We start from the raw sequence: 57,671 nt of genomic DNA, 5'->3' as shown, positions 1-57,671 counted from the left end.
GCCGGACGGCCACGGTTTCCAGCCTCTTTAATTTCCAGCTCTTGCACCAGGTGCGCTTCAAGCATTTCGCGGACAATTTTGGTAATACTGGCTGGCGCGAGCTGCGCCATGCGAGAAAGGTCGATACGCGAAATGGGACCAAGCTGATCAATCAGGCGATATACAGCACCTGCGTTGGTCTGCTTTATTTGATCAATGTGCCCCGGCTGGTTTTCAGCAACCACCTCATACTCCCTATATTTTCGCGCTCCGAAATAATCTGTAGGCTATGGTGAAGCACTTCAATGCGTAACGTCAAATTTTTACTTAGCCATGTGATTGACAGCACATTTTTCGGGATTTTTTGCTGAATTTTTCCTCATCAGAGAGCATTCAGTAGCTGAATACGAAAGTTACGTGCTGCCGGGCTTTGTTCATGATGTTTTGGCCAAACCAGCCACATCTCAGAAACCGCATCCTCTTCCGCAATAGATACCCAACGCATTTCATTGAGTTGTACGCGTTTGAAAGAAGCGGGCAAAATCGAAACGCCAAGACCCGCGGAAACCAGGCCGATGATAGTCATCGCCTCGCCGACTTCCTGGGTGATGACTGGGGTGAGATTGTAACGTCGCATCAGGCCGAGAATGTCATCATACAGCCCCGTCCCTACGTGCGGATCAAAAAAAACAAAGGGTTCTTTTGCCAGTTCTGCCAGCGTTACATTCGATTTATTGGCCAAAGGATGATCATGCGGGATCATCGCCATAAGTGGTTCATGCACAATGACCGCGTGGTCCAGCGTCTCCGGCAACACAGTATTTCGTAGCAACCCCATATCCAGCGTCCCTTCGATAAGGGGTGCTATTTGCTCGCGGGTGTTCATCTCGCGTGTCTGCAAATGAACATCAGGAAATTCGCGACGAAACAGCGATAAGGTATCAGATACTGCGCGAATAAATGGCGCTGATGAGGTAAAGCCAATGCGTAACTCTCCCGCCTCTCCCTGATGCAGGCGTTCAGCGCGAGCGGCAGCGTCATCCACCATAGACAGGATTTGCCGACTATCAGCAAGGAACTGCTTCCCTGCTGCCGTCAGCATTACGCTGCGATTGGTTCGTGCCAGCAGTCGCGCGCCAATTTGTTGCTCCAGTATCTGAATCTGCTGGCTTAGCGGCGGTTGTGAAATATTCAGTCGGGCAGCAGCGCGACCAAAATGCAGCTCTTCCGCAACAGCAATGAAGTAACGAAGGTGGCGCAATTCAATATTCATACTTTAAACATCTTATTTGAGACTATTAATATATTAGACATAACAATTCGATTTTCCTAATCTATTCCTAATCCCACATCACGGGCATATTTAGCAAGGATTTCAAGTGAGTCGTACTACAACTGTTGATGGCACTCCGGCAAGTGACACTGACAAGAAAAACCTTTCCCGGACAAACGAATTCATTAAACGCGGTACGCCGCAATTTATGCGTGTCACTCTGGCTCTATTCTCGGCCGGGCTGGCAACCTTTGCGCTTCTTTATTGTGTGCAGCCTATTCTTCCGGTGCTTTCGCAAGAATTTGGCTTAACGCCTGCTAACAGTAGTATTTCACTGTCAATTTCAACGATCATGCTTGCCATTGGTTTACTATTTACTGGCCCACTTTCCGATGCCATAGGTCGCAAGCCGGTGATGGTGACGGCACTACTGTTGGCCTCCATCTGCACGTTACTTTCGACGATGATGACTAGCTGGCTCGGTATTTTGATTATGCGCGCCTTGATTGGTCTGTCGTTAAGCGGTGTAGCTGCCGTTGGCATGACCTACCTTAGCGAAGAGATCCACCCCAGTTTTGTGGCATTTTCAATGGGGCTGTACATCAGCGGCAACTCAATTGGCGGTATGAGTGGGCGCTTAATCAGCGGGGTATTTACTGACTTCTTTAACTGGCGAATTGCTCTGGCGGTTATTGGCTGTTTCGCTCTGACCTCAGCGTTAATGTTCTGGAAAATCCTCCCGGAGTCACGCCATTTCCGCCCATCCTCGTTGCGCCCAAAAACGCTGTTTATTAACTTCCGTCTGCACTGCCGTGATCAGGGATTACCCTTATTATTCGTCGAAGGTTTTTTGCTGATGGGGTCGTTCGTCACTCTGTTTAATTACATTGGTTATCGGTTGATGCTTCCCCCCTGGCATGTCAGTCAGGCCGTGGTTGGCTTATTATCGCTAGTCTATTTGACTGGCACCTGGAGTTCGCCAAAAGCAGGCACCATGACTACCCGCTTCGGTCGTGGTCCGGTGATGTTATTTTCGACAGGTGTCATGCTTTTTGGCCTTCTCCTGACATTGTTCAACCCACTGTGGTTGATTTTGCCGGTATGATGCTTTTCTCTACAGGATTCTTTGCCGCTCACTCTGTCGCCAGTAGCTGGATTGGCCCACGTGCTAAACGCGCCAGAGGCCAGGCTTCCTCGCTGTATCTATTTTGTTACTATCTGGGTTCAAGTATTGCAGGGACATTAGGTGGCGTCTTCTGGCATAACTATGGCTGGAACGGCGTCGGTGCATTTATTGCCGTGATGTTGGTGGTCTCTATTCTGGTCGGAACACGTTTACATCATCGCCTGCACGCCTGAAAAATAAGCCCGGACTGAGTTAAAACCTGTCCGGGCTTATTGTCTGCTCAACTCAACGTTAATAACCATCCCAAAATAGACGAAGTGCCGGCCATTTCCCGCAGTGCATCTAACGCCATCAGGATAATAAGCACCCCCAAATAAACGGATTCATTTTTCTGTGTGTCATTTATTGTTAATACACGGTGATTCTACCAATTTATAGGTAATGAAAAAGTTAAGTCAATCAATACTACCGATATTGGTGGGAAAATCTCCTTAAGTCACAATGCGTTATTATTTCTCACGTCATCGCTACTCGCTTTGTACATATCGTTACATGCCGAAACCAACCACTCACGGAAGCCTGCTATTTCCAGAGATATAGTCATTACATCGGCCCCGCAGTGGGGTTGCATAAAAAACCAAATTGAGGGTATGACAATGAAAAAAGTATTAGCTCTGGTTGTTGCCGCTGCTATGGGTCTCTCTTCTGCTGCCTTTGCCGCAGAGACTGCGACCACGCCTGCTCCGACTGCTGCTACCAAAGCAGCGCCTGCAAAAACCATTCATCATAAAAAACAGCATAAAGCAGCGCCCGCCCAGAAAGCGCAAGCGGCTAAAAAACATCATAAAAAAGCAAAAACTGAACAGAAAGCACCTGAGCAAAAAGCACAGGCCGCCAAAAAGCACAGCAAAAAACACAGCCAGCAACAACCGACAAAACCTGCAGCACAGCCAGCCGCATAAGTTTTCGACAGCAATAGTGGCGCGCCCCCTCGCGCCTGAAAATTACGGTGCTAAGCGGGTAACGTTTAGCACCGCCTTTAGCGGAGGGTACTATGGTGGGCCGTTATCGCTTTGAGTTCATTCTTATCATCCTTATTTTATGTGCGCTGATTGCCGCCCGTTTTTATCTTTCCTGAGCGTAGTTATCTGATTTTACTCCCACTTTCATCCCGTCCCGTCTATAGTATTTACGAGGGTTTGCTTTTAATAATCATAATTACTCGCCAGAGTGTGATATGCGTACAACCATTGCTGTAGTACTGGGTGCAATTAGTCTGACATCTGCATTTGTGTTTGCGGATAAACCGGACGATCCTAAATCGGCTCATGATGAGGTCAGCACCCTATTTTTTGGTCATGATGATCGTGTACCGGTAAATAACACGACCCAATCGCCGTGGGATGCGGTTGGGCAACTGGAAACGGCCAGCGGCAATTTATGTACGGCGACGCTGATTGCGCCTAATCTCGCATTAACTGCGGGCCACTGTTTATTAACGCCACCAAAAGGTAAACCAGACAAAGCAATTGCGCTGCGTTTTGTTTCGAATAAAGGGCTATGGCGCTATGAGATCCACGATATTGAAGGTCGTGTTGATCCGACGCTAGGGAAACGGTTAAAGGCTGATGGTGATGGCTGGATTGTCCCGCCCGCAGCCGCGCCGTGGGATTTCGGTTTGATTGTGCTGCGCAATCCCCCTTCTGGTATTACGCCGTTGCCATTATTTGAGGGAGATAAAGCCGCGCTTACCGCCGCATTAAAAGCGGCTGGTCGTAAAGTGACTCAAGCGGGGTATCCCGAAGATCATCTTGATACCTTATACAGCCATCAAAATTGCGAAGTGACTGGCTGGGCGCAAACCTCAGTGATGTCGCATCAGTGCGATACCCTACCGGGTGACAGCGGTTCGCCACTAATGCTGCATACTGATGACGGCTGGCAGTTAATTGGTGTGCAAAGTTCAGCTCCTGCAGCGAAAGATCGCTGGCGCGCCGATAACCGGGCCATTTCTGTCACCGGTTTTCGCGACAAGTTAGAAGAACTGACCCGGCAATAATGTTCAAACGCTGCCCGCATTGTCGGGCAGCGTGGTCATCAGGCGAGTTTCACCATGATCATTCCGGCCAATAGCAAGATCAGGCCAACCCAGCCTTTGCGATTTAAACGTTGACCAAACAAGATCCACCCCGCAGCTAAAGTGGCGGTAATACCAAACCCACCCCACAATGCATAGGCTACAGACAAGTCGATCCCTTTAACGGCCTGCGAAAGCGCGCTAAAGGCAGCAAGCACCGCCGCCAGCGAGAGCAAGCCATAAACTTTGCGGCGAAAGCCGTCAGAAAATTTCAAAAAGACGTTAGCCATGATTTCCAGCACAGTTGCCAGTGCCAACCAGGCGGCATGAACCCATTCAAACTGCGCCACGGTTCACCTCCAGCGAGGGTTTACGTACTTTGCGTGTACCAGATTTAATCAACACAATCCCGACAACCAGGGTTGTTAACCCGGCAATTTTTAGCAGCGATAAGCTTTCATCGAATAACAGAACGCTAAATAGCGTAATAAATAAAATACCGATGCCTTCCCACAGAGCATAAGCCACACCAAGCGCTATTTTTTTCACGGCGAATGAAAGAAAAATATATGACAGTGAAATCATCACCAGCATTAAAATAAATCCACCGTTACCGTTACTGACGCTCGCCCATTTCATTGACAGCGTTCCGGTAATTTCTGTGGCAATAGCCAGACCTAATAAAACCCAATAAATATACATCGTCCTTCCCCTGCAAGAGAATTATTTTAATGTTCGCTGAATTCAGCGAAACCAAAGAAAAGTATTCAGTCCAGCGCAGAGCGCCAGCTTTGACAGAAGAAAGGACTAAAGCGCGTTGCGCCAGTGTTGCTCGCCTGCGAGCAAGATGCTGGATGAGGTACGAAGATGGGTAAATGTAGAAAATAACGTCCTGAACAAATTGTCCATAATATTACAATTATCCGCAGTGTTGCTTCTCGTCATCGCGGATGATAATTGTCCTCGGTAGTTGTACACGCCTGATTTGTATCATAGCTTAAGAATTAACTCAAAACATTTTCATATCTTTACCTGAGTAGTTTGATTTTCGTTATAATGCCGCAGAAAAAATATTATTAGCGAAGAAAAAAACGGGGATAAACATGGCAAAGCCGATCATCACGCTCAATGGCCTAAAAATCGTCATTATGTTGGGAATGCTGGTCATTATTCTCTGCGGTATCCGGTTTGCCGCCGATATCATCGTCCCCTTTATCCTCGCCCTATTTATCGCAGTCATTCTTAACCCGCTGGTACAACGCATGGTTCGCTGGCGAGTACCGCGCGTACTGGCGGTGTCGATTTTAATGACCATCATCGTAATGGCGATGGTGCTTATGCTGGCCTATCTCGGCTCAACACTCAATGAACTGACCCGCACTTTGCCACAGTATCGCAGCTCAATCATAAAGCCTCTGCAAGCTCTGGAGCCTTTATTACAGCGCGTGGGTATTGATGTCTCAGTTGACCAACTGGCGCATTACATTGACCCGAACGCGGCGATGACGTTACTGACCAACTTACTGACGCAGTTATCTAACGCCATGTCATCAATATTTTTATTGCTGTTGACGGTGCTGTTTATGCTGCTCGAAGTTCCGCAACTGCCCGGCAAACTCCAGCAAATGATGGCACGTCCGGTCGAAGGAATGGCGGCGATTCAGCGCGCGATTGACAGTGTGTCGCATTACCTGGTGCTGAAAACGGCCATCAGCATCATCACCGGACTGGTCGCCTGGGCGATGCTCGCAGCACTGGACGTTCGCTTTGCTTTTGTCTGGGGATTGCTGGCCTTTGCGCTTAATTACATTCCTAATATTGGTTCGGTCCTTGCGGCTATTCCCCCTATCGCCCAGGTACTGGTGTTTAATGGTTTCTACGAAGCGTTGTTGGTGCTGGCGGGATATCTGCTGATTAATCTGGTCTTCGGTAATATTCTGGAACCACGCATTATGGGACGCGGATTGGGGCTTTCCACACTGGTGGTCTTTTTGTCGTTAATTTTTTGGGGATGGTTGTTAGGACCGGTGGGGATGCTGCTTTCGGTGCCGTTGACGATTATTGTCAAAATTGCGCTTGAACAAACAGCGGGAGGTCAAAGCATCGCCGTGCTGTTAAGCGATCTCAAGAAAGAGTAACGGCCTCCGCAGAGGCCGTTGAGGTTACAGTGCTTTCAGAATCGCATCCACGCTGGCTTTGGCGTCACCAAACAGCATGTGGGTGTTTTCCTTGAAAAACAGCGGGTTTTGCACACCAGCATAGCCGGTGTTCATCGAACGTTTAAAGACAATCACGTTCTGCGCTTTCCACACTTCCAGCACAGGCATACCGGCAATTGGGCTTTTCGGATCGTCCTGCGCCGCCGGGTTAACCGTATCGTTCGCACCAATTACCAGCACGGTATCGGTATCAGCAAAGTCATCGTTGATCTCGTCCATTTCCAGCACGATGTCATACGGCACTTTCGCTTCTGCCAGCAATACGTTCATATGCCCAGGCAAACGCCCCGCAACCGGGTGAATACCGAAACGCACGTTGATACCGCGGGCACGCAGTTTCTCGGTGATTTCTGCCACCGGATATTGCGCCTGCGCGACTGCCATGCCGTAACCAGGGGTGATGATCACTGAATGCGAATTTTTCAGCAGTTCCGCCGTCTCTTCCGCCGTAATTTCGCGATGTTCACCCACTTCCTGATCGTCGCCGGTAGAGGAACCATCGGTGCCGAAACCACCCGCAATGACGCTGATAAAGGAACGGTTCATCGCCTTACACATGATGTAAGAAAGGATTGCCCCCGAAGAACCGACCAGCGCACCGGTCACAATCAGCAAGTCGTTGCTGAGCATAAAGCCCGCGGCCGCTGCCGCCCAACCAGAGTAAGAGTTCAGCATCGACACCACCACTGGCATATCTGCGCCACCGATGGAAGCCACTAAATGCCAGCCGAAGACCAGTGCAATGGCGGTCATTATCAGCAATGCCAGAACTTGCAGGCCAACGCTTTCGGTGCGGACAAACACAATCAGCAGCAGGAAGGAAACGACCAGAGCAGCCAGATTCATTTTGTGACGGTTTGGCAGCATCAGCGGTTTAGACGAAATTTTGCCGCACAACTTACCGAATGCCACGACCGAGCCGGTGAAGGTCACCGCACCAATGAAGATACCGAGGAATACTTCCGTCAGGTGAATGTTGGCCAGAATCGGAGCCATATCCGCATCGTGATGCAGATAGCTATTAAAACCAACCAGCACCGCCGCCAGCCCCACAAAACTATGCAGGATCGCCACCAGTTCCGGCATTTCAGTCATTTCGACCTTCTTCGCCAAGCGGATACCAATTGCGCCACCGATGACCATCGCCAGCAAGATCCAACCAACATTGCCATTATCCGGCCCCAAAATAGTAGCGATTAACGCAATCGCCATCCCGGCGATACCGAAGTTGTTACCCTGGCGAGAGGTTTCATGTTTCGAAAGCCCGGCCAGGCTGAAGATAAACAGGATCGCGGCAACAATGTATGCAGCTGTAACTAATCCTCCAGACATATGTTACCCCTTAGTTTTTGCGGAACATTTTCAGCATACGCTGAGTCACGGTGAAGCCACCGAAAATATTAATGCTGGCTATAAGCACCGCGATAAAACTAAGGAAGCTAACCCAGCCGCCCTGGCCAATCTGCAACAGTGCTCCGACAACAATAATCCCTGAAATCGCGTTGGTGACCGACATCAGCGGCGTATGTAGCGCGTGCGATACATTCCACACCACGTAATAGCCCACAACGCACGCCAGCGCGAACACGGTGAAATGCCCGAGGAACTCTTTTGGTGCAACATTTGCCAGCCAACCGAAGAGGATGATTGCCAACGCCATCAGGGCGTATTTACGCCACGGTGAACAGGTGCATTTTTCCTCAGCTTTGACTTCCGGTGCGGCTTTCTGTGTCGCCTGTGGCTGGGCTGAAACCTGAATCGGCGGTGCCGGCCAGGTAATTTCGCCAGCACGAATCACGGTCACGCCGCGAATCACTACATCATCAAAATCAACAGTAATGTTGCCGTCTTTCTCCTTGCACAACAGCTTCAGCAGATTGACAAGGTTGGTGCCGTAAAGCTGTGAGGATTGTGTTGGCAGACGCCCCGGAAGATCGGTATAACCAATCACTTTGACGCCATTTTCCGTAGTGAAGATTTCACCCGGCACGGTGTATTCACAGTTACCGCCGTTTTGTGCGGCCAGATCGACAATCACACTGCCCGACTTCATGGAGTCAACCATTTCGCGGGTAATCAGTTTCGGTGCCGGTTTACCTGGAATAAGCGCGGTGGTCACAATGATATCGACCTCTTTTGCCTGCGCAGCAAAGAGTTCCATTTCTGCCTTGATGAACGCTTCCGACATCACTTTGGCATAGCCATCGCCGCTGCCTGCTTCTTCTTTGAAATCCAGTTCGAGGAATTCCGCGCCCATACTTTGAACTTGTTCTTTCACTTCCGGGCGGGTATCAAACGCACGCACAATCGCACCGAGACTGTTTGCCGCACCAATGGCCGCGAGACCCGCAACACCCGCACCAATCACCATCACTTTTGCCGGAGGCACTTTACCTGCCGCGGTGATTTGCCCGGTAAAGAAACGCCCAAACTCATGCGCCGCCTCAACAATGGCGCGATAGCCGGCGATGTTCGCCATCGAACTTAACGCGTCCAGTGATTGCGCGCGTGAGATACGCGGTACGGAGTCCATCGCCATCACGGTGACGTTACGTTCCGCAAGCTTTTGCATTAGCTCCGGATTCAGCGCAGGCCAGATAAAACTCACCAGCGTTGTTCCTGGATTCAGTAACGCAATTTCATCATCTAACGGCGCATTGACCTTCAGAATGATATCTGACTGCCAGACGTTATTCCCTTCTACTATTTCAGCGCCCGCTTGCACAAACGCTTTATCGTCAAAACTTGCCAGTTGACCCGCGCCGCTCTCTACCGCGACGGTAAAACCCAGTTTCAGCAACTGCTCCACTGTTTTGGGCGTTGCTGCAACACGGGTTTCATTGGTTAACCGTTCTCTTGGTATTCCAATTCGCATGATATTCCCTTCCATCGGTTTTATTGATGATGGTTTGCCTGTGTCAGGAACCACACAAGCCGCTCATATACGAGCTAAATGTTACTCCGTTAAAATAAATTAGTAACAAACGCCCTATAACGTACTGAAAATAATGCTTGCGATCTAGCGCCAAAAATCACTATTTCGGCGTTAACTCGAAAAATATTAACGATTCAGCCTTGATAGTGAGATAAACACCATAGAACAACGGATAAAGGGCGATAATTGTCTCCGATAGCCAGGTAAAACATGAGATCACCCCGGTGCAAACTGTCACTTAACATTAAATTAACTTATACAATTCAGCCGTTTCAGCCGTTGTATGTTGCTACGGTTACTTTTTAATCACAGATGGTTATTCGATCAGGTTTAAAATCAAATCAGGAAGTCTGATATGAAAAATCACGCAGACAGTTACACCGTTTAAATGCAATAATCAGCCACGTTTCTCGTTAATAACAATACCAGTACCTGGTTTGCGCAAGGCGAAGGATTATTTTTATGAAGCTTAAGAACACCCTCCTGGCGTCGGCACTGCTTTCTGCTACGGCATTCTCCGTTAACGCAGCAACAGAACTGACACCGGAGCAAGCGGCAGCGGTTAAACCTTTTGATCGTGTAGTGGTTACCGGACGTTTCAATGCCATTGGCGAGGCGGTGAAAGCCGTTTCCCGTCGTGCTGATAAAGAAGGTGCAGCCTCCTTTTATGTTGTCGACACGTCAGATTTCGGTAACAGCGGTAACTGGCGAGTGGTTGCCGATCTCTATAAGTCTGATGCTGAAAAAGCAGAAACCGAAAAAAATCGCGTGATTAACGGTGTGGTTGAACTGCCAAAAGACCAGGCCGTTCTGATTGAGCCGTTTGACACTGTCACCGTCCAGGGCTTCTACCGTAGCCAACCGGAAGTGAATGACGCCATCACCAAAGCGGCGAAAGCAAAAGGCGCATACTCTTTCTACATCGTTCGCCAAATCGATGCCAACCAGGGCGGTAACCAACGCATTACAGCGTTCATCTATAAAAAAGATGCTAAGAAACGTGTAGTCCAAAGCCCGGATGTGATCCCGGCAGACTCCGAAGCCGGACGTGCAGCCCTGGCTGCCGGTGGCGAAGCCGCGAAGAAAGTTGAAATCCCGGGTGTTGCCACTACCGCATCACCAAGTTCCGAAGTTGGTCGTTTCTTCGAAACTCAGTCCTCAAAAGGCGGACGTTACACTGTCACGCTTCCTGACGGCACTAAAGTCGAAGAACTGAACAAGGCAACCGCAGCGATGATGGTGCCGTTCGACAGCATTAAGTTCTCAGGTAACTACGGTAACATGACCGAAGTCTCCTACCAGGTTGCTAAACGTGCCGCGAAGAAAGGTGCGAAGTATTACCACATCACCCGCCAGTGGCAGGAACGTGGTAATAATCTGACCATCAGCGCAGACCTGTATAAATAACTATTCAGTATCCCAATGAGGCGGCTTTATGCCGCCTTTAGCATTTTTAGTCACAAATTTCCCCGTGACCATTGCATGCAGACACATCTCTTCGTAAAATCCCGCGCTTCAGTGGCAAACACCATTTTTATGCGTCCTGCCCTAATATTTATTCTTTTGAACACCTTTTAAACACTGGATATCGATGGAAAAGAAACTGGGACTGAGCGCACTCACCGCGCTGGTATTAAGCTCAATGCTGGGCGCAGGTGTTTTCAGTCTGCCACAAAATATGGCCGCGGTTGCCAGCCCGGCAGCACTGCTCATCGGTTGGGGCATTACTGGCGCTGGCATTTTATTACTCGCCTTTGCCATGCTGATCCTGACACGCATTCGTCCCGATCTTGACGGCGGCATCTTTACCTATGCTCGTGAAGGTTTTGGCGAACTCATTGGTTTCTGCTCCGCATGGGGATATTGGCTGTGCGCGGTTATCGCTAACGTCTCCTATCTGGTGATCGTCTTTTCTGCATTGAGTTTCTTCACCGATACGCCGGAACTGCGCCTGTTTGGCGATGGCAACACCTGGCAATCGATCGTCGGTGCATCCGCACTTTTGTGGATTGTTCACTTTTTGATCCTGCGCGGTGTACAGACCGCTGCCAGCATTAACCTGGTGGCAACGCTGGCAAAATTGTTGCCATTGGGACTGTTTATTGTACTGGCGCTGATGATGTTCAAACTGGACACCTTCAGACTCGACTTCTCTGGCCTTGCACTTGGTGTACCGGTGTGGGAACAGGTGAAAAACACCATGCTGATCACCCTGTGGGTATTCATTGGTGTGGAAGGTGCGGTGGTGGTTTCTGCGCGTGCGCGTAATAAACATGATGTCGGCAAAGCGACACTCCTGGCGGTACTTTCCGCGCTGGGCGTTTATTTACTGGTCACTCTGCTTTCGCTGGGCGTGGTTGCGCGTCCTGAACTGGCGGAAATTCGTAACCCGTCTATGGCGGGCCTGATGGTGAAAATGATGGGGCCGTGGGGCGAGATTATCATCGCTGCCGGATTGATCGTTTCCGTTTGTGGCGCATATTTAAGTTGGACCATTATGGCGGCAGAAGTCCCCTTCCTGGCAGCGACCCATAAAGCATTCCCGCGCATTTTTGCCCGCCAGAACGCACAGGCTGCGCCATCCGCCTCGCTGTGGCTGACCAACATCTGCGTGCAAATTTGTCTGGTGCTAATCTGGCTGACCGGTTCCGATTACAACACGTTGCTAACCATTGCCTCAGAAATGATTCTGGTGCCCTATTTCCTTGTTGGCGCGTTCTTGCTGAAAATCGCAACCCGCCCGCTGCATAAAGCGGTAGGTGTCGGTGCCTGCATTTATGGCTTATGGTTATTGTACGCCTCTGGTCCAATGCACCTGTTGTTGTCCGTCGTTCTGTATGCGCCGGGGTTGCTGGTATTCCTGTACGCGCGTAAAACGCATACACATGATAATGTTCTGAATCGTCAGGAAATGGTACTGATTGGCATGCTGTTAATTGCCGCAGTTCCGGCGACCTGGATGCTGGTGGGATAACGTTCGTCCCATCGTTGGATAGCAAAGGAGATAACGATGGGTAATACCCAGCCCTTGCCAATATTAATCACTGGCGGAGGCCGTCGCATCGGCCTCGCCCTCGCCTGGCATTTTATTAATCAAAAGCAACCGGTGATTGTCAGCTATCGGACGCACTATCCTGCCATTGATAGCCTGATTCAGGCGGGAGCACAGTGTATTCAGGCTGATTTTTCGACGAATGATGGCGTGATGGCGTTTGCCGATAAAGTATTAAAAAGCACCCACGGCCTGCGTGCCATTTTGCACAATGCCAGCGCGTGGATGGCAGAAAAACCAGGTACGCCACTGGCTGACGTGCTGGCCTGCATGATGCAAATCCACGTTAATACCCCATACCTTCTTAACCACGCTCTGGAAAGATTACTGCGTGGTCACGGGCACGCCGCCAGCGATATTATTCACTTCACCGATTATGTGGTGGAACGAGGCAGCGACAACCATATCGCCTATGCAGCAAGCAAAGCAGCCCTGGATAATATGACCCGCTCATTTGCCCGCAAGCTGGCACCGGAAGTGAAAGTGAATTCTATTGCACCGTCGCTGATCCTGTTTAATGAACATGATGATGCTGAATATCGCCAACAGGCGCTGAATAAATCGCTGATGAAAACCGCGCCTGGCGAGAAAGAGGTGATCGAACTGGTCGATTACTTGCTCACCAGTTGCTTTGTTACCGGGCGCAGTTTCCCGCTTGATGGAGGTCGACATCTGCGTTAATGCAGTTTCATCCAGCAAATAATCAGCACCCATGCGCTTAGTCCCCAGCACACCACAGAACCTACAAAAGCCGCGGGCAAGCGCATGATTCCAGTGAAATACCACAGCGACGCCAGATAAATAAAATAAGGAATGATCGACCACATACTGAAAATGATGGTTGCGCGTAAGGCTTCAATGCCGCGTTCGCTGGCAACAATATAATGCGCGATGAGCGCAAAGGTTGGGAAAAGCGGGATCAGCCCGGCTATGTAGTAATTTTTCGTTTTTGCTAATACACCAATCAACACCACCACCAGCGCACCAAGCGCGGCTTTGATTACCAGCCCCATCTTTTTACCTTAACACTTCCATAACAAGTCCTTAGTAGAATACCTGATGCAAACTTGTTTAGAAACGATTGATAGTAAGTAAAAACGGTGCAGTGTATTGTGACGTTTTTATATCTACCGTGAATAATATGAACACTATCGTATTTGTGGAAGATGACGCAGAAGTTGGTTCACTGATTGCCGCATACCTGGCGAAACATGATATGCAGGTAACCATAGAACCTCGCGGCGACCATGCAGAAGAAACGATCCTGCGGGAAAATCCGGATCTGGTGCTACTCGATATCATGCTACCTGGCAAAGACGGCATGACTATCTGTCGCGATTTAGGTTCTAAGTGGTCCGGACCAATCGTTCTGCTGACCTCCCTCGACAGTGATATGAACCACATTCTGGCGCTGGAAATGGGTGCCTGCGACTATATTCTCAAAACGACTCCTCCTGCAGTTCTGCTGGCTCGGCTACGTTTACATTTGCGTCAGAATGAGCAAGCGACGCTGACCAAAGGCATTCAGGAAACGCCTCTGACGCCCTACAAAGCATTGCATTTCGGCACGTTGACCATCGACCCTATTAACCGCGTAGTCACCCTTGCTAACACTGAGATTTCACTCTCTACCGCCGATTTCGAACTGCTCTGGGAATTAGCCACTCATGCGGGGCAAATTATGGATCGCGATGCGTTGTTGCGAAATTTACGCGGCGTCAGTTATGACGGTCTGGATCGTAGCGTGGACGTGGCTATTTCGCGGTTAAGAAAAAAACTGCTCGATAACGCTGCTGAACCGTATCGTATTAAAACTGTGCGTAACAAAGGCTATCTTTTTGCGCCCCATGCGGCCGTCGGTCCCGTTCCTTATCTCTATTACCTCCATCAAATGCGTTTGTTGGATATCGCGCTGATTGCCTTTATTGCCATCTCTCTCGCCTTTCCAGTGTTTATCTGGATGCGTCCGCACTGGCAGGACATGTTAAAACTGGAAGCAGCGGCGCAACGATTTGGCGATGGCCATCTCAATGAACGCATTCACTTTGATGATGGTTCGAGCTTTGAACGACTGGGCGTAGCATTTAACCAGATGGCGGACAATATCAATGCATTAATTGCCAGCAAAAAACAGCTTATCGACGGGATTGCTCACGAACTGCGAACGCCGTTAGTGCGCCTGCGTTATCGGCTGGAGATGAGCGATAACCTGAGTGAAACAGAGTCTCAGGCTCTGAATCGTGATATCAGCCAACTGGAAGCCTTGATCGAAGAACTGCTGACCTATGCCCGATTAGACCGCCCGCAAAATGAGTTGCATCTTAGCGAGCCAGACCTACCGTTATGGCTGTCAACACATCTGGCCGATATCCAGGCTGTTAACCCCGACAAAACGGTACGGATAAAAACGCTCATGCAAGGTCATTATGCGGCGCTGGATATGCGCTTAATGGCGCGCGTGTTGGATAACTTGATCAATAACGCCCTGCGCTACTGCCATTCAACCGTAGAAACCAGCCTGCTACTGGCAGGAAACAGAGCGACATTAATTGTCGAAGATGATGGGCCAGGAATAGCCCCACAGGATCGCGAGCATGTCTTTGAACCCTTTGTGCGTCTCGATCCTAGCCGTGACCGTTCAACCGGCGGTTGTGGGTTGGGACTGGCGATTGTCCACTCTATTGCACTGGCAATGGGCGGCACGGTTAACTGTGACTCCAGCGAACTGGGTGGTGCCCGCTTCTCGTTTAGCTGGCCGTTATGGCATAACATCCCGCAATTTACCTCTGCCTGACACTACGTGCACGGTGGTCAAGTTACCGCCGTTGTGTTATATAATAAGTATGTTGTAACTAAAGTGGTGATTTTATGGCTCGTTACGATCTCGTTGACCGACTCAATACTACCTTTCGTCAGATGGAGCAAGAACTGGCCGCGTTTGCCGCTGAGCTTGAGCAGCACAAGTTGCTGGTTGCCCGCGTGTTCTCTTTACCGGAAGTCAAAAAAGCGGATGAGCATAATCCGCTGAATTGCATTGAAGTTAAGCAACATCTCGGCAAAGAGGCGCAGGCGCTGGCACTACGTCATTTCCGCCATTTGTTTATTCAGCAACAGTCCGAAAACCGCAGCAGCAAGGCCGCTGTTCGTCTGCCTGGCGTGTTGTGTTATCAGGTCGATAATCTTTCACAAGCGGCGCTGGCAAGTCATATTCAGCGTATCAATCAACTCAAAACCACTTTTGAACATATCGTCACGGTTGAGTCAGAACTCCCCACGGCGGCGCGTTTTGAATGGGTACATCGTCATTTGCCGGGACTGATTACCCTTAACGCTTACCGCACGCTCACTGTTCTTCACGATCCTGCCACTTTACGTTTTGGCTGGGCGAATAAGCATATCATTAAGAATTTGCATCGTGATGAAGTACTGGCTCAACTGGAAAAAAGCCTGAAATCACCACGCAGCGTCGCGCCGTGGACGCGCGAGGAGTGGCAAGGAAAACTGGAGCGTGAGTATCAGGATATCGCCGCCCTGCCGCAGGATGCGAAATTAAAAATCAAACGTCCGGTGAAGGTGCAGCCAATTGCCCGTGTCTGGTATAAGGGAGATCAAAAACAGGTACAACATGCCTGCCCTACGCCGCTTATCGCGTTGGTTAATCGGGATAATGGTGCTGGTGTGCCGGACGTTGGCGAGCTGCTAAATTATGATGCCGACAATGTGCAGCACCGTTACAAACCCCAGGCGCAGCCGCTTCGCTTAATCATTCCACGGCTGCACCTGTATGTTGCAGATTAACGCCCGACTTTCATACTGCCGACCATCTGTTCTGGTCGTACCCAACTATCAAACTCGGCTTCGTTAAGATACCCCAACGCAAGGGCTGCGGCTTTTAAAGTCAGCCCTTCTTTGTGTGCTTTTTTAGCGATCTCAGCGGCTTTGTCATAGCCAATGTGGGTGTTGAGCGCAGTCACCAGCATTAGCGACTCATTGAGCAATTGATTGATTCGCTCACGATTCGGCTCAATTCCCACTGCACAATGTTTGTTAAAACTTTCCATGCCATCCGCCAGTAAGCGCACCGATTGCAGGAAATTGTGGATCACCATCGGGCGGAAGACGTTCAGTTCGAAATTACCGGAAGCGCCACCGATGTTGATCGCCACGTCGTTTCCCATCACCTGACAGCAAAGCATGGTTAACGCTTCACACTGCGTTGGGTTCACTTTCCCTGGCATGATTGAGCTGCCCGGCTCGTTTTCCGGAATTGAGATTTCGCCAATGCCACAGCGAGGGCCTGAAGCCAGCCAGCGGACATCGTTCGCAATTTTCATCAGTGACGCCGCCAGCCCTTTCAACGCGCCATGAGCCTGAACCAGTGCATCGCAGGTCGCCAGTGCTTCAAATTTGTTCGGAGCAGTAACAAACGGCGCACAGGTAATTACCGAAAGCTCATCCGCTACGCGACGGGCATATTCCGGATGGGTATTCAGCCCCGTCCCTACCGCTGTACCGCCCAGCGCCAGTTCCGCCACATGCGGCAGGCTGTATTCAATATGTTTGAGATTATGCTCCAGCATCGCTACCCAGCCGGAAATCTCCTGGCCCAGTGTCAGCGGCGTGGCGTCCTGCAAGTGGGTACGACCAATTTTGACGATATCGGCAAATGCGCGCGATTTCTTATTCAGCGTTTGTGTCAGTGTTTTAAGCTGCGGGATGAGTTGCTTGCGTAGCGCCAGCAGCGCCGCAACGTGCATTGCTGTCGGAAAGACATCATTTGAACTTTGGCTTTTGTTCACGTCGTCGTTAGGGTGAATTTTACGTTCCATTCCGCGCACGCCACCGAGCAGTTCGCTCGCCCGATTGGCCAGCACTTCGTTCATATTCATGTTGCTTTGCGTGCCGGAACCCGTCTGCCAGATAGCCAGCGGAAATTCATCGTCATGCTGTCCCGCCAGCACTTCATCCGCTGCCTGACGGATAGCACTCGCTTTCTCTTCAGAGAGTAAACCTAAATCTTCGTTAACTTTTGCCGCTGCACGCTTAGTCAGCGCCAGCGCATGAATCAGTGAGGTGGGCATTTTCTCCGTGGAAATACGGAAATGCTCCAGCGAGCGTTGAGTTTGTGCGCCCCACAGCTTATCTGCCGGGACATCGATCGCACCCATCGAATCTTTTTCGCTGCGTACTGTATTCATGGCCTGCTCCTCACCTGATTAATTTTTTCTTTCTGTTTTGCTTTCGTTAAGCAACTTTTAGCTCACTCATTATTTACTATTTGGTAACAAATGTTTGGTCTTTCGTGCCATGTAAAAAAGCCGCCCCGAAGTAAAGGGCGGCTCAGATTGTTTGCAAAGTACGCTTTGTTCATGCCGGATACGGCGTGAACGCCTTATCCGCCCGCTTATTTCACGCAGCGGGTACACTGCGTGAGTTGAATCTGCTGGAAGAAGTCATTCCCTTTATCATCAACAAGGATAAATGCCGGGAAATCTTCCACTTCAATTTTCCAGATAGCTTCCATACCCAGTTCCGGATATTCAACACATTCCAGGCTCTTAATACTGCCCTGCGCCAGCACTGCTGCCGGGCCGCCGATACTGCCAAGGTAAAAGCCACCATGTTTTTTACAAGCATCGGTCACCTGCTGACTGCGATTACCCTTCGCCAGCATGATCATACTGCCGCCCTGCGCTTGCAGTTGATCGACGTAAGAATCCATCCGTCCGGCGGTCGTTGGGCCAAGAGAGCCGGAGGCATAACCTTCTGGCGTTTTTGCCGGACCAGCATAGTAAATCGGGTGATCTTTGATGTATTGCGGTAACCCTTCGCCGTTGTCCATGCGCTCTTTCAGTTTGGCGTGGGCAATATCACGACCGACAATAATCGTGCCGTTCAGCGACAAGCGGGTAGAAACGGGATACTGCGACAACTGTGCGAGGATCTCTTTCATCGGACGATTAAGGTCAACGCGCACCGCTTCGCCTTCCCCTGCTTTACGCAATTCTTCCGGGATATATTTGCCTGGATTATGTTCCAGTTTTTCGATCCAGATCCCCTGACGATTGATTTTCGCTTTGATATTACGGTCAGCAGAACAGGAAACGCCCATACCAACCGGACAGGATGCGCCGTGGCGTGGCAGACGAATCACGCGGATATCATGGGCAAAATATTTACCGCCAAACTGCGCCCCCAGACCAAGATTTTGCGCTTCAATCAGCAACTCTTTTTCCAGCTCCACATCACGGAACGCCTGACCGTGCTCATTCCCTTCCGTTGGCAGCTCGTCATAGTATTTAGCGGAAGCCAGTTTTACTGTTTTAAGGTTAGTTTCCGCAGATGTACCACCGATCACAAAGGCAATGTGATACGGAGGACACGCCGCCGTGCCCAGCGTACGCATTTTCTCAACCAGATAATTTTTCAGTTTCCCTGGCGTCAGTAACGCTTTGGTTTCCTGATAGAGATACGTCTTGTTTGCTGAACCGCCACCTTTGGCGATACAGAGGAATTTATACTCGTCGCCATCAACAGCATAAAGATCGATCTGCGCTGGCAGGTTGGTGCCAGTATTCACCTCTTTATACATATCCAGCGCTGCGTTTTGCGAGTAGCGCAGGTTATCTTCGATATAGGTGTTATAGACACCGCGCGCCAGCGCCGCTTCATCACCACCACCGGTCCATACACGCTGCCCTTTTTTACCGACGATTATCGCGGTGCCGGTATCCTGGCAGGTTGGCAGAACGCCTTTTGCGGCGATGTCGGAGTTGCGCAGGAGTTGCAGCGCCACATATTTGTCGTTTTCGCTGGCTTCCGGGTCGCGCAGGATATCGGCCACTTGCTGCTGGTGAGCTGGACGCAGCATAAATGACGCATCATGAAACGCCTGACGCGCCAACAAAGTTAACGCTTCTGGCGCGACTTTCAAAATCTCCTGCCCTTCAAATTCAGATACGCTAACGTGTTCGCTGGTCAGCAGGTAGTACTCGGTATCATCTTTTTTGAGTGGGAAAGGAGCCTGATAATGAAAGGGTTTGTTTGACATTGTTCTCTCACTTACTGCCTGGTTTGGTTATGCTCTGGGCGGGTGTTCCATTGCCCTGTTAAAAGCGAGTTACATTATCCTACACACTTTTTTAACAAAAACTGAGACTAGTACGACTTTTTGCGGCTCCAGGTTACTTCCCGTAGGATTCTTGCTTTAATAGCGGGATTAATTTCCATATTCAAACAGGGATTGATCATGCAAAAACTTATTAACTCAGTGCAAAACTATGCCTGGGGAAGCAAAACGGCACTGACTGAACTTTATGGCATGGAAAATCCATCCAACCAGCCGATGGCTGAATTGTGGATGGGAGCACATCCGAAGAGCAGTTCACGTGTGCACAATGCCGCCGGAGATATCGTTTCACTGCGTGATGTGATTGAGGGTGATAAATCAACTCTGCTGGGAGATGCCGTTGCCAGGCGCTTTGGCGAACTGCCTTTCCTGTTCAAAGTGTTATGCGCAGCCCAGCCGCTCTCCATTCAGGTTCATCCAAATAAACGCAATTCTGAAATCGGTTTTGCCAAAGAAAATGCCGCCGGCATTCCAATGGATGCCGCCGAGCGTAACTATAAAGATCCTAACCACAAGCCAGAGCTGGTTTTTGCCCTGACCCCTTTCCTCGCGATGAACGCGTTTCGTGAGTTTTCCGAGATTGTTTCCCTGCTCCAGCCCGTCGCGGGCGCGCATCCGGCGATTGCTCATTTTTTACAGCAGCCCAATGCCGAACGTTTAAGCGAACTGTTCGCCAGCCTGTTGAATATGCAGGGTGAAGAGAAATCCCGCGCGCTGGCGATTTTGAAATCGGCGCTCGACAGCCAACAGGGTGAGCCGTGGCAAACGATTCGTTTAATTGCTGAATTTTACCCGGATGACAGCGGCCTGTTCTCCCCACTGTTACTGAATGTGGTAAAACTGAACCCTGGTGAAGCGATGTTCCTGTTCGCAGAAACACCACACGCCTACCTGCAAGGCGTGGCGCTGGAAGTGATGGCGAACTCCGATAACGTGCTGCGTGCGGGTCTGACGCCAAAATATATTGATATTCCGGAGCTGGTTGCCAACGTTAAGTTTGAAGCCAAACCGGCCAGCCAGTTGCTGACCCAGCCGGTGAAACAAGGTGCAGAGCTGGACTTCCCGATTCCGGTTGATGATTTTGCTTTCTCGCTGCATGACCTTAGCGATGAAGAAACTACCATCAGCCAGCAAAGTGCCGCCATTTTGTTCTGCGTTGAAGGCGAAGCAACACTGGGTAAAGGTTCTCAACAGTTAGCGCTTAAACCGGGTGAGTCCGCATTTATTGCCGCCAATGAGTCGCCGGTGACGGTGAAAGGCCACGGATGTTTAGCGCGTGTTTACAACAAGTTGTAAGAGCTTACTGAAATAATTAACATCTCTTGCTAAGCTTATTAAAGGCTTATAACACTTCAGGCGGCCAGTCCGCCTGATTTCATTTATGGATAATCATTATGAATAAATCGCTGGTAGCGGTAGGCGTCATTGTTGCGCTCGGCGTAGTCTGGACAGGCGGCGCATGGTACACAGGCAAGAAGATTGAAACCCATCTCGAAGACATGGTCGCACAGGCGAACGCGCAACTCAAACTGACAGCTCCTGAATCCAACCTGGAAGTGAGTTATCAAAACTATCATCGCGGCGTGTTCAGCAGCCAGTTGCAATTAGTGGTGAAGCCCATCGCCGGGAAAGAAAATCCGTGGATTAAAAGTGGCCAGAGCGTCATCTTCAATGAATCTGTTGACCACGGTCCCTTCCCTCTGGCCCAGCTTAAAAAACTGAATTTGATCCCGTCGATGGCGTCGATTCAAACCACGCTGGTCAATAACGCTGTGAGCAAGCCACTGTTTGATATGGCAAAAGGAGATACACCTTTTGAGATTAACTCTCGCATCGGTTACAGCGGCGATTCCAGTTCAGATATCTCGCTCAAGCCACTGAATTACGAGCAAAAAGATGAAAAAGTCGCCTTTAGCGGCGGTGAGTTCCAGTTAAATGCTGACCGAGACGGTAAAGCCATCTTCCTTTCCGGGGAGGCGCAAAGCGGTCGGGTCGATGCAGTTAACGAATACAACCAGAAAGTGCAGTTGACCTTTAATAATCTGAAAACCGATGGTTCCAGCACGCTGGCAAGTTTCGGTGAGCGCGTGGGTAACCAAAAACTGTCGCTGGAAAAAATGACCATTTCAGTGGAAGGCAAAGAACTGGCTCTGTTGGAAGGCATGGAGATCAGTGGTAAATCAGACCTGGTTAATGACGGTAAAACGATCAATAGCCAACTGGATTACTCGCTAAACAGCCTGAAGGTACAGAATCAGGATCTGGGCAGCGGCAAGCTGACTTTAAAAGTCGGTCAGATTGACGGTGAAGCCTGGCATCAGTTTAGCCAGCAATATAACGCGCAAACACAGGCGTTACTGGCACAGCCAGAGATTGCCAACAATGCCGAACTTTATCAGGAGAAAGTGACGGAAGCCTTCTTTAGCGCCCTGCCGCTGATGTTAAAAGGCGATCCGGTAATTACGATTGCGCCGTTAAGCTGGAAAAACAGTCAGGGTGAAAGCGCGCTGAATTTGTCGCTGTTCCTGAAAGATCCGGCAGCGACTAAAGAAGCGCCGCAAACACTGGCGCAGGAAGTTGATCGCTCGGTTAAATCTCTGGATGCAAAACTGACCATTCCGGTCGATATGGCAACCGAACTGATGACTCAGGTGGCGAAGCTGGAAGGCTATCAGGAAGATCAAGCTAAAAAGCTGGCGAAACAGCAAGTTGAAGGTGCATCAGCAATGGGCCAGATGTTCCGTCTGACCACCTTGCAGGACAATGCCATCACCACCAGCCTGCAATATGCTAACGGTCAGATCACGTTGAATGGTCAGAAAATGTCGCTGGAAGATTTTGTCGGTATGTTTGCGATGCCAGCACTTACCGTTCCGGCTGTACCGGCCATCCCGCAACAGTAATTCACAGCCAAAACGCCGGAGAGTTTTCTCTCCGGCGTTTTTTCACTTCAACATAAAGTCATACTGAATACTCATTTTCACATCCCAGTAATTCAGGCGATTGCCCAGCGTACTACCATCGCGCTTTTCCCGTCCTTTATCGGCTGCAAGAAAGAAATTCATCCCTTGTAGCGGCCCTTCGCTGACCCGATAGTTCATACCGCCTAAGATACCTGCGCCTTCAATCCGCACATCTCGTTTACTGGATTCATAGCCGCGAGTCACAATCGGTGCCAATGTCAGCGTAAATTGCGGGGTTAAACGATAATTGACACCCAATTGCCAGGACTGCATACCTTCCCGGTTACGATCAAGACTTAACGAGAAAGGATAACCAATATCGGTGTCCACCACGGCTCCGTTCATCGCATGACGCAGATAACCACCGCTACCAAACACGCTTCCCCACGGCGCGCTCCACGTCAGTTGGCCGCTAACCAGCGCCGTTTCATTGGGCTGGTTGGTGTTACGACTTAAGCCTTCCAGTTGCGCATAAAAGCCGAGCAACTCCCCTTTCAGCGCATAATCCCGGGCGAGCGAAATGCTTTTCTCAAAAATAGTTTGTAGCTGATTAGAAACATCTTTCTGTGCCGATGCCCCCAAAGAATAACGGCTGGTATCATCATGCCAACTGGCAGCTAAAAAAGAACGAGCGCGATGTTTATCGTATTTTCCGGTCTGGCTGTTATAAACACCTTCATCACGGATACCGGTTGTTGAATCAGTCCATAAAAATACCCGGGAGCGCCACATTCCCCACAGTTCAATATTGGGCGTTAAAGCCCAATAACCTAATGCTCCTTCAGAAACGGTCGGTAATGTACGTTGCGAACTGCCAGCAATTAACGGAATACGATAAGGTAAACTACCATAACTATAATCTGTCCCGAAACGACCTAATTTAAGTAAACTCTTTTCACTCGGTTTTATTTTTACCGCACCCAATGCATAGCCAAAACTTTTATCGCCATCAAGATACCATCGGGTACTCATATCAGCACGAGCACCTAATTTATAAACATAATAGGCTCCACCTTCGACGCCAATAATATTAGCGTAATAACCGCTATTAAAATCGAGCAATCCTCCTTGCACCCATGCGTAAATATCTCTTCCCGCGCCAGCACTGGGCTTTGTCAGCCCGGCGCAATTCATTTTTCAGTCTGATTCGTAGTCCCGCTTCATCGTCAGCCAGTTGTGCAGCGTAAGCGGAGGTAAGGCCAGAGGCAGCCGTCAGGGAAATAACGGCCATGGCCACTATTTTTCTCATAGTTGCACCTTTGATGTTCTGATTATTTTTATAAGATATTAATTAATGATATCGCTGATTAATTGCTGCTGCATTTTTTTACGATTATCAATTTCGACCACAATTTCTTTGAATTTTTTATCAGTCAGCGGATAAAACCAAATTATAACGAATGCCAGTAGCATAAATCCGCAAGGGACTAAGGCAATTGATGTGCGGATCCCCATAATAACTTCCGGCGGTTGTGCCTGATTCGCAATATATCCGCTTAATCCCAAAATAAAGGCGGGAATTGAACCCCCTATTGCCTGTCCACATTTTCGGGTAAATGAGAATAATGAATAGGTAAGCCCTTCAATGCGTACACCGGTCAGGTATTCACCATATTCTACAGTATCGGCCTCCAGCGCCCACATCACCGTCATGGTAACGCCCTGACCAACTGAAGCGATGGCTAACGCGATCAGTGCCACCGGCAGCGACCAGACTGAAACCCAGAAGAACAGCAAATAACCACAAGTTCCCAGCAGAGCGCCAATCAGGAAGGTATTCTTTTTACCGATTCTGGCAACCATTCCCGGCACCAGCGGTGCCGATGCCACTGTGCCGACCAGGTTTTGCACCAACACCAGCACAGTAAACAACCCGGCATCATTCAGTACATAGCGCACGTAGAACAACGACGAAGCACTGACCGCGAAGGTCGAGATCAGCACGCATAGCGCGCCAATGCACAACATAAACAGCGGGCGATTCCGTTTCAGCGTTTGCAGGCTGATCTTCAATGACGGCTGCGCCACGATACGCACTACATTCTCGCGCGTCGATTTAAAGCAAATGAAGTAAAGCACCATCCCGGCAATCGCCAGGGTAATCGTCCAGAAATGGTATACCGACACCATCTCCTCCGGGCTGGAGTGCTTAATGCTCGGGCCAATCAGAAAAGCCAGGCAGACAAAGGTCAGCGAAGCGGCAATCCCGCGAGCCGCGCCCAGACGGGCGCGGGATTGTGGTTGTTGGGTCATGGCAGTTGCCAGTGAGCCATAAGGTATATTGACCAGGCTGTAACAAAGCCCCAGCCCCATATAAGTCAAATATGCATACACCACTTTGCTGCTATGACTCCAGTCGGTCGGCACCCAGAAAACCAGCACGCTGAAGATCATTAACGGTGCAGTGCCGAACAGCAAGAAGGGGCGGAATTTGCCCCAACGGGTATTTACGCTGTCTACCACCCGTCCGGCAAAGACGTCAGCAAAAGCATCGAATACCCGCACCAGTAATAGCATGGTGCCCGCCGCAGCGGCACCGACGCCAGCGACGTCGGTGTAGTAACTCAACAGGAAGAGCGCCCCCATGGCGAAGGCGAAGTTATTGGCAACGTCACCGAGGCTGTAGCCGACGATGGTGCGCCATGAGAGTTGTTGATTCATTTTTTGCCTCCCTGCTGCGGTTTTTCACCGAAATTCATGCCAGTCCAGCGTTTTTGCAGCGAGAAAGCCGCCGATTTTGGTTTGCGGTCACGAGTGAAAATCCCTTTCTTGTTACCGCCAACGCGCAGAATGCCCTGCGAAGTCGCAAAATCAGCGAAGTTCCATACCTGTTCACCAACGACAGCACTAACGCGGTCAAAGACGCGGTGATACATATCCAGCCACGCGCACTGATACTCTTCACTCCACATATCGGTGTACATCGAGTGCAGACCGGCTAACGTATCCACCCCGTATTCGGTGATGATAATCGGCTGATGCAGTTTCTCCTGCCACGCAAGCAGTTCTTTTTCCAGTACCTTTTCTGCCGTCTCCAGATCGCCGCTTTGGACATACCAGCCGTAATAACGGTTCAGACACAGCACATCAAAGAGATCGCTGATGGTATCGGTGTGAGCGTCGCAGAACATCACATTGACGCAGGTGATCGGTCGTGTCGGGTCGAGTTTACGCGTTGCTTCTGCCAGTGGCGCGAAATATTCCCGGGCACCTTGCGGGCGGGTATCTGGTTCATTGGCAATGCTCCACATCACCACGCTTGGGTGGTTTTTGTCACGCGCAATCAGTTCTTTAATCGCCTGTAAGTGCGCCTGCTGGGTTTCCCCATTGACCGCCTCTTCGCTGTACAGTTCTTTCGGTTTGTTGCCCGCTTCGAAACCAATTCCTAAAGAAAGGTTAAAGCCGACGGCGGCAGTTTCATCAATCACCACAATGCCATGTTCGTCAGCCCAGTCGAGCATCTCTTCAGCGTAAGGGTAATGCGAGGTGCGGTAAGAGTTGGCACCAATCCAGTCCATCAATGCGTGATCGTGCACCATCAGCACGTTATCGAATCCCTTGCCACGCAAATCCGCATCTTCATGACGACCAAAGCCAGTGAAGTAGAACGGTTTGTGGTTGATCAGGAACTGTTCACCCTTTACTGCCACCGAGCGGATACCGACGCGCAGTGGATAGATGTCGCACTCTGTCTGGCTTTTTGCGGTGACGCACAGTTCATAGAGATACCCATCACCGGGTTGCCAGAGATTCGGGTTCACCACTTGCAAGGTTCCGCTGTGACCTTGTCCGGCTGCGACAACCTGCTGATCAGCATCACGCAGTTCGACGCTGATATCACCATTGGCCACCACCTGCCAGTCAATGGAAGCGTGGTTGCAGTCTTGCGCTACATGCGTCACCACGGTGATATCGTCCCCCCAGGTGTTCGGCGTGGTATAGAGCATTACGCTGCGGTGGATCCCGGCGTAGTTAAAGAAATCATGGAAATAAGACTGCTTTTTCTTGCCGTTTTCGTCGGTAATCACCATTCCCGGCGGGATAGTCTGCCAGTTCAGCTCATTGTTCACACAAACGGTGATACGCACACTTTTTCCGGCAATCACATATGGAGTAACATCGGCTTCAAACGGCGTATAGCCGCCCTGATGCTCCATCACTTCCTGATTATTAACCCACACTTTGCCGTAATGAGTGACCGCATCGAAACGCAGCACGATACGCTGGCCCGCCCAACCTTTGGGTATAAAGACTTCGCGCTGATACCAGACATTGCCCACATAATTACGAATATCCGCATCAGCAAACTGATCGTTAAAACTGCCTGGTACGGCAATCGCCCGACTCTCTTGCAACGTGCTTTCCCACCAACGCTGATCATTTCCACAGTTTTCGCGATCCAGGCTGAATGCCCACAGACCGTCGAGTTTTTTGATTTCACGGGTTGGGGTTTCTACAGGACGTAACATAAGGGACTCCTCATTAAGATAAAAATACTGGTCAACCTTTAATTTGATTAGTTAACCAATTAAGCAATGCAAACAGTTATCTGTGAGAAACCCACGGAAGAGAAATGGAAATAAAAAGAACTGACACCGCGATCAAAAAACCAAAAACTGCAATACCCAGAGCGTGACATGGATCGCATTAATCTCTAAAACAACGTTGACAGAAGCTACAAAATAAGCAACCGAACGTTCGTTCGAGTGATTTAAAAAGCTAAATATCCGTGACATATGGTTGTGGTGTATGTGTTAACGGGATTTTGCGATCAGGCGAGAACGTTTTGGTATGGTGCTGTTAAGGACATTAAATGCGGGCGCAGTGGTCACCGGCCCGCGGCAAGAAGATATCAGGATGCGGTTAAAATACCGCCAATCATCGCACGTAATCCCTGGGCAAATGACGCGTCACCCGCCAGGTCTTCGGCTTCGATGTCGGCCAGTACGCCATAGGTCAGATCCAGCAATAAACGAGAGGTCATCGCCGTGTTAATGTCAGGACTTATCTCACCTTTTTGCTGGGCATCGCGCATACGCTGGGCGATGTATTCGGTGATTGTCAGATGCTTATTCCTGAGCATAGCGGCAACCTGCGGATTGCGCATTCCTTCCGCCATAATCTCTACCACCAGCGCCCGCTGGGCAAAGGCTTCATGCGTCAGGGAGACTATCGACTCGACCATATATTCTACAAAATGAATCCCTTCGATAGGGTCCCGGAAGCGGGCCAGCGCCCTCTCCTGATCCTGGAGGATAATTGCCTGAATCAAGGCTTCTTTAGAAATGAAATGGTGGTAAAGCGTCCCGGGACTTATACCGCAGGATTTACAGATGGCTTTCATCGAGGCACTGTGAAATCCATTTTCTGAAAAAATCTCTCTGGCAGCATTGAGGATCCGGGTCCGTGTCGGTTGTGCTTCAGTCTGCATGTTATCCATCGTTAAACCAATATAGTTAGCATGAATAACTAGTTTACCGCGTTGTCAGGTGAGCGCCTATCATTGCTGTTGAATAGTGCGAAGGCACACCCGATTCGTTTACTATTTACACGATAATTGGTCAACCAATGAACATAACCTGGTTACCAGTTTTCTGGCGTTTTTTCACTGCTGAACTCGCTGTACCGGTAAACAACACTCACTCAGTTGTTTACCGGCCTGCTAGCGATTAATTAAGCTCCTGTACCCCACCGCCGGATACGGTGAGTATTTGCCCGCTTATCCAACTGGCAGCAGGTGAACACAGAAACAGCGCCGCATTAGCAATATCTTGCGGTTGACCCAGACGTCTGATTGGCGTGTGCTGCAACATTTTTTGTTCAATTTCTGGCGTAATAACGGATTTTAGAGCATCAGTTAATATTGCCCCCGGCGCAATGCCATTCACCCGAATATTTTTTTCACCCAGATCAAATGCCATATTTCTCACCAGATGACTGGCCGCAGCTTTAGATGACGCATAGGAAGTCATGTTTTTATTTTTATTTTCTGCAGCCATAGAAGTGATAGTCAGAATAACGCCTCCGCCATTTTTTTCCATTTCTGGCGCAATGAGTTGTGACAGATGGAAAAAAGAAAACACATTCAGTTCATAAGCGCGGCGGAAATCCGCCATTGGCATATCAAACGGTTTAGGACCACCGCCACCCGCGTTGTTAACCAGAATATCCACTTTGCCCAACTTACTGATGGCAAAGTCTGCCAGAGCAGATAATTCCTGTTCGGAAGTAATATCACAACGCCAGGCAAATGCCTGTCCACCAAGCTGTTGAATCTCATCAACAACATGATTTGCTGCATCGGCATTAATATCACTGACCACCACAGATGCACCTGCTGTCGCGAATGTAATGGCAATTTCTTTACCAATACCAGCACCCGCACCGGTGATGATGGCGCATTTTCCGTCGAGTCTCAGGTTGTCAGAATTAAACACATAAACCTCCTGTGAACTTCAGTAAATAAATTAAAAGGCACCGCCTGTGTGCCACATTTTTTATCATTAACCTCGGGGAAAAGACACTACCAGGTATAGCAGATAAAGAGAGATTATTTCGCCGTAATGAGCCGCGCGGGGATAATCAGATTTCGAGAGTGATTCTCTTCGTGACTGATTTTTTGCATCATGCGATCGGCAAGCGTAAAGCCCAGTTCCCGCGCAGGTGTGCAGGCCCAGACAATCGGAAAATCATCAAGAGCAGTTTGCGTTACATCAGTAAATGCCGCTAATGAAACCTGTTGCTCAAAATAACGATCGACCCCGCTTTCGCCGCTTTGCCGCCCTGCTTTCAGTAAACCAAACCACGCGCCCATCGCAATGGTTTCGTTGTAGCACACCACCGCGCTGATGGTCGGGTTATGGCGCAAAAGCGCCGTTATAGCTTCCGCAGCCAGCTTCTGGCTGGAAGAACATTCCAGTACCCAATCGCTGTGAAACGGCAGACCAAATTTTAATAGTGTTGCGCAATATCCACCCACTCGTTCCGCGCGGGTTAAAGAGGAACTTTGCCCTCCCAGCCAGGCGATACGCTGATGCCCATTGCGAATAAGGTGTTCCGTCAATAACTGCGCTGCCTGCATGTTATCCGGGCGAACAGTATCCACATCTTCAAGATAGCTGGCACGAGATGCAAAAATCACCGGGATGTCTTTTTCTTCTGCCATGCGCCGCAGGTCATCACTGCTTCCTGCCGCACCGGCAATCACCACACCATCGACACCCTGATTCAGTAGCAGTGAAAATCGCTGGGCCAGTTGCTCGCCATCTTTACCGCCGTGGAGCAAAAAAACCATCCGCCCCTGTGCTTCCAGTACCTCTGTCAGCCCGGCCGTTAATTCAGCGTAAAACGGCGAAGATAAGTCGCGCACAATTAAGCCAATTACGCCACTCTGCCCGCCGCGCAGCGCAGATGCCTGGCGATTTCGCACAAAGCCTAACTCTTCAATGGCCGCGTTAACCCGTTCTCCCGTGGCGGCAGATATTCGCCCTTTGCCACTAAGCACCAGCGAAACGGTACTGACTGACACGCCCGCAGCCAGCGCAACATCATGAATGGTGATTTTTTTGGCGGTAGCCATGCAGATGACCTACTCCCTGATTATGTGACAGATAAAACGTTTTACCTTTAATTTATCTTATACCCGCTATTATCGTTGCGTAATGTGATTTATGCCTCACTAAAATTTGATAAAACGTTTTATCTTCTCGCGCAATTTATTGAATCCAGACTGTTCTCAACAAGGAGTCGTTTTATGACGGCGAAAGCAGCACCGAAAGTCACGCTGTGGGAATTCTTCCAGCAGTTAGGCAAAACCTTTATGTTACCCGTGGCGTTATTGTCGTTCTGCGGCATTATGCTCGGAATTGGCAGTTCCCTTAGCAGCCACGATGTCATCACCCTAATCCCGGCATTGGGTAACCCCGTGTTGCAGGCCATCTTTACCTGGATGAGTAAGGTTGGCTCGTTTGCTTTTAGCTTTCTGCCAGTGATGTTCTGTATTGCGATCCCACTCGGGCTGGCGCGTGAAAACAAAGGTGTTGCAGCATTCGCGGGTTTTGTCGGTTACGCGGTCATGAACCTTGCGGTTAACTTCTGGTTGACCAATAAAGGCATTCTACCAACCACCGATGCAGCCGTTCTGAAAGCCAATAATATCCAGAGTATTCTTGGGATCCAGTCGATCGACACCGGGATCCTCGGTGCAGTGATCGCCGGTATCATTGTCTGGATGCTGCATGAGCGTTTCCATAATATCCGCCTGCCAGATGCGCTGGCGTTCTTCGGCGGCACCCGCTTCGTGCCCATTATCTCCTCACTGGTGATGGGACTTGTCGGTCTGGTAATTCCGTTAGTCTGGCCGATATTTGCTATGGGCATTAGTGGATTAGGTCATATGATCAATAGCGCAGGCGATTTCGGACCGATGCTGTTTGGTACTGGCGAACGTCTGCTGTTGCCGTTTGGTCTGCATCACATTCTGGTGGCATTAATTCGCTTTACTGATGCGGGCGGCACGCAGGAAGTCTGCGGTCAAACCGTAAGCGGCGCGCTGACTATCTTCCAGGCGCAATTAAGCTGCCCGACCACACACGGTTTCTCTGAAAGCGCTACGCGTTTCCTCTCCCAGGGAAAAATGCCTGCCTTCCTCGGCGGCCTGCCTGGTGCGGCATTAGCCATGTATCACTGCGCACGCCCGGAAAATCGCCATAAAATTAAAGGGCTGCTGATTTCTGGCCTGATCGCCTGTGTCGTTGGCGGCACCACAGAACCGCTGGAGTTCCTGTTCCTGTTCGTTGCGCCAGTCCTGTATGTCATCCACGCACTGTTAACCGGCCTCGGCTTCACTGTCATGTCCGTTCTCGGTGTCACCATCGGTAATACCGACGGTAATATCATCGACTTTGTGGTATTCGGTATTTTGCATGGTCTGTCGACTAAGTGGTACATGGTGCCAGTGGTGGCGGCAATTTGGTTTGTTGTTTACTACGTCATCTTCCGTTTCGCTATCACCCGCTTCAATCTGAAAACACCGGGGCGCGACAGTGAAATCGCCAGCTCAATCGAAAAAGCCGTTGTCGGTACGCCGGGTAAATCAGGTTACAACGTTCCGGCAATCCTCGAAGCCCTGGGTGGTGCCGACAATATTGTCAGCCTTGATAACTGTATTACTCGCCTGCGTTTGTCTGTGAAAGATATGTCGCTTGTGAATGTGCAGGCGCTGAAGGACAATCGGGCAATTGGCGTAGTTCAATTGAATCAACATAACCTGCAGGTTGTTATTGGGCCGCAAGTTCAATCGGTAAAAGATGAAATGGCCGGTTTGATGCGCACTGTTCAGGCATAAGGATAAAATATGTTCGATTTTTCAAAGGTCGTGGATCGTCATGGAACATGGTGTACACAATGGGACTATGTCGCTGACCGTTTCGGCTCTGCGGATCTGCTGCCGTTCACGATTTCAGACATGGATTTTGCCACCGCACCCTGCATTATCGAGGCGCTGAATCAGCGCCTGATGCACGGTGTGTTTGGCTACAGCCGCTGGAAAAACGATGAGTTTCTCGCGGCAATTGCCCACTGGTTTTCCACCCAACATAACACCGCCATTGATACGCAGTCGGTGGTTTATGGCCCTTCTGTTATCTATATGGTGTCGGAATTGATTCGCCAGTGGTCTGCCGTCGGTGAAGGCGTGATGATCCATACCCCCGCTTACGACGCATTTTACAAAGCCATTGAAGGTAATCAGCGCACCGTGATGCCCGTTGCTTTAGAGAAGCGGGAGGACGGTTGGTTTTGCAATATGGCAAAACTGGAAGCTGTACTGGCGAAACCAGAATGTAAAATTATGCTCCTGTGTAGCCCGCAGAACCCCACGGGTAAAGTCTGGACTTGCGATGAACTGGAGATAATGGCAGACCTTTGCGAACGCTATGGTGTACGCGTTATCTCCGATGAAATCCATATGGATATGGTATGGGATGAGCAACCACATATTCCCTGGAGCAACGTGGCGCGCGGAGACTGGGCGCTGCTGACCTCTGGTTCGAAAAGTTTCAATATTCCTGCCCTGACCGGAGCTTACGGTATCATTGAAAACAGCGAGAGCCGCGAGACGTATTTATCAGCACTGAAAGGTCGTGATGGGCTTTCCTCCCCTTCTGTACTGGCATTAACAGCACATATCGCCGCCTATCAGCAAGGCGCAGCGTGGCTGGATGCCTTACGTGTCTATCTGAAAGACAATCTGAGGTATATCGCCAATACAATGAACGCCGCGTTCCCGGAACTCAACTGGCAGCCCCCACAATCCACTTATCTCGCCTGGCTTGATTTACGGCCTCTGAACATTGATGACAATGCACTGAAAAAAGTCCTGATTGAGCAAGAAAAAGTGGCGATCATGCCGGGATATACCTACGGCGAAGAAGGCCGTGGCTTTGTTCGTCTCAATGCCGGATGCCCTCGTTCGAAACTGGAAAAAGGTGTCGCCGGATTAATTAACGCCATCCGCACTGTACGTTGATTGCGATTGCGCAACGCAAATAATCGTTGCGCAATCGTAGATTTTTACCCTGCTTTGTTTTTATAATGGTGCGCACTTTTATATCCAGAAAAAGAGTGCGACCATGATTGATACCACCCTGCCATTAACTGATATCCATCGCCACCTTGATGGCAACATTCGTCCCCAGACCATCCTTGAACTTGGCCGCCAGTATAATATTTCACTTCCTGCACAATCGCTGGAAACGCTGATCCCCCACGTTCAGGTCATCGCCAACGAACCCGATCTGGTCAGCTTCCTGAGCAAACTTGACTGGGGCGTTAAAGTTCTCGCTTCTCTTGATGCCTGCCGTCGCGTGGCATTTGAAAATATTGAAGATGCCGCTCGAAACGGCCTGCACTATGTCGAACTACGTTTTTCGCCAGGCTACATGGCGATGACGCATCAGTTGCCTGTTGCGGGCGTGGTCGAAGCCGTCATTGATGGCGTGCGTGAAGGTTGCCGCACTTTTGGTGTGCAGGCGAATCTTATCGGCATTATGAGTCGAACCTTTGGCGAAGCCGCCTGCCAGCAAGAACTGGAGGCATTTTTAGCCCACCGTGACCAGATTACCGCGCTGGATTTAGCCGGTGATGAACTTGGTTTCCCGGGGAGTCTGTTCCTTTCTCACTTCAATCGCGCACGTGATGCGGGTTGGCATATTACTGTTCATGCAGGTGAAGCTGCTGGCTCGGAAAGCATCTGGCAGGCTATTCGTGAACTGGGGGCGGAACGTATTGGACATGGCGTAAAAGCCATTGAAGATCGGGCGCTGATGGATTTTCTTGCCGAACAGCAAATTGGTATTGAATCCTGTCTGACCTCAAATATTCAGACCAGTACCGTAGCCTCTCTGGTGGCACATCCACTGAAAACATTCCTTGAGCATGGTATTTGCGCCAGCATTAACACTGATGATCCGGGGGTTCAGGGCGTAGATATCATTCACGAATATACCGTCGCCGCACCCGCTGCGGGTTTATCTCGCGAGCAAATTCACCAGGCGCAGATTAACGGTCTGGAAATGGCGTTTTTGAGCGCCGATGAGAAACGTGCTCTGAGAGAAAAAGTGACTGCGAAGTAAGAACATGCCTGATAAGGCGCGTAAGCGTCGTATCAGGCATTTGAATTCATCGCCGGATGCAGTGTAGTCGCTTTATCCGGCTCCAAAAATCGATTATCACGCCAGGCACAGCGTCGCGCGATGTTTGGCGGATTCGATACCAAGTTCAATGAGTTCCATCACCTGAATCGCCTGACTTGCCGGCACCGGATTTTCTCCGTCACCATTCAACGCATCACGAATAGCAGCGTAGTAAGCCGGATAATTTCCCGGCACCGTCAGCAGTGTTTCTTCGACGCGTTCCTCACCTTCAACACGGGTAAGTACGCCGTCACGCATATCATAGCCCCAATCTTCCTGCGGCAAACGTTCGCCATTTTTCAGCCGCTCTTCCTGTGGATCGAGTCCATACTTAACGTAGCTGCCGCGAGAACCATGAACGATATAGCGTGCCGACTCTGCTGCCGCCAACATAGTGCCGTGTAAAATGACCCGCCGCTGTGGGTAGGACAAAATGGCGTGGAAATAATCTGTCGACTGCGCTCCCGGGCGTAACTGTGCTAAATCTACGGTCATGCTGACGGGTAAGCCAAACAGCGTAATAGCCTGATCGAGCAAATGCGGCGCTAAATCGTACCAGATACCGCTACCGGGGCCGCCCTGTTCACGCCAGCGATCGCGCACCTGTGGACGGAAGCGGTCGAAATGAGACTCAAAGTAAGCCACTTCCCCCAGCAAGCCTTCCGCGAGCAAACCTTTTAGCGTCAGGAAATCGCTATCCCAGCGACGGTTATGAAACACTGACAACACGCGCCCAAGACTCTTTGCCAGAGCATCCAGCTCCCGTGCTTGTGACAGTGTCACGGTGAAAGGCTTATCAACAACCACATGTTTACCCGCTTCCAGTGCCGCTTTTGCTAACGGAAAATGGGTATCGTTGGGCGTAGGAATGACAATCAGGTCAATATTAGGATCATTAAAGAGATGCTTCGGTTCAGAGACAACCGTAACTGTTGGCCAATCAGCCTTCACTTTTGTTTCGTCACTGCTGGAGATCACCGCCAGCTCCAGCCCGGGCGTGCCCGCAATCAGGGGAGCATGGAAGGTTTTGCTCGCATAACCGTACCCAATCAACCCAACACGGATGTTGTCGCTCATGTCATTGCCTCTCATTGAAGTATGATGCTATTTGACACTATCCTTTACCCTCTCTCAACAGTTTAATAACCTGCCTGCAATACGGGGGGTTATTTAACTTAAGTCAAAAAAAGAGCGAATTTTCTGAAGGCAAAAGATAAATATCGCAAAAACATCAGTAAAAATCTTGCTGGAGCAATTATTGCTAAGTAACATTTACGGCCTTAGTTAATGGATCAATCAACATAGATGTGGGCAGTAATGAATCGTCTTATTGAATTAACAGGTTGGATCGTTCTTATCGTTTCAGTCATTCTTCTTGGCGTGGCGAGTCACATTGACAACTACCAGCCGCCTGAACAGAGTACCCCGGTACAACACAAGTAATCTCTGCGTTTGCAGGGCAACATGCAGCCCGTCCGGGTGCATGTTTTGACTTGTCGGGTATTTAAACCAGGAATTTATTATTTTGCACGGTGTTGTTGACGATTGTCAGGGATAGTAAAGCGCGTTACTCTTTTATTAGCAGTATTTCATCCCAGAATTATTTGCCATCAGCACATTCTTATTATTGCTTTAACGTTCACCTATGGTGAGATTTTATCATTACATATAATGCCTACCACTTTGGTATTAGTTATTTAATGGATCTTTTATGACAGCTCAGGAATACTTATTAAAATTTCGTAAAATCAATTCACTCGAAAGCCTGGAAAAACTCTACGATCATCTTAATTACACCCTGACGGACGATCAGGATATTATAAATATGTATCGTGCAGCCGATCACCGCCGAGCAGAGCTGGTTTCTGGCGGGCGTTTGTTTGACCTCGGGCAGGTTCCGAAATCGGTCTGGCACTACGTTCAATAAAGAAAGTAGCGATCGGTTATAAAAGCTTTATAATGACGCCCCTAAAATTAGATTTGCCCGTTTGCTGTCGCTATTCTGGAGAACTTATGACCACCACAACGCCACAACGTATTGGAGGCTGGTTGCTTGGCCCGTTAGCCTGGCTGTTAGTTGCCTTACTGAGTACGACGCTGGCGCTGTTGCTGTACTCCGCAGCGTTATCTTCTCCTCAAACATTTAAAACGCTCAGTGAACAATCCCTGACAACGCAAATCTCATGGGGCGTTTCGTTTATTACCGCCATCGCTATGTGGTATTACACACTGTGGTTAACCATCGCTTTCTTTAAACGTCGGCGTTGTGTTCCTAAACATTATATTATCTGGCTACTGATTTCCGTATTACTGGCAGTTAAAGCCTTCGCGTTTTCTCCGGTTGAAGATGGTGTAGCCGTTCGCCAGTTGCTGTTTACTTTGTTGGCAACTGCATTGATCGTCCCCTATTTCAAACGCTCGTCGCGGGTGAAAGCGACGTTTGTGAATCCGTAATAACCTTACAGTTAACCTGTTGTCGCCTGCTCTGGATTAACGGATAATAGGCGGCTTTTTTATTTCAGGCCGAAAAATGACTGACTACCTGTTACTGTTTGTCGGAACTGTACTGGTCAATAACTTTGTACTGGTCAAGTTTCTGGGGCTCTGTCCGTTTATGGGGGTTTCCAAAAAGCTGGAAACCGCGATGGGCATGGGGCTGGCAACAACATTTGTGATGACGCTGGCGTCTATTTGCGCCTGGCTTATCGACACGTGGATTTTAATCCCACTCAATCTGATTTACCTGCGCACCCTGGCGTTTATTCTGGTGATTGCCGTAGTCGTGCAGTTCACCGAGATGGTGGTGCGTAAAACCAGCCCGGTACTTTATCGGCTACTCGGGATTTTTCTGCCGCTTATCACCACCAACTGTGCGGTGCTCGGCGTAGCGTTGCTGAATATCAACCTCGGGCACAATTTCTTGCAGTCGGCGCTGTACGGTTTTTCTGCTGCTGTCGGCTTCTCGCTGGTGATGGTGCTTTTTGCCGCCATTCGCGAACGTCTTGCTGTGGCCGATGTTCCGGCCCCTTTTCGTGGTAATGCCATTGCGCTGATTACTGCGGGTCTTATGTCTCTGGCCTTTATGGGCTTTAGTGGTTTGGTGAAGTTGTAATGAATGCTATCTGGATTGCCGTTGCCGCCGTGAGCCTGCTGGGCCTGGTGTTTGGCGCCATTCTGGGTTATGCCTCCCGCCGTTTTGCGGTGGAAGACGATCCGGTCGTTGAGAAAATTGACGAAATTTTACCGCAAAGCCAGTGTGGTCAGTGCGGTTATCCAGGCTGTCGTCCGTATGCGGAAGCCATCAGTTGTAATGGCGAAAAAATCAACCGCTGCGCACCTGGTGGCGAAGCTGTGATGTTGAAAATTGCCGAGTTGCTTAATGTCGAGCCACAGCCGCTGGATGGCGAAGCGCAAGAGTTGACGCCTGCGCGCATGGTGGCAGTTATTGATGAAAATAACTGTATTGGCTGCACTAAGTGCATTCAGGCGTGTCCGGTAGACGCCATTGTTGGCGCTACCCGCGCAATGCATACAGTGATGAGCGATCTGTGCACGGGCTGCAATCTTTGCGTTGACCCATGCCCTACACACTGCATCTCCTTACAACCGGTCGCAGAAACGCCTGACTCCTGGAAATGGGATCTGAACACCATTCCCGTGCGCATCATTCCCGTGGAACACCATGTTTAAGTTATTTTCTGCTTTCAAAAAAAATAAAATCTGGGACTTCAACGGCGGTATTCATCCACCAGAAATGAAAACCCAGTCCAACGGTACGCCTCTACGCCAGGTGCCACTGGCGCAACGATTTGTCATTCCGCTGAAGCAACATATTGGCGCTGAAGGTGAGCTGTGTGTTAGCGTCGGGGATAAAGTGCTGCGCGGTCAGCCACTCACTCGCGGTCGCGGCAAAATGCTGCCGGTTCACGCACCAACCTCCGGCACCGTTACAGCTATTGCCCCCCACTCTACGGCTCATCCTTCAGCATTAGCTGAATTAAGCGTGATTATTGATGCTGATGGTGAAGACTGCTGGATCCCACGTGACGGCTGGAGCGATTACCGCTCACGTAGCCGGGAAGAGTTAATTGAACGTATTCATCAGTTTGGCGTCGCCGGGCTGGGGGGGGCGGGCTTCCCTACGGGTGTTAAATTGCAGGGTGGCGGCAATAAAATCGAAACCTTGATTATCAATGCTGCCGAGTGCGAACCATATATTACCGCCGATGACCGTCTGATGCAGGATTGCGCCGCTCAGGTGGTGGAAGGCATTCGCATTCTTGCGCATATCCTACAGCCGCGCGAAATTCTTATCGGTATTGAAGATAACAAACCACAGGCAATTTCCATGCTGCGCGCAGTGCTGGCAGACTCCCGCGATATCGCTCTACGGGTTATTCCAACTAAATATCCTTCCGGCGGTGCCAAACAGTTAACGTACATCCTGACCGGGAAGCAGGTGCCACACGGCGGCCGTTCATCAGATATCGGTGTGTTAATGCAAAACGTCGGCACCGCTTACGCGGTGAAACGCGCTGTTATCGATGGCGAGCCCATTACCGAGCGCGTGGTGACGCTGACTGGTGAAGCCATTGCACGTCCGGGCAACGTCTGGGCGCGACTGGGTACACCTGTGCGTCATTTATTGGATGATGCCGGATTCCGTCCTTCTGCTGATCAAATGGTGATTATGGGCGGCCCGCTAATGGGCTTTACATTGCCGTGGCTGGATGTGCCGGTCGTCAAAATCACTAACTGCCTGCTGGCACCGTCGGCCAGTGAACTCGGTGAACCGCAGGAAGAACAAAGCTGCATCCGCTGTAGCGCCTGTGCTGACGCCTGCCCTGCCGATCTTCTGCCGCAACAGTTGTACTGGTTCAGCAAAGGTCAGCAGCACGATAAAGCCACCGCGCACAACATTGCCGACTGTATTGAATGTGGGGCCTGCGCCTGGGTTTGCCCGAGCAACATTCCACTGGTGCAATATTTCCGTCAGGAAAAAGCAGAAATTGCCGCCATTCGTCAGGAAGAGAAACGCGCCGCAGAAGCAAAAGCGCGTTTTGAAGCCCGTCAGGCACGTCTGGAGCGCGAAAAAGCCGCGCGTCTTGAACGACATAAGAGCGCGGCGGTACAACCTGCAGCCAAAGACAAAGACGCGATTGCTGCCGCACTGGCACGTGTGAAAGAGAAGCAGGCCCAGGCCACGCAGCCTATTGTGATCAAAGCTGGCGAACGTCCGGATAACAGCGCAATTATTGCAGCACGGGAAGCGCGTAAAGCGCAAGCCAGAGCGAAGCAGGCAGAATTACAACAGATCAACGACGCAACAACCGTTGCTGATCCGCGCAAGGCTGCCGTCGAGGCCGCTATTGCCCGCGCCAAAGCACGCAAACTGGAACAGCAGCAGGCTAACGCCGAGCCGGAAGAACAGGTTGATCCGCGCAAAGCTGCCGTCGAGGCCGCTATCGCCCGTGCCAAAGCGCGTAAACTAGAACAGCAGCAGGCTAACGCCGAGCCGGAAGAACAGGTTGATCCGCGCAAAGCGGCAGTCGAGGCCGCTATTGCTCGTGCCAAAGCACGAAAACTGGAACAGCAGCAGACTAACGCCGAGCCGGAAGAACAGGTTGATCCGCGCAAGGCTGCCGTCGAGGCCGCTATTGCCCGCGCCAAAGCGCGTAAACTGGAACAACAGCAGGCTAACGCCGAGTCAGAAGAACAGGTTGATCCGCGCAAAGCGGCAGTTGCCGCGGCTATTGCCCGCGTTCAGGCAAAAAAAGCCGCCCAGCAAAAGGTTGTAAACGAGGACTAAATGGTATTCAGAATAGCTAGCTCCCCATATACCCATAACCAGCGCCAGACATCGCGCATTATGCTGCTGGTACTGCTCGCAGCCGTGCCTGGAATCGCGGCACAACTGTGGTTTTTTGGCTGGGGCACTCTCGTTCAGATCCTGCTGGCATCGGTCAGTGCATTGTTAGCCGAAGCGCTTGTGCTTAAGCTGCGCAAGCAGTCAGTAGCCGCAACGTTAAAAGATAACTCAGCATTACTAACAGGCTTATTGTTGGCGGTAAGTATTCCACCTCTCGCGCCGTGGTGGATGGTCGTGCTGGGTACGGTGTTTGCGGTGATCATCGCTAAACAGTTGTATGGCGGTCTGGGGCAAAACCCATTCAACCCGGCAATGATTGGTTATGTAGTATTACTGATCTCCTTCCCGGTACAGATGACCAGTTGGTTGCCGCCGCATGAGATTGCGGTCAACATCCCTGGATTTATCGACGCTGTGCAGGTTATCTTCAGCGGCCATACCGTCAGCGGCGGTGATATGAACACGCTACGCTTAGGCATTGATGGTATCAGCCAGGCGACGCCGCTGGATACGTTCAAAACCTCTGTCCGCGCCGGTCATTCGGTTGAGCAAATTATGCAGTATCCGATCTACAGCGGTATTCTGGCAGGCGCTGGCTGGCAATGGGTAAACCTCGCCTGGCTGGTTGGCGGCGTGTGGTTGCTATGGCAGAAAGCGATTCGCTGGCATATTCCCGTCAGCTTCTTAGTGACGCTGGCGCTATGCGCAACGCTGGGCTGGTTGTTCTCACCGGAGACGCTGGCATCACCGCAAATTCATCTGCTGTCTGGCGCGACCATGCTTGGCGCATTCTTTATTCTGACCGATCCGGTGACCGCTTCTACGACTAATCGTGGTCGTCTGATTTTTGGCGCACTGGCGGGCTTATTAGTCTGGTTGATCCGCAGTTTCGGCGGCTATCCTGACGGCGTGGCTTTTGCTGTCCTGCTGGCGAACATCACGGTTCCTCTGATCGATTACTATACGCGTCCGCGCGTTTACGGCCATCGCAAAGGATAAACCATGCTGAAAACTATCCGAAAACACGGTATTACGCTGGCACTGTTTGCCGCCGGTTCAACAGGTTTAACGGCGGCCATCAACCAGATGACCAAAACGACAATTGCTGAACAGGCCAGCCTGCAACAAAAGACGTTATTTGATCAGGTGTTGCCAGCCGAACGCTATAACAATGAGCTGGCACAAAGTTGCTATTTAGTGAATGCGCCTGAGCTGGGTAAAGGTGAACATCGGGTTTACATCGCTAAACAGGATGACCAGCCGGTAGCTGCCGTTCTGGAAGCGACCGCGCCGGATGGCTATTCAGGCGCGATTCAGCTACTGGTCGGAGCCGATTTTAACGGCACTGTACTTGGCACACGCGTGACAGAACATCACGAAACGCCAGGGCTTGGCGATAAAATCGAACTGCGCCTCTCTGACTGGATCACTCATTTTGCGGGTAAAAAAATCAGCACCGCAAATGACGCTCACTGGGCGGTAAAGAAAGATGGCGGTGATTTCGACCAGTTCACCGGCGCGACCATTACGCCTCGCGCGGTGGTGAATGCGGTAAAACGCGCCGGGTTGTACGCCCAAACGTTACCAGAACAACTTTCTCAACTTCCTGCCTGTGGAGAATAGACCGTGAGCGAAATTAAAGACGTTATTGTTCAGGGGTTATGGAAGAACAACTCCGCACTGGTTCAGTTGCTCGGTCTCTGCCCGCTGCTGGCAGTCACGTCAACTGCCACCAACGCACTGGGTTTAGGGCTTGCGACTACGCTGGTGTTGACTCTCACCAACCTGACTATCTCGACGCTGCGTCACTGGACGCCAGCCGAGATCCGTATCCCTATTTACGTGATGATCATCGCCTCGGTGGTCAGTGCCGTACAAATGCTGATCAACGCCTACGCCTTTGGTCTGTATCAATCGTTAGGAATTTTTATTCCGCTGATTGTCACTAACTGTATCGTTGTTGGTCGCGCTGAAGCCTTCGCTGCAAAAAAAGGTCCGGCGCTTTCGGCGCTGGACGGATTTTCGATTGGCATGGGTGCAACCTGCGCAATGTTCGTGCTGGGTTCACTGCGCGAAATTATCGGCAACGGAACGTTATTTGACGGTGCCGATGCGCTGTTGGGTAACTGGGCAAAAGTATTGCGCGTGGAGATCTTCCACACTGATTCCCCTTTCCTGCTCGCAATGTTACCACCAGGGGCATTTATTGGGCTGGGACTGATGCTGGCAGGAAAATACCTGATTGATGAAAAAATGAAAAAGCGCCGCACTGAAGCAGCCGCTGAACGCGAGTTGCAAAACGGTGAAACAGGGAATGTCTGATGAACAAAGCAAAACGACTGGAGATCCTCACCCGCCTGCGTGAGAACAATCCTCATCCCACAACCGAGCTTAATTTCAGTTCGCCTTTTGAATTGCTGATTGCTGTACTACTTTCTGCCCAGGCCACTGATGTCAGCGTTAATAAAGCAACAGCGAAGCTCTACCCGGTAGCCAATACGCCTGCCGCGATGCTCGAACTGGGTGTTGAAGGCGTGAAAACGTATATCAAAACCATTGGGTTATATAACAGCAAAGCGGAAAATATCATCAAGACCTGCCGTATCTTACTGGAGCAGCATAATGGCGAAGTTCCGGAAGATCGCGCTGCGCTGGAAGCATTGCCCGGCGTTGGACGCAAAACAGCTAACGTGGTGTTGAATACCGCTTTCGGCTGGCCGACCATTGCTGTAGATACCCACATTTTCCGTGTCTGCAACCGCACCCAATTTGCTCCCGGGAAAAACGTCGAACAAGTTGAGGAAAAACTGCTAAAAGTAGTTCCTGCAGAATTTAAAGTCGACTGCCATCACTGGTTAATCCTTCACGGGCGTTATACCTGCATTGCCCGCAAACCGCGCTGTGGCTCCTGCATTATTGAAGATCTTTGTGAATACAAAGAGAAAGTTGACATCTGACACAAACAGGTACTGCCGTTTCTTCATCCATTACCGCTACTCATCCTCTTCAAAAACAACTTTCTAACGTTAATGATGCCGCCTCGCTGCGGCATCATTAGGCAATCCGTTTGTGAATAACCAAAAATGCAGGTTAATTGTTTTTTTAATAGCGAAATTTTCTATTCATTTGTGATCGAAATCACACTGATACGCAAATGTAAAAATAATGCACCTCAAAAGTTAAATTTGACAAAGCATTGATTCAATCCGACCTGAAACCTACAAAACATTACACTGGCTATTTTTCAGATAATGGACTATCCCACTACATGAAACACCTTATAGCAGAACATATCGCCAAAGAGGAATTATTACCCGGCTCCAGTAGTGAAAAAATCTGCCGTTACGTTTTTTGAAAAATTTAACGCTGGATAACATTTCCCAAAACCGATGAATTCTCCAGGCTAGTTATATGTAACAGATTATTACAAAGGACTTGTCTGAAAGTGCAAGATAGTGAACATTACCTGCCGTTTCCCCTCCCACTATAACAATTGCGCGTATGTTTTTTAGACATCACGCGAGAATGCACCCCCGTTAATATGGGATGTAAAAAAAGAGGTAAAAGTGTCCACTGCAAACCAAAAACCAACAGAAAGCGTTAGTTTGAACGCTTTCAAACAACCGAAGGCGTTCTATCTCATCTTCTCGATTGAGTTATGGGAACGTTTTGGTTATTACGGCCTACAAGGAATTATGGCTGTCTACCTGGTTAAACAACTGGGTATGTCTGAAGCGGATTCAATCACACTTTTCTCTTCCTTTAGTGCCCTGGTTTATGGTCTGGTCGCTATCGGCGGCTGGTTAGGTGACAAGGTACTGGGTACTAAACGCGTCATTATGCTTGGCGCTATCGTGCTGGCGATTGGCTATGCGCTGGTTGCGTGGTCTGGTCACGACGCAGGTATCGTCTATATGGGTATGGCGGCAATTGCTGTCGGTAACGGCCTGTTTAAAGCCAACCCGTCTTCGCTGCTCTCGACTTGCTATGAGAAAAACGACCCGCGTCTGGACGGTGCATTTACCATGTACTACATGTCCGTCAACATCGGTTCTTTCTTCTCTATGATTGCAACCCCGTGGCTGGCGGTTAAATACGGCTGGAGCGTCGCGTTTGCGCTTAGCGTAGTCGGTCTGTTGATCACCATTGTTAACTTTGCCTTCTGCCAGCGCTGGGTTAAACAGTACGGTTCGAAACCTGACTTTGAACCAGTCAACTACCGTAACCTGCTGCTGACCATTATTGGCGTTGTGGCACTGATCGCGGTTGCAACCTGGCTGCTGCACAACCAGGAAGTTGCGCGTATGGCGCTGGGCGTTGTTGCCTTCGGTATCGTTGTTATCTTCGGTAAAGAAGCGTTCGCCATGAAAGGTGCTGCGCGTCGTAAAATGATCGTTGCCTTCATTCTGATGCTTGAAGCAATCATCTTCTTCGTGCTGTACAGCCAGATGCCGACGTCGCTGAACTTCTTTGCGATTCGTAACGTTGAACACTCCATTCTGGGGATGGCGGTTGAACCTGAACAGTATCAGGCGCTGAACCCATTCTGGATCATCATTGGTAGCCCGATTCTGGCCGCTATCTATAACAAGATGGGCGACACTCTGCCGATGCCGACCAAATTTGCAATCGGTATGGTGATGTGTTCTGGCGCATTCCTGATCCTGCCAGTGGGCGCGAAATTTGCTTCTGACGCCGGTATCGTTTCTGTAGGCTGGCTGGTAGCAAGCTATGGCCTGCAGAGTATCGGTGAACTGATGATCTCCGGTCTGGGTCTGGCAATGGTTGCTCAGCTCGTTCCTCAGCGTCTGATGGGCTTCATTATGGGTAGCTGGTTCCTGACCACTGCCGGTGCAAACCTGATTGGTGGTTATGTTGCGGGCATGATGGCTGTTCCGGATAACGTAACCGATCCGCTGATGTCGCTGGATGTGTATGGCCGCGTGTTCTTGCAGATTGGTGTCGCCACTGCCGTTATCGCAGTGCTGATGCTGCTGACCGCACCGAAACTGCATCGCATGACTCAGGACGATGCTGCAGACAAAGCAGCGAAAGCTGCCGTAGCATAAATTTCAGGGAAACTCTTTTACAAGCCGCTAACTTTTCGTTAGCGGCTTTTTTTTTATTCAACAACGCACTACCATTCTTTAAACCACAGCCAAAAGGAGTTACCGATGAAACTGTTCTATAAACCGGGCGCCTGCTCTCTTGCTTCCCATATCACCCTGCGTGAGAGCGGAAAGGATTTTACGCTCGTCAGTGTGGATTTGATGAAAAAACGCCTCGAAAATGGTGATGATTACTTTGCCATTAACCCTAAGGGACAGGTTCCTGCGTTACTGCTCGATGATGCCACGCTACTGACAGAAGGCGTGGCGATTATGCAATACCTTGCCGATAGCGTACCCGACCGTCAATTACTGGCTCCGGTAAATAGTATTTCGCGCTATAAAACCATCGAATGGCTGAACTATATTGCCACCGAACTACATAAAGGCTTTACCCCGCTGTTTCACCCGGCTACACCAGAAGAGTTCAAACCGATTGCGCGCGCACAACTGGAGAAAAAACTGCAGTATGTTAACGACGCGCTGAAAGATGAGCACTGGATCTGTGGGCAACGTTTTACTATTGCTGATGCCTACCTGTTTACGGTTCTGCGCTGGGCATACGCGGTGAAACTGAATCTGGAGGGTTTAGAGCACATTGCGGCATTTATGCAACGTATGGCTGAACGTCCGGCGGTGAAAGCTGCGTTGACGGCGGAAGGATTGCAGTAATAGTCATCGGCCCACAGGAAACTGTGGGCCGAAAAGAGGTATTTCAGAGTTTCGTTGCGCTGAAATAATGTTCCGGTTTGGCTATACGATCTTGTGCTGCAACCACCTGCAGCTCATATTCCTGCATTGCTTTGGTGGTCACCATAATTTCGTATACTGCGGCAGTCACATGTTCCAGCGCCTGTTGCAACGTTGCGCCCTGCAACAGTTTCACCAACAGTAAACCGCTCGTCACATCACCAACACCGACCGGCTGACGCATACCAAAATCTACCAGCGGACGGCTGATATGCCAGGCTTCATCGGCAGTAACCAGCAGCATTTCAAAACGATCGCGGCTGTAACCCGCACGCGCCAGGTGTTTAACCAACACAATTTGTGGCCCTTGCGTAATGAGTTCGCGCGCAGCTTTAACGGCTTCTTCGACGGTATGTACCGGATGCTCACAGAGGATTTCCAGCTCCACCAGATTCGGCGCGATGATATCGCTGGCAGGCAGACCGTGACGCACATGAAACTCCGCCACACCCGGCGCGACGATGCAACCTTTTTCAGGATGCCCCATTACCGGATCGCAAAAATATTTCGCCTGTGGATTCGCCGCTTTCACCTGACGGACAATACCGAGGATATGTTCCCCCTGCTCCGCCGACCCCAGATAACCACTGAGTACAGCATCACAGGTATGTAATTTATCGATGGCGGCAATGCCCTGAACAATTTCGGTTAAATGGCTGGGCGGCATTACGCAGCCAGTCCATTTGCCGTATTGGGTGTGATTAGAAAATTGAACGGTATTCAACGGCCAGACATTCGCGCCCAGGCGGCGCATCGGAAACTCTGCCGCACTGTTACCCGCATGACCATAGACAACGTGAGACTGGATAGCGAGAATATTTTTCATCGTGTTCCCTGTATAAAAACCAAGGGAGTGATTTCTCACTCCCCTTTTCCACTTAGTGCATTATTTCCAGCAAATCAGACAGTAATTCTTTTTGCCACGACGCAGTAAGGTATAACGACCAAACAGACGATCTTCTTCTTTAAAGAAGTATTCAGGATCGGACTGTTTTTCACCGTTAATGGTGATGGCATTGGACGCGATAGTTTTACGCGCCTGACCACGGGACGGTTGGAGCTCAGAATCGACCAGTGCCTGCATCAGATCAGCGCCTTTTTCCATCTCAACCATCGGTACGCCGTCCTGCGCTAGCTGTTCGAAGTCCGCTTCACTAAGCGCACTCAAAGAACCGCTGAACAGGCATTCGGTAATACGTTTCGCGGCTTGCAAACCCTCTTCACCGTGAACCAGACGCGTCACCTGCTCCGCCAGTACATACTGGGCGCGTGGTGCTTTACCACTGTTCTTATCTTCCTCTTCGAGGGCATTGATCTCTTCAATGCTCATGAAGGTGAAGAACTTCAGGAAGCGGTAAACGTCGGCATCAGCGGTATTGATCCAGAACTGGTAGAACTTGTACGGACTGGTTTTCTTCGGATCCAGCCATACGGCTCCGCCTTCAGTTTTACCAAACTTAGTGCCGTCAGCCTTGGTGATCAAAGGAACGGTCAGGCCAAACACCTGATTCTGATGCAGACGGCGAGTCAGATCGATACCAGAGGTGATGTTCCCCCACTGGTCAGAACCGCCAATCTGCAACGTCACACCATACTGTTTATTCAGGCAGGCGAAGTCATAGCCCTGCAACAGGTTATAAGAAAACTCGGTGAACGAAATACCTTGATCTTCACGGTTGAGACGCTGCTTAACCGCTTCTTTGTTGATCATCTGGTTAACGGAGAAGTGCTTACCGATATCGCGCAGGAAGGTCAGCACGTTCATATTGCCGAACCAGTCATAGTTGTTCGCGGCGATAGCAGAATTTTCTCCACAGTCGAAATCGAGGAACGGGGCAACCTGCTTGCGGATTTTGTCCACCCACTCCTGAACAGTTTCTTCGGTGTTCAGCTTACGCTCGGCAGCTTTGAAGCTCGGGTCGCCAATCAGACCCGTCGCGCCGCCTACCAGCGCAACCGGCTTGTGGCCCGCTTGCTGGAAGCGTTTCAGGCATAACAATGGAACAAGATGCCCCAAATGCAAGCTGTCAGCGGTAGGATCGAAGCCGCAATAGAGCGCGATCGGGCCTTGCGCCAGTCGCTCTGCTAACGCTTCTTCGTCCGTCACCTGGGCCACCAGCCCCCGCTCTTGCAATTGTTTAATCAAGTTACTGCTTGCCATCAAAATCTCCATGTATATAACGACTGCACCTTTGCCGGTACACGACTTTTCGCCAGATGCGAAAGAGACATAGAATAAAGTGCCGGAATCAGGAGTGCCAGCGATTAAAGCAAGATTTTTGCATCTTTTCAGGGTGCGAGACGATCGATTTTCCACGCCTCATTTTCACGCTGGTACAAAAAGCGGTCATGCAGACGATGCTCACCACCCAGCCAGAACTCAACCTGCTCAAGACTGACGCGGAAACCGCCCCAGAAACTCGGTAAAGGGACTTCACCCTGCTGAAACTTCTGCTTCAGCTCAAGGAATTTACTCTCAAGGATCCCGCGCGCGGAAATACGGCTGGACTGCTTCGATACCCACGCGCCAATCTGGCTGTCACGGGGACGGCTATGAAAATATTTCATCACTTCGAGAGTCGAAAGACGTTCCGCTTTACCGATAACCATCACCTGGCGCTCAAGAGTATGCCAGGGGAAAAGCAGGCTAACGCGCGGATTTTGTTCGATTTGATGCGCTTTGCGACTGCCAAGGTTAGTGTAAAACACCATACCTTTTTCGTCGTAATGTTTGAGTAAAACGATGCGCTGATAAGGCTGACCATGTTCATCAACGGTCGCGACGACCATCGCTGTAGGATCAGCCAACTTAGCTTCACACGCCTGGGAGAGCCAGCGTTCGAAAAGGGTTAATGGATCGGCGGGAAGATCGCGGCGGCGTAAACCGCCTTTGGTGTATTCACGCCGCAGATGCGCGATTTGCTGCAATTCGTCGTTATCAGACATGGTTTTCTTTACGGATTGTCAGTGGGTGACGCTATTGTGCGCCGCCCCTGGAAAAATCTCAACGCTGTGGATTTTGTAACTGACAGTTATTCAATACAATGCGGTCACGCTTATAGACCGTCGCCTCATTGCCTTTCGACCAGAAAACGTAGATACCGTCGGTATAACGCGCGCCTGATGCTGAAATGCCCTGTTTAAGGTGCAGTAATTGATTGTCGTAGACAAAACTGACTTCCTGACGTGGATTATTCAGTTTTACCGTCAACGGTTTTTCATCACACTGGTATTCCAGCGTATCGGTTTGCATGCGCTCAACCAGTTGATTGAACGCGCTACAGCCGGTGAGAAGCACCGGTAAACAGATCAGTAACAGTTTTTTCATAAACATATCCCGAAGACTTTCCTGGTCCGGAGAGCAAAACGCTCTCCTCAACATCCAAGTGTAACGGCAGAAGCAGTAGGAAAAATTCAGTTAACTCTGATATCGCGGGTTTGCGGGAAAAATTGCGCCCAATACCGTCGCCTCGCTTGCGCCAGTGACCGAGGGCAGATTGCCAGGCAGCCCCGCCAGCGTCCGCCAGGCAAGCCAGGCGAAGGCCAATGCTTCCATGTCATCACCGCTAATGCCGACAGCATCAGTGGTGGTCACTTCCGTTCCTGGCAGCAAGGCAGCAAGTCGCGTCATCACTAATGGATTACGGCTTCCGCCACCACATACCATCAAACGATCACAACCACCACTCAATAACACCTGTTCAGAAATGGTCACTGCTGTCAGTTCCACCAGCGTCGCCTGGACATCGCGCGCATCAACGCCCGGGAATTGACGCAGGTGACGCTCCAGCCAACCGTAGTTAAAGTATTCACGCCCGGTGCTTTTTGGCGCAGGCTGGGAAAAATACGCATCACTAAGCATATTTTGCAGCAGAGGGAGAATGACCCTGCCCGCGCGTGCCCATCCAGCGTCTTTATCGTAAGGTTTACCCGCCTGACGCCAGATCCACGCATCCATCAGCATGTTACCCGGTCCGGTATCGTAGCCACCCACCGGTTGCCCAGGAATGAGCAGTGACAAATTGGCAATACCACCAATGTTGAGCACCATACGCCGCTCAGTAGGATGAGCCAGCAATGCATGATGAAACGCTGGCACCAGCGGTGCGCCCTGTCCACCCAGGGCGATATCGCGACGGCGAAAATCCCCGACGACAGTAATTCCAGTGCGCGCCACAATTTGGTTGTTATCCCCAATCTGTAGAGTATGCGGCGCGACGCCCGTGGGTTCGTGCCATACAGTCTGACCGTGACAACCAATAGCAACGATATCTTTCGGCTGCAAATTTTCTTCTTTGAGCAATGCGTTAACGGCATCGGCAAACAGGCGACCAAGTTGAGTATCCAGTTGACCAAACTGCGAAAGTGTAAGCTGCTGCCCCTGGCAAATATCCAGCACCGCTTGTTTAAGTGATGGAGGGATCGGCCAACTCAAACTTGCCAACTGCGCCACCCTGTGTTCATCGATTGTCGCCAGCACAACATCGACACCATCCAGACTAGTGCCTGACATTACGCCAATAAAGCGGCCTGATTTCATAGTTCATCCTTTTTCAACCTGACGTTTGCGCTCCACTCAAACACAAACCTCTCGCGAATTCCATGCATGAGTGCCGATTTTTACCGTTGGTAGGAAAATATTATATTTATATCAATAACTACTATGAATGTTTTGTTTATACTTGGTTAACCGTATTCTAATTATGATTCCGTCATGTTTTAGTGGAACATGTAATCATAGTTATACCAATGCCATTTACTTTGGCCATGAGGGATGCTTGTGAGGCGTTTCATGGTAATCAGGAGATTTTTCAATGATTAAGCGCGTACTGGTTGTATCAATGGTCGGTCTGTCTCTTGTCGGTTGTGTCAACAACGATACCCTTTCTGGTGATGTCTATACCGCCTCTGAAGCGAAGCAAGTGCAGAATGTCAGCTATGGCACAATCGTTAATGTACGACAGGTACAAATTCAGGGCGGTGATGATTCCAACGTTATCGGCGCAATTGGCGGTGCGGTTCTCGGTGGCTTCCTTGGAAATACCGTTGGCGGCGGAACCGGGCGTTCTCTGGCTACCGCGGCAGGTGCTATCGCAGGCGGTGTAGCCGGTCAGGGCGTGCAGAGCGCAATAAACAAAACCCAGGGTGTGGAGTTGGAAATTCGTAAAGATGATGGCAACACCATCATGGTGGTACAGAAACAGGGCAATACCCACTTCTCTCCGGGACAACGTGTCATTCTGGCCAGCAACGGCAGCCAGGTGACTGTTTCCCCGCGCTAAACACGTTAACGTGTGGTCAGGTAACTGGCCACACGCCTCCTTCATTTCACCCTTTGGCCTGTAACTCTATGATGTTATGCTCAATTTTTACAATGAGCTTAATCAATTGTTCCAGCTCCTCTGCGGAAATCCCATGCAAAATTTCCGCCCGGGTTTTGTTAATCACAGCTTCCATTTCGCTAATCAGCGGCTCCGCCTTTTCCGTCAGTTTAATGCGTTTGGCCCGACGATCACTGGCACAAGTTTGACGCGAAATTAACCCTTTTTCTTCCAGTTGGTCCAACGTACGAACCAGTGAAGGCTGCTCAATGCCGATCGCTTTTGCCAGTTGAATTTGCGACTGGTCTGGAGGTAACTGATGGATATTGTGCAACGTTACCCAATGGGTTTGCGTTAACTCCAGCGGTTTCAGGCGATGGTCTATCAGAGCACGCCATATGCGCACCAACCGTGCCAGATCAGAACCTAGTGGCGATTCCAATTTCATCTCCTTATAATTAGCTTGCTAAGATATTATACAGCTTTTAGAATAGTGTGCAGCAATTGTATTGCTAAAACAAATGTATTGCTGCATTTGCTTACCATCAGACATGCTTTTCAGAAATAGCGAGTAACTTTCTCGCACATAAAGAATATTTATTAATCTAAAGCAATATATTCAGCCGTAAAGGAATCTATTTTGTGAAGTTTATGCATAGTGCAACAGGATTACCCTTACAAGATCTGGTGTTCGGTGCATCCATCTACTTTCCTCCGTTTTTCAAAGCGTTCGCGCTTGGATTTGTCATCTGGCTCGTTATACACCGCCTGCTTCGCGACAAAATCTACGCCGGAGACATCTGGCATCCCTTGTTAATGGATTTGTCGCTGTTTGCGATTTGCGTTTGCTTTGCCTTGGCAATACTGATTGCGTGGTAACTATGTCAATTAAAACCATTAAATATTTCTCAACAATTATTGTAGCGGTTTTTGCAGTTCTTGCCGGATGGTGGCTATGGAACTACTACATGCAGTCCCCCTGGACACGCGACGGAAAAATACGCGCAGAACAGGTTTCTATCACGCCACAGGTGTCTGGACGTATTGTTGAGCTGAATATAAAAGACAACCACTTGGTTAACGCGGGTGATATTCTGTTCTCTATCGATAAAACGCCCTTTCAGATTGCTGTGCTTAATGCCCAAGCTCAGTTGGCAAAAGCGCAATCTGACCTCGCCAAAGCCAATAATGAAGCTAACCGTCGCCGCCATCTCTCACAAAACTTTATCTCTGCCGAAGAGCTGGATACCGCTAACCTCAATGTTAAAGCGATGCAGGCAAGTGTCGATGCCGCACAAGCAACGCTGAAACAGGCACAATGGCAACTGGCGCAAACGGAAATTCGCGCCCCGGTGAGTGGATGGGTCACTAATCTCACCACCCGCATCGGTGACTACGCCGACACCGGAAAACCACTGTTTGCTCTGGTGGACAGCCACTCGTTTTACGCCATTGGTTATTTTGAAGAAACCAAATTGCGCCATATCCGGGGCGGTGCGCCAGCACAAATTACACTCTACAGCGACAATAAAACGTTACAGGGTCACGTTTCCAGTATTGGTCGGGCGATTTATGATCAGAGTGTGGAAAATGATTCCAGCCTGATTCCCGACGTTAAACCTAACGTTCCCTGGGTTCGTCTCGCCCAACGTGTTCCTGTTCGTTTTGCTCTCGATAACGTCCCCGGCGATGTCACGCTGGTATCCGGCACCACCTGTAGTATCGCTGTAGGCCCGTAATGAACGTACCGCCATGGTCGCTGCACAATTTCCCCTGGTTCAGAGCCACGCTGGCGCAATGGCGTTATGCGTTACGCAACACCATTGCCATGTGTCTGGCGCTGACGGTTGCCTATTATTTAAATCTTGATGAACCTTACTGGGCAATGACCTCGGCGGCGGTGTCATCAGCAAAAGCATGGGACGTATTGCTGGCAGTTTGCTCGGAGCTATCGCGGCACTGATTCTTGCCGGACATACTCTCAACGAGCCGTGGTTTTTTCTGTTGAGCATGTCTGCGTGGCTTGGCTTTTGTACCTGGGCCTGCGCGCATTTCACGAATAATGTGGCCTATGCATTTCAACTGGCGGGCTATACTGCGGCCATTATCGCCTTTCCGATGGTCAATATTACTGAAGCCAGCCAGCTATGGGATATCGCTCAGGCACGTGTTTGTGAAGTGATTGTCGGTATTCTTTGCGGCGGCATGATGATGATGATCCTGCCGAGCAGTTCTGATGCCACCGCTCTTTTAACCGCACTGAAAAACATGCATGCTCGTTTACTGGAACATGCCAGTTTGCTTTGGCAGCCCGAAACGACCGATGCCATTCGCACAGCACATGAATCGGTAATTGGGCAAATACTGACCATGAATTTGCTGCGTATTCAGGCGTTCTGGAGCCACTATCGTTTCCGCCAGCAAAATGCACGCCTGAATGCGCTACTCCACCAGCAATTACGTATGACCAGCGTCATCTCCAGCCTGCGACGTATGTTGCTCAACTGGCCCTCACCGCCCGGTGCCACACGGGAAATTATCGAACAGTTACTGACGGTGCTCGCCAACTCGCAAACAAATTTTTACACCGTTGCGCGCATTATTGCCCCGCTACGCCCAACCAACTTAGCCGACTACCGGCACGTCGCCTTCTGGCACCGATTACGTTATTTTTGCCACCTTTATCTGCAAAGTAGTCAGGAATTGCATCGCCTGGAAAGCAGCTCAGATGATCATACCAGGCTCCCTCGCGCATCTGGCCTGGCACGTCATACCGATAATGCCGAAGCTATGTGGAGCGGACTGCGTACATTTTGTACATTGATGATGATTGGCGCATGGAGTATTGCCTCGCAATGGGATGCTGGTGCCAATGCATTAACGCTGGCAGCAATTAGTTGCGTACTTTACTCCGCAGTCGCGGCACCGTTTAAGTCGTTGTCGCTACTGATGCGCACGCTGGTATTACTTTCGCTATTCAGTTTTGTGGTTAAGTTTGGCCTGATGGTTCAGATTAGCGATCTGTGGCAATTTTTGCTGTTTCTCTTCCCGCTACTGGCGACAATGCAGCTTCTTAAGTTGCAGATGCCAAAACTGGCCGCGCTGTGGGGACAACTGATTGTATTTATGGGGTCGTTTATCGCTGTCACTAATCCTCCGGTGTATGATTTTGCTGATTTTCTTAACGATAACCTGGCAAAAATCGTTGGCGTGGCGCTGGCATGGTTAGCATTCGCCATTTTGCGACCGGGGTCCGATGCCCGCAAAAGCCGCCGTCATATTCGCGCACTGCGACGGGATTTTGTCGATCAACTTAGCCGTCACCCAACCCTGAGTGAAAGCGAATTTGAATCGCTCACTTATCATCACGTCAGCCAGTTGAGTAACAGCCAGGACGCGCTGGCTCGCCGTTGGTTATTACGCTGGGGCGTGGTGCTGCTGAACTGTTCACATGTTGTCTGGCAATTGCGCGACTGGGAATCACGTTCCGATCCTTTATCGCAGGTGCGAGATAACTGTATTTCATTGTTGCGAGGAGTGATGAGCGAGCGTGGCGTGCAGCAAAAATCACTGGCGGCCACACTTGAAGAGTTACAGCGAATCTGCGACAGCCTTGCCCGCCATCATCAACCCGCTGCCCGTGAGCTGGCGGCGATTGTCTGGCGACTGTACTGCTCGCTTTCGCAACTTGAGCAGGCACCACCACAGGGTACGCTAGCCTCTTAATTAATAACACCACAGGCATAGCGTTCACCGCCGCCGCCCAGCGGTTTTGGTTGATCGGACATATTATCGCCGCCAACGTGGATCATCAGCGCCTTGTCTTTAACTTCGTCGAGTGATTTCAGACGAGGCGCAATGACGGCATCGGTTGCTTTACCGTCATTGTTGACCACCAGCGCAGGCAGATCGCCTAAATGCCCTGCACCTTCTGGCCCTTCATGTTTACCGGTATTTTTGGGATCAAGATGTCCGCCTGCAGATTGCGCCGCAGTAGCTTTGCCATCTTTCGTTGCTGGCTGGCAGCTTCCTTTGGCATGAACATGGAAGCCATGCTCACCGGGCGGTAATGCTTTCAGATCGGGCGAAAATTCCAGACCTTTATCGGTTTCAGTAATCGTTATGCTGCCAATTGACTGCCCAATCCCCTGTGATGTGACGAGGTTCATCTCGACTTTTTCACTGGCGGCTTGCGCGCCGGTCGCAACAACCAGCGTCAGAATAGCCAGACTAAAACGTTTCATAAGACCTCCGCTCAATGTGCATACCTGAATAAGTGTAAACCAGTGACACATATTTGAACGGAGGCGATTCCGAAAGTGCTTACGGGACGTCGTAACCTAATGCCGCTTTACGGATACGGAACCACTGCTGGCGTGTCATTTTCAGGGATTCCGCTTCAACGGCGGCACGCACACGCTCAATTTTACCGGAGCCAATAATCGGCAGCGGCTGCGATGGCAGACGCAATATCCAGGCATAAACCACCTGCTCGATAGAACCCGCGTTTAATTCTTCCGCCACCACAGCAAGTTCATCACGTAGCGGCCTGAAATAATCATCATTAAATAAACGGCCACCGCCAAGACAAGACCAGGCCATCGGGCGAATACGCAGTTGTTGTAGTTGATCGAGCGTACCATCCAGCAACAACGGCTGATGCACCGGAGAAATTTCCACCTGATTAGTGGCAAGAGTAAATGGCAAACGCGATTGCAGCAGGGCAAATTGCGCAGGCGTGAAGTTCGATACGCCAAAATGGCGCACTTTGCCGCTCTGATGCAAATGTTTAAACGCATCCGCCACTTCATCGGCATCCATTAACGGGTCGGGACGGTGGATTAACAGTAAATCCAGATGATCGGTCGCGAGATTAATTAGCGACTGTTCGGCACTTTTAATAATATGGTCGCGATCGGTGATGTAATGACCAATAACGTTTTCTTCACGCGCAGTCGTCGCGATGCCGCATTTGCTGACAATTTCCATCCGTTCACGCAAATGCGGTGCCAGTTTCAGCGCCTCGCCAAATGCCGCTTCGCACTGATAGCCGCCATAAATATCAGCGTGATCCACGGTGGTCACACCGAGATCCAGATGCTCTTCAATAAAACTAACTAACTGGCGTGCGGATATATTCCAGTCCATCAGTCGCCAGTAGCCCATCACAAAACGGGAAAACTCCGGGCCTTGCGGCGCAATAGTTATACGCTGAACCATAATCGCTTCCTCTTATCAGATATGAGAGGAGTATACGCAAGATTGCTCTCAAAAGAGTGATGGTTGCTCTAGTTCGTCTGATGACGTTGGCCTGTTCGCGCGTAATTTACGCATAAGTCGTTGTCGGCAAAGTCGCAGAACCTCCTGTTTTTCACCATCACTCATTTTATTCCAGTTAAAACGCTCATCCCGGCTACGAAAACAGCCACGGCAAAATCCGCGTTCGTCAGACTGGCAAATTCCCCGGCATGGGCTCTGGACGGGAAAGAACTCTAATTGCTCCGCCACCTCGCCCTCCTTATATAAGATTATTACCACTATTGAAGCTGTTAATGCCCAAAGTAGCAACTTTGCTTGCACTAGACCGACCGGTCTACTACACTCAAGCGCATGAACAAACATCCTGAACACGATACTCGCGAACACCTCCTGGCAACCGGAGAGCAACTCTGCCTGCAGCGTGGGTTTACCGGAATGGGGTTAAGCGAATTACTGAAGACCGCCGAAGTGCCAAAAGGGTCTTTCTACCACTACTTTCGTTCTAAAGAGGCGTTTGGTGTTGCCATGCTTGAACGCCATTACGCGGCATACCACCAACGACTGACGGAGTTGCTGCAATCTGGCGAGGGAAATTACCGCGACCGTATTCTGGCCTATTACCAGCAAACGCTGAACCAGTTCTGCCAGCATGGGACGATCAGCGGCTGTCTGACAGTAAAACTTTCTGCTGAAGTGTGCGACCTGTCAGAAGATATGCGCAGCGCGATGGATAAAGGTGCGCGCCAGGTAATCGCTCTGCTCGCCCAGGCGCTGGAAAATGGCCGCGATAGCCACTGTTTAACCTTTTGCGGAGAACCGCTGCAACAGGCGCAAGTTCTCTATGCGCTGTGGTTGGGGGCCAATCTGCAAGCCAAAATTTCGCGCAGCTCCGGGCCTCTGGAAAACGCGCTAACACAT

The 57,671-nt window shown here is 50.2% G+C and carries 56 protein-coding genes and 3 pseudogenes (2 of these 59 only partly in view); 32 read left to right on the top strand and 27 right to left on the bottom strand.

Features of this window, described 5'->3' with window-relative positions; all coding sequences use genetic code 11:
• Together mlc and ynfL are read right to left on the bottom strand one after the other, a co-directional pair.
• Window positions 1-224, bottom strand: the beginning of a protein-coding gene (gene mlc, locus C1192_RS04305) for a sugar metabolism global transcriptional regulator Mlc (protein WP_000225254.1). It extends 997 nt beyond the left edge of the window; the window shows 224 of its 1,221 coding nt (coding positions 1-224); the start codon lies at window positions 222-224; the stop codon falls past the left edge of the window.
• A 137-nt stretch (window positions 225-361) separates the two neighbouring features.
• Window positions 362-1,252 (bottom strand): multidrug efflux transcriptional activator YnfL/SxtR(Kp), encoded by an 891-nt coding sequence (ynfL, locus tag C1192_RS04300; protein WP_001516353.1) that lies wholly within the window; start codon window positions 1,250-1,252, stop codon window positions 362-364.
• Window positions 1,253-1,358: 106 nt separating this feature from the next.
• Here ynfL and ynfM point away from each other — a divergent pair.
• Window positions 1,359-2,611: pseudogene (gene ynfM / locus C1192_RS04295) on the top strand (multidrug efflux MFS transporter YnfM/SxtP(Kp)).
• 47 nt (window positions 2,612-2,658) lie between these two features.
• On the opposite strand, the gene C1192_RS26030 reads toward ynfM, so the two are convergent.
• Entirely contained in the window at window positions 2,659-2,730 is a 72-nt protein-coding gene (locus C1192_RS26030) for a hypothetical protein (protein ID WP_370567158.1), read from the bottom strand.
• 304 nt (window positions 2,731-3,034) lie between these two features.
• On the opposite strand from C1192_RS26030, the gene asr reads away from it, so the two are divergent.
• The 3 genes from asr (at window position 3,035) to C1192_RS04280 (ending at window position 4,437) form a co-directional block, all read left to right on the top strand.
• Entirely contained in the window at window positions 3,035-3,340 is a 306-nt protein-coding gene (gene asr / locus C1192_RS04290; RefSeq protein ID WP_000756318.1) for an acid resistance repetitive basic protein Asr, read from the top strand.
• 92 nt (window positions 3,341-3,432) lie between these two features.
• The gene (ydgU, locus tag C1192_RS04285; protein ID WP_000233090.1) at window positions 3,433-3,516 is read left to right on the top strand and encodes a small membrane protein YdgU; all 84 of its coding nucleotides are present in this window, start codon (window positions 3,433-3,435) and stop codon (window positions 3,514-3,516) included.
• 99 nt (window positions 3,517-3,615) lie between these two features.
• Window positions 3,616-4,437: a trypsin-like serine peptidase gene (locus C1192_RS04280; RefSeq protein WP_001260827.1), complete on the top strand. Its 822-nt coding sequence runs from the start codon at window positions 3,616-3,618 to the stop codon at window positions 4,435-4,437.
• 38 nt (window positions 4,438-4,475) lie between these two features.
• Here the strand turns inward: C1192_RS04280 and mdtI are convergent, their stop codons facing one another.
• The 3 genes from mdtI to C1192_RS26170 all read right to left on the bottom strand — a co-directional run bounded on the left by mdtI (window position 4,476) and on the right by C1192_RS26170 (window position 5,433).
• Window positions 4,476-4,805, bottom strand: a complete 330-nt coding sequence (gene mdtI, locus C1192_RS04275) for a multidrug/spermidine efflux SMR transporter subunit MdtI (protein WP_000046672.1) — start codon at window positions 4,803-4,805, stop codon at window positions 4,476-4,478.
• Complete coding sequence (gene mdtJ, locus C1192_RS04270; RefSeq protein ID WP_038354330.1) at window positions 4,792-5,157, bottom strand: multidrug/spermidine efflux SMR transporter subunit MdtJ; 366 nt, start codon at window positions 5,155-5,157, stop codon at window positions 4,792-4,794. The genes mdtI and mdtJ overlap by 14 nt, the downstream gene beginning before the upstream one ends.
• A 105-nt stretch (window positions 5,158-5,262) precedes the next feature.
• Window positions 5,263-5,433, bottom strand: coding sequence for a protein YdgV (locus tag C1192_RS26170; protein WP_085947940.1), 171 nt, complete (start codon window positions 5,431-5,433; stop codon window positions 5,263-5,265).
• Window positions 5,434-5,558: 125 nt separating this feature from the next.
• On the opposite strand from C1192_RS26170, the gene tqsA reads away from it, so the two are divergent.
• Entirely contained in the window at window positions 5,559-6,593 is a 1,035-nt protein-coding gene (gene tqsA, locus C1192_RS04260; RefSeq protein ID WP_001516351.1) for an AI-2 transporter TqsA, read from the top strand.
• A gap of 24 nt (window positions 6,594-6,617) precedes the next feature.
• Here the strand turns inward: tqsA and pntB are convergent, their stop codons facing one another.
• The gene (pntB, locus tag C1192_RS04255) at window positions 6,618-8,006 is read right to left on the bottom strand and encodes a Re/Si-specific NAD(P)(+) transhydrogenase subunit beta (protein ID WP_038354329.1); all 1,389 of its coding nucleotides are present in this window, start codon (window positions 8,004-8,006) and stop codon (window positions 6,618-6,620) included.
• A gap of 10 nt (window positions 8,007-8,016) precedes the next feature.
• On the bottom strand, window positions 8,017-9,549 hold the full coding sequence (gene pntA / locus C1192_RS04250; RefSeq protein ID WP_001516350.1) for a Re/Si-specific NAD(P)(+) transhydrogenase subunit alpha: 1,533 nt from the start codon (window positions 9,547-9,549) through the stop codon (window positions 8,017-8,019).
• A gap of 522 nt (window positions 9,550-10,071) precedes the next feature.
• On the opposite strand from pntA, the gene ydgH reads away from it, so the two are divergent.
• The 3 genes from ydgH (at window position 10,072) to folM (ending at window position 13,342) form a co-directional block, all read left to right on the top strand.
• Entirely contained in the window at window positions 10,072-11,016 is a 945-nt protein-coding gene (gene ydgH, locus C1192_RS04245) for a DUF1471 family protein YdgH (protein ID WP_001516349.1), read from the top strand.
• A gap of 184 nt (window positions 11,017-11,200) precedes the next feature.
• On the top strand, window positions 11,201-12,583 hold the full coding sequence (locus C1192_RS04235) for an amino acid permease (RefSeq protein WP_000412361.1): 1,383 nt from the start codon (window positions 11,201-11,203) through the stop codon (window positions 12,581-12,583).
• Window positions 12,584-12,619: 36 nt separating this feature from the next.
• Window positions 12,620-13,342 (top strand): dihydromonapterin reductase, encoded by a 723-nt coding sequence (folM, locus tag C1192_RS04230; RefSeq protein ID WP_038354328.1) that lies wholly within the window; start codon window positions 12,620-12,622, stop codon window positions 13,340-13,342.
• Here folM and C1192_RS04225 read toward each other — a convergent pair.
• A complete protein-coding gene (locus C1192_RS04225) occupies window positions 13,339-13,674 on the bottom strand; it encodes a GlpM family protein (protein ID WP_000524883.1) in 336 nt (111 codons plus the stop codon). The genes folM and C1192_RS04225 overlap by 4 nt on opposite strands.
• Before the next feature lie 128 nt (window positions 13,675-13,802).
• Here C1192_RS04225 and rstB point away from each other — a divergent pair, with 128 nt between their 5' ends.
• The gene (gene rstB / locus C1192_RS26025) at window positions 13,803-15,455 is read left to right on the top strand and encodes a two-component system sensor histidine kinase RstB (protein WP_052462982.1); all 1,653 of its coding nucleotides are present in this window, start codon (window positions 13,803-13,805) and stop codon (window positions 15,453-15,455) included.
• A 74-nt stretch (window positions 15,456-15,529) separates the two neighbouring features.
• Complete coding sequence (tus, locus tag C1192_RS04210; protein WP_000135173.1) at window positions 15,530-16,459, top strand: DNA replication terminus site-binding protein; 930 nt, start codon at window positions 15,530-15,532, stop codon at window positions 16,457-16,459.
• On the opposite strand, the gene fumC is transcribed toward tus, so the two are convergent.
• Both fumC and fumB read right to left on the bottom strand, forming a co-directional pair.
• Window positions 16,456-17,859: a class II fumarate hydratase gene (fumC, locus tag C1192_RS04205; protein ID WP_038354327.1), complete on the bottom strand. Its 1,404-nt coding sequence runs from the start codon at window positions 17,857-17,859 to the stop codon at window positions 16,456-16,458. The genes tus and fumC overlap by 4 nt on opposite strands.
• Window positions 17,860-18,065: 206 nt before the next feature.
• Complete coding sequence (gene fumB, locus C1192_RS04200) at window positions 18,066-19,712, bottom strand: class I fumarate hydratase (RefSeq protein WP_038354326.1); 1,647 nt, start codon at window positions 19,710-19,712, stop codon at window positions 18,066-18,068.
• 198 nt (window positions 19,713-19,910) lie between these two features.
• Between fumB and manA the strand changes: the two genes are divergently transcribed.
• Together manA and C1192_RS04190 are read left to right on the top strand one after the other, a co-directional pair.
• Window positions 19,911-21,086, top strand: coding sequence for a mannose-6-phosphate isomerase (gene manA / locus C1192_RS04195; protein ID WP_038354325.1), 1,176 nt, complete (start codon window positions 19,911-19,913; stop codon window positions 21,084-21,086).
• A gap of 98 nt (window positions 21,087-21,184) precedes the next feature.
• Window positions 21,185-22,693 carry a YdgA family protein gene (locus C1192_RS04190; RefSeq protein ID WP_038354324.1) on the top strand — a complete coding sequence of 503 codons (1,509 nt, stop codon included), beginning with the start codon at window positions 21,185-21,187 and terminating at the stop codon, window positions 22,691-22,693.
• Between the two features lie 42 nt (window positions 22,694-22,735).
• On the opposite strand, the pseudogene uidC reads toward C1192_RS04190, so the two are convergent.
• The 6 genes and pseudogenes from uidC to malI all read right to left on the bottom strand — a co-directional run bounded on the left by uidC (window position 22,736) and on the right by malI (window position 30,332).
• Window positions 22,736-24,002, bottom strand: a pseudogene (gene uidC / locus C1192_RS04185) (glucuronide uptake porin UidC).
• A gap of 38 nt (window positions 24,003-24,040) precedes the next feature.
• Window positions 24,041-25,414 carry a glucuronide transporter gene (uidB, locus tag C1192_RS04180; RefSeq protein ID WP_038354321.1) on the bottom strand — a complete coding sequence of 458 codons (1,374 nt, stop codon included), beginning with the start codon at window positions 25,412-25,414 and terminating at the stop codon, window positions 24,041-24,043.
• Window positions 25,411-27,222, bottom strand: a complete 1,812-nt coding sequence (gene uidA / locus C1192_RS04175) for a beta-glucuronidase (RefSeq protein ID WP_038354320.1) — start codon at window positions 27,220-27,222, stop codon at window positions 25,411-25,413. Before uidA ends, uidB begins: the two co-directional genes overlap by 4 nt.
• A 383-nt stretch (window positions 27,223-27,605) precedes the next feature.
• The gene (uidR, locus tag C1192_RS04170) at window positions 27,606-28,193 is read right to left on the bottom strand and encodes a DNA-binding transcriptional regulator UidR (RefSeq protein ID WP_000369704.1); all 588 of its coding nucleotides are present in this window, start codon (window positions 28,191-28,193) and stop codon (window positions 27,606-27,608) included.
• A gap of 229 nt (window positions 28,194-28,422) precedes the next feature.
• On the bottom strand, window positions 28,423-29,190 hold the full coding sequence (gene hdhA / locus C1192_RS04165) for a 7-alpha-hydroxysteroid dehydrogenase (RefSeq protein ID WP_000483368.1): 768 nt from the start codon (window positions 29,188-29,190) through the stop codon (window positions 28,423-28,425).
• Between the two features lie 113 nt (window positions 29,191-29,303).
• Window positions 29,304-30,332 carry a mal regulon transcriptional regulator MalI gene (malI, locus tag C1192_RS04160; RefSeq protein ID WP_038354319.1) on the bottom strand — a complete coding sequence of 343 codons (1,029 nt, stop codon included), beginning with the start codon at window positions 30,330-30,332 and terminating at the stop codon, window positions 29,304-29,306.
• Between the two features lie 174 nt (window positions 30,333-30,506).
• On the opposite strand from malI, the gene malX reads away from it, so the two are divergent.
• The 3 genes from malX to add all read left to right on the top strand — a co-directional run bounded on the left by malX (window position 30,507) and on the right by add (window position 34,386).
• Window positions 30,507-32,099, top strand: coding sequence for a PTS maltose transporter subunit IICB (malX, locus tag C1192_RS04155; RefSeq protein WP_001516340.1), 1,593 nt, complete (start codon window positions 30,507-30,509; stop codon window positions 32,097-32,099).
• Between the two features lie 9 nt (window positions 32,100-32,108).
• A complete protein-coding gene (locus C1192_RS04150) occupies window positions 32,109-33,281 on the top strand; it encodes a MalY/PatB family protein (RefSeq protein ID WP_038354318.1) in 1,173 nt (390 codons plus the stop codon).
• A 103-nt stretch (window positions 33,282-33,384) separates the two neighbouring features.
• A complete protein-coding gene (gene add, locus C1192_RS04145; protein ID WP_038354317.1) occupies window positions 33,385-34,386 on the top strand; it encodes an adenosine deaminase in 1,002 nt (333 codons plus the stop codon).
• 96 nt (window positions 34,387-34,482) lie between these two features.
• On the opposite strand, the gene C1192_RS04140 is transcribed toward add, so the two are convergent.
• Window positions 34,483-35,523 (bottom strand): oxidoreductase, encoded by a 1,041-nt coding sequence (locus C1192_RS04140; protein ID WP_001282501.1) that lies wholly within the window; start codon window positions 35,521-35,523, stop codon window positions 34,483-34,485.
• Between the two features lie 240 nt (window positions 35,524-35,763).
• Between C1192_RS04140 and blr the strand changes: the two genes are divergently transcribed.
• The 12 genes from blr (at window position 35,764) to gstA (ending at window position 46,095) form a co-directional block, all read left to right on the top strand.
• Window positions 35,764-35,889 carry a division septum protein Blr gene (blr, locus tag C1192_RS04135; protein ID WP_032141301.1) on the top strand — a complete coding sequence of 42 codons (126 nt, stop codon included), beginning with the start codon at window positions 35,764-35,766 and terminating at the stop codon, window positions 35,887-35,889.
• A 268-nt stretch (window positions 35,890-36,157) separates the two neighbouring features.
• Window positions 36,158-36,373 (top strand): transcription modulator YdgT, encoded by a 216-nt coding sequence (gene ydgT, locus C1192_RS04125; protein ID WP_000126621.1) that lies wholly within the window; start codon window positions 36,158-36,160, stop codon window positions 36,371-36,373.
• An 86-nt stretch (window positions 36,374-36,459) separates the two neighbouring features.
• On the top strand, window positions 36,460-36,900 hold the full coding sequence (locus C1192_RS04120; RefSeq protein ID WP_001516338.1) for a DUF2569 domain-containing protein: 441 nt from the start codon (window positions 36,460-36,462) through the stop codon (window positions 36,898-36,900).
• Between the two features lie 76 nt (window positions 36,901-36,976).
• A complete protein-coding gene (gene rsxA, locus C1192_RS04115) occupies window positions 36,977-37,558 on the top strand; it encodes an electron transport complex subunit RsxA (protein WP_000133193.1) in 582 nt (193 codons plus the stop codon).
• Window positions 37,558-38,136, top strand: a complete 579-nt coding sequence (rsxB, locus tag C1192_RS04110; RefSeq protein ID WP_000991825.1) for an electron transport complex subunit RsxB — start codon at window positions 37,558-37,560, stop codon at window positions 38,134-38,136. The genes rsxA and rsxB overlap by 1 nt, the downstream gene beginning before the upstream one ends.
• Window positions 38,129-40,255, top strand: coding sequence for an electron transport complex subunit RsxC (rsxC, locus tag C1192_RS04105; RefSeq protein WP_038354316.1), 2,127 nt, complete (start codon window positions 38,129-38,131; stop codon window positions 40,253-40,255). The genes rsxB and rsxC overlap by 8 nt, the downstream gene beginning before the upstream one ends.
• Window positions 40,256-41,314 carry an electron transport complex subunit RsxD gene (rsxD, locus tag C1192_RS04100; RefSeq protein WP_001516335.1) on the top strand — a complete coding sequence of 353 codons (1,059 nt, stop codon included), beginning with the start codon at window positions 40,256-40,258 and terminating at the stop codon, window positions 41,312-41,314. It abuts the gene before it with no gap.
• Between the two features lie 3 nt (window positions 41,315-41,317).
• The gene (gene rsxG / locus C1192_RS04095; RefSeq protein ID WP_038354315.1) at window positions 41,318-41,938 is read left to right on the top strand and encodes an electron transport complex subunit RsxG; all 621 of its coding nucleotides are present in this window, start codon (window positions 41,318-41,320) and stop codon (window positions 41,936-41,938) included.
• Window positions 41,939-41,941: 3 nt separating this feature from the next.
• Complete coding sequence (rsxE, locus tag C1192_RS04090) at window positions 41,942-42,637, top strand: electron transport complex subunit RsxE (protein ID WP_001289639.1); 696 nt, start codon at window positions 41,942-41,944, stop codon at window positions 42,635-42,637.
• On the top strand, window positions 42,637-43,272 hold the full coding sequence (gene nth, locus C1192_RS04085) for an endonuclease III (RefSeq protein ID WP_001030339.1): 636 nt from the start codon (window positions 42,637-42,639) through the stop codon (window positions 43,270-43,272). Before rsxE ends, nth begins: the two co-directional genes overlap by 1 nt.
• Window positions 43,273-43,881: 609 nt before the next feature.
• Window positions 43,882-45,384, top strand: coding sequence for a dipeptide/tripeptide permease DtpA (gene dtpA / locus C1192_RS04075; RefSeq protein WP_000100948.1), 1,503 nt, complete (start codon window positions 43,882-43,884; stop codon window positions 45,382-45,384).
• A gap of 105 nt (window positions 45,385-45,489) precedes the next feature.
• Complete coding sequence (gene gstA, locus C1192_RS04070) at window positions 45,490-46,095, top strand: glutathione transferase GstA (protein ID WP_000765734.1); 606 nt, start codon at window positions 45,490-45,492, stop codon at window positions 46,093-46,095.
• Window positions 46,096-46,138: 43 nt separating this feature from the next.
• Here the strand turns inward: gstA and pdxY are convergent, their stop codons facing one another.
• The 5 genes from pdxY to anmK form a co-directional block, all read right to left on the bottom strand.
• On the bottom strand, window positions 46,139-46,999 hold the full coding sequence (pdxY, locus tag C1192_RS04065; RefSeq protein ID WP_000789755.1) for a pyridoxal kinase PdxY: 861 nt from the start codon (window positions 46,997-46,999) through the stop codon (window positions 46,139-46,141).
• A 60-nt stretch (window positions 47,000-47,059) separates the two neighbouring features.
• Window positions 47,060-48,334: a tyrosine--tRNA ligase gene (gene tyrS, locus C1192_RS04060; protein ID WP_001516333.1), complete on the bottom strand. Its 1,275-nt coding sequence runs from the start codon at window positions 48,332-48,334 to the stop codon at window positions 47,060-47,062.
• A 128-nt stretch (window positions 48,335-48,462) separates the two neighbouring features.
• Complete coding sequence (pdxH, locus tag C1192_RS04055) at window positions 48,463-49,119, bottom strand: pyridoxamine 5'-phosphate oxidase (protein WP_038354314.1); 657 nt, start codon at window positions 49,117-49,119, stop codon at window positions 48,463-48,465.
• Window positions 49,120-49,177: 58 nt separating this feature from the next.
• Complete coding sequence (mliC, locus tag C1192_RS04050) at window positions 49,178-49,507, bottom strand: C-type lysozyme inhibitor (RefSeq protein ID WP_000480882.1); 330 nt, start codon at window positions 49,505-49,507, stop codon at window positions 49,178-49,180.
• A gap of 84 nt (window positions 49,508-49,591) precedes the next feature.
• Window positions 49,592-50,713 (bottom strand): anhydro-N-acetylmuramic acid kinase, encoded by a 1,122-nt coding sequence (anmK, locus tag C1192_RS04045; RefSeq protein WP_038354313.1) that lies wholly within the window; start codon window positions 50,711-50,713, stop codon window positions 49,592-49,594.
• A 274-nt stretch (window positions 50,714-50,987) separates the two neighbouring features.
• Between anmK and slyB the strand changes: the two genes are divergently transcribed.
• Window positions 50,988-51,455, top strand: coding sequence for an outer membrane lipoprotein SlyB (gene slyB, locus C1192_RS04040; protein ID WP_000597202.1), 468 nt, complete (start codon window positions 50,988-50,990; stop codon window positions 51,453-51,455).
• Between the two features lie 46 nt (window positions 51,456-51,501).
• On the opposite strand, the gene slyA is transcribed toward slyB, so the two are convergent.
• Entirely contained in the window at window positions 51,502-51,936 is a 435-nt protein-coding gene (gene slyA / locus C1192_RS04035; RefSeq protein WP_001516330.1) for a transcriptional regulator SlyA, read from the bottom strand.
• 200 nt (window positions 51,937-52,136) lie between these two features.
• Here slyA and C1192_RS04030 point away from each other — a divergent pair, with 200 nt between their 5' ends.
• The 3 genes and pseudogenes from C1192_RS04030 to C1192_RS04020 all read left to right on the top strand — a co-directional run bounded on the left by C1192_RS04030 (window position 52,137) and on the right by C1192_RS04020 (window position 55,220).
• Window positions 52,137-52,373 carry a DUF1656 domain-containing protein gene (locus C1192_RS04030; RefSeq protein WP_000670973.1) on the top strand — a complete coding sequence of 79 codons (237 nt, stop codon included), beginning with the start codon at window positions 52,137-52,139 and terminating at the stop codon, window positions 52,371-52,373.
• A 2-nt stretch (window positions 52,374-52,375) separates the two neighbouring features.
• A complete protein-coding gene (locus C1192_RS04025; protein WP_038354312.1) occupies window positions 52,376-53,233 on the top strand; it encodes an efflux RND transporter periplasmic adaptor subunit in 858 nt (285 codons plus the stop codon).
• Window positions 53,233-55,220: pseudogene (locus tag C1192_RS04020) on the top strand (FUSC family protein). The gene C1192_RS04025 and the pseudogene C1192_RS04020 overlap by 1 nt, the downstream one beginning before the upstream one ends.
• Here C1192_RS04020 and sodC read toward each other — a convergent pair.
• From sodC to C1192_RS04005, 3 genes are all read right to left on the bottom strand, one after another.
• Window positions 55,217-55,738 (bottom strand): superoxide dismutase [Cu-Zn] SodC, encoded by a 522-nt coding sequence (sodC, locus tag C1192_RS04015; protein WP_000819798.1) that lies wholly within the window; start codon window positions 55,736-55,738, stop codon window positions 55,217-55,219. The pseudogene C1192_RS04020 and the gene sodC sit on opposite strands and share 4 nt — an antisense overlap.
• A gap of 79 nt (window positions 55,739-55,817) precedes the next feature.
• Entirely contained in the window at window positions 55,818-56,714 is an 897-nt protein-coding gene (locus tag C1192_RS04010; RefSeq protein ID WP_038354311.1) for an aldo/keto reductase, read from the bottom strand.
• A gap of 48 nt (window positions 56,715-56,762) precedes the next feature.
• A complete protein-coding gene (locus tag C1192_RS04005; RefSeq protein WP_038354338.1) occupies window positions 56,763-57,002 on the bottom strand; it encodes a DUF1289 domain-containing protein in 240 nt (79 codons plus the stop codon).
• Between the two features lie 102 nt (window positions 57,003-57,104).
• Between C1192_RS04005 and nemR the strand changes: the two genes are divergently transcribed.
• Window positions 57,105-57,671: the 5' portion of a DNA-binding transcriptional regulator NemR gene (gene nemR / locus C1192_RS04000; RefSeq protein WP_001032896.1), read on the top strand. It continues 33 nt past the right edge of the window; the window shows 567 of its 600 coding nt (coding positions 1-567); the start codon lies at window positions 57,105-57,107; its stop codon lies beyond the right edge, outside the window.

It is taken from the genome of Escherichia marmotae (assembly GCF_002900365.1).
In the GTDB taxonomy this organism is placed as follows: domain Bacteria; phylum Pseudomonadota; class Gammaproteobacteria; order Enterobacterales; family Enterobacteriaceae; genus Escherichia; species Escherichia marmotae.
The sequence above is the reverse complement of the archived record's forward strand: the minus strand, read 5'-3'. Positions and strand labels throughout refer to the sequence as shown.

Coding starts and splice junctions, on each gene's coding strand:
- rsxC (WP_038354316.1), top strand. CDS start 38,129: ATGTTTAAGTTATTTTCTGCTTTCAAAAAAAATAAAATCTGGGACTTC.
- asr (WP_000756318.1), top strand. CDS start 3,035: ATGAAAAAAGTATTAGCTCTGGTTGTTGCCGCTGCTATGGGTCTCTCT.
- rsxA (WP_000133193.1), top strand. CDS start 36,977: ATGACTGACTACCTGTTACTGTTTGTCGGAACTGTACTGGTCAATAAC.
- blr (WP_032141301.1), top strand. CDS start 35,764: ATGAATCGTCTTATTGAATTAACAGGTTGGATCGTTCTTATCGTTTCA.
- pntA (WP_001516350.1), bottom strand. CDS start 9,549: ATGCGAATTGGAATACCAAGAGAACGGTTAACCAATGAAACCCGTGTT.
- C1192_RS04120 (WP_001516338.1), top strand. CDS start 36,460: ATGACCACCACAACGCCACAACGTATTGGAGGCTGGTTGCTTGGCCCG.
- malI (WP_038354319.1), bottom strand. CDS start 30,332: ATGGCTACCGCCAAAAAAATCACCATTCATGATGTTGCGCTGGCTGCG.
- uidA (WP_038354320.1), bottom strand. CDS start 27,222: ATGTTACGTCCTGTAGAAACCCCAACCCGTGAAATCAAAAAACTCGAC.
- pdxH (WP_038354314.1), bottom strand. CDS start 49,119: ATGTCTGATAACGACGAATTGCAGCAAATCGCGCATCTGCGGCGTGAA.
- ydgU (WP_000233090.1), top strand. CDS start 3,433: ATGGTGGGCCGTTATCGCTTTGAGTTCATTCTTATCATCCTTATTTTA.
- C1192_RS04235 (WP_000412361.1), top strand. CDS start 11,201: ATGGAAAAGAAACTGGGACTGAGCGCACTCACCGCGCTGGTATTAAGC.
- nth (WP_001030339.1), top strand. CDS start 42,637: ATGAACAAAGCAAAACGACTGGAGATCCTCACCCGCCTGCGTGAGAAC.
- tus (WP_000135173.1), top strand. CDS start 15,530: ATGGCTCGTTACGATCTCGTTGACCGACTCAATACTACCTTTCGTCAG.
- pntB (WP_038354329.1), bottom strand. CDS start 8,006: ATGTCTGGAGGATTAGTTACAGCTGCATACATTGTTGCCGCGATCCTG.
- rsxB (WP_000991825.1), top strand. CDS start 37,558: ATGAATGCTATCTGGATTGCCGTTGCCGCCGTGAGCCTGCTGGGCCTG.
- rsxG (WP_038354315.1), top strand. CDS start 41,318: ATGCTGAAAACTATCCGAAAACACGGTATTACGCTGGCACTGTTTGCC.
- C1192_RS04225 (WP_000524883.1), bottom strand. CDS start 13,674: ATGGGGCTGGTAATCAAAGCCGCGCTTGGTGCGCTGGTGGTGGTGTTG.
- malX (WP_001516340.1), top strand. CDS start 30,507: ATGACGGCGAAAGCAGCACCGAAAGTCACGCTGTGGGAATTCTTCCAG.
- pdxY (WP_000789755.1), bottom strand. CDS start 46,999: ATGAAAAATATTCTCGCTATCCAGTCTCACGTTGTCTATGGTCATGCG.
- ydgT (WP_000126621.1), top strand. CDS start 36,158: ATGACAGCTCAGGAATACTTATTAAAATTTCGTAAAATCAATTCACTC.
- mliC (WP_000480882.1), bottom strand. CDS start 49,507: ATGTTTATGAAAAAACTGTTACTGATCTGTTTACCGGTGCTTCTCACC.
- mdtJ (WP_038354330.1), bottom strand. CDS start 5,157: ATGTATATTTATTGGGTTTTATTAGGTCTGGCTATTGCCACAGAAATT.
- slyB (WP_000597202.1), top strand. CDS start 50,988: ATGATTAAGCGCGTACTGGTTGTATCAATGGTCGGTCTGTCTCTTGTC.
- C1192_RS04280 (WP_001260827.1), top strand. CDS start 3,616: ATGCGTACAACCATTGCTGTAGTACTGGGTGCAATTAGTCTGACATCT.
- C1192_RS04010 (WP_038354311.1), bottom strand. CDS start 56,714: ATGGTTCAGCGTATAACTATTGCGCCGCAAGGCCCGGAGTTTTCCCGT.
- tyrS (WP_001516333.1), bottom strand. CDS start 48,334: ATGGCAAGCAGTAACTTGATTAAACAATTGCAAGAGCGGGGGCTGGTG.
- uidR (WP_000369704.1), bottom strand. CDS start 28,193: ATGGATAACATGCAGACTGAAGCACAACCGACACGGACCCGGATCCTC.
- folM (WP_038354328.1), top strand. CDS start 12,620: ATGGGTAATACCCAGCCCTTGCCAATATTAATCACTGGCGGAGGCCGT.
- rstB (WP_052462982.1), top strand. CDS start 13,803: ATGAACACTATCGTATTTGTGGAAGATGACGCAGAAGTTGGTTCACTG.
- manA (WP_038354325.1), top strand. CDS start 19,911: ATGCAAAAACTTATTAACTCAGTGCAAAACTATGCCTGGGGAAGCAAA.
- C1192_RS04150 (WP_038354318.1), top strand. CDS start 32,109: ATGTTCGATTTTTCAAAGGTCGTGGATCGTCATGGAACATGGTGTACA.
- sodC (WP_000819798.1), bottom strand. CDS start 55,738: ATGAAACGTTTTAGTCTGGCTATTCTGACGCTGGTTGTTGCGACCGGC.
- C1192_RS04025 (WP_038354312.1), top strand. CDS start 52,376: ATGTCAATTAAAACCATTAAATATTTCTCAACAATTATTGTAGCGGTT.
- uidB (WP_038354321.1), bottom strand. CDS start 25,414: ATGAATCAACAACTCTCATGGCGCACCATCGTCGGCTACAGCCTCGGT.
- ynfL (WP_001516353.1), bottom strand. CDS start 1,252: ATGAATATTGAATTGCGCCACCTTCGTTACTTCATTGCTGTTGCGGAA.
- fumB (WP_038354326.1), bottom strand. CDS start 19,712: ATGTCAAACAAACCCTTTCATTATCAGGCTCCTTTCCCACTCAAAAAA.
- fumC (WP_038354327.1), bottom strand. CDS start 17,859: ATGAATACAGTACGCAGCGAAAAAGATTCGATGGGTGCGATCGATGTC.
- tqsA (WP_001516351.1), top strand. CDS start 5,559: ATGGCAAAGCCGATCATCACGCTCAATGGCCTAAAAATCGTCATTATG.
- C1192_RS04190 (WP_038354324.1), top strand. CDS start 21,185: ATGAATAAATCGCTGGTAGCGGTAGGCGTCATTGTTGCGCTCGGCGTA.
- C1192_RS04140 (WP_001282501.1), bottom strand. CDS start 35,523: ATGAGCGACAACATCCGTGTTGGGTTGATTGGGTACGGTTATGCGAGC.
- rsxD (WP_001516335.1), top strand. CDS start 40,256: ATGGTATTCAGAATAGCTAGCTCCCCATATACCCATAACCAGCGCCAG.
- gstA (WP_000765734.1), top strand. CDS start 45,490: ATGAAACTGTTCTATAAACCGGGCGCCTGCTCTCTTGCTTCCCATATC.
- add (WP_038354317.1), top strand. CDS start 33,385: ATGATTGATACCACCCTGCCATTAACTGATATCCATCGCCACCTTGAT.
- ydgH (WP_001516349.1), top strand. CDS start 10,072: ATGAAGCTTAAGAACACCCTCCTGGCGTCGGCACTGCTTTCTGCTACG.
- anmK (WP_038354313.1), bottom strand. CDS start 50,713: ATGAAATCAGGCCGCTTTATTGGCGTAATGTCAGGCACTAGTCTGGAT.